Below are 56,372 nucleotides of genomic sequence, written 5' to 3'. Positions count from 1 at the left end.
TGAACGACGACCCCCACGCTTCCTGCGGTTGCTGCCCCCCGAGGGGGCCGCTCGGCACGCTTGGGGCGGCCCGGCGCGTACCGAGATGCAGGTGCCGCTCGATGTTCTCGATCGTGACCGTCGCGTCGTCGACCAGGATCCCCACCGCGAGCGCGAGGCCGCCGAGCGTCATGATGTTGATGGTCTCGCCGAGCGCCGACAGCGCGATCAGCGACGTGAAGATCGACAGCGGGATCGAGATCGCGATGATCAGCGTGCTGCGCCAGTTGCCGAGGAACAGCAGGATCATCATCGCGGTCAGCACGGCGGCGATCAGTGCCTCGTGGATCACGCCCTGCACCGCGGCGTTGACGAACACCGACTGGTCGAACAGCGGCGTGATCGTGAGCCCTTCGGGCAGCGTCGGGATCACCTTCGGCAGCAGTGCCTTCAGATCCGACACGACCTTCAGCGTCGACGCATCGCCCGTCTTCAGGATCGACATCAGCACGCCGCGCTGGCCGTTCTGGCGCACGACGTTGGTCTGCGGCGCGAAGCCGTCGCGCACCGATGCGACTTCGCGCAGGTAGGTCGTCGCGCCGTTGACGGTCTGGATCGGCAGGTCGTTGATGTCGGCGATCGTGTCGGCCGACGCGTTCGTGTCGATCCGGTATTCGCTCTGGCCCATCTTCGCGGTGCCGGTCGGCAGCACGAGGTTCTGCGTGTTGACCGCGTTGACGATGTCGGCCGGCGTGAGGCCCTTCGCGAGCAGCGCCTGCGGATCGAGGTCGATGGCGACCACGCGTGTGCGGCCGCCGTACGGGAACGGAATCTGCGCGCCGCGCACCGTGATCAGTTGCGGGCGCAGGAAGTTGAGCGCGATGTCGGCGAGCGACTGCTCGCTGAGCGTCTTGCTCGACAGCCCGAGCTGGATCACCGGGATGCTCGATGCGGAATACGTGATCACGAGCGGCGGCGTCGCGCCCTGCGGCATCTGGCGGACGATCGCCTGCGCGGACGAGACTGTCTGCGCGATGGCCGTCTGCACGTTCGCGCCGGGTTGCAGGAACACCTTCACGACCGCGATGCCGGGCAGCGACGTCGACTCGATGTGCTCGATGTTGTTGACGGTCGTCGTCAGGATCCGCTCATGCACGGCCGTGATGCGATTGGTCATCTCCGACGCCGAGAAGCCGTTGTAATTCCAGATCACGCTGATGACGGGGATGTTGACCGCCGGCAACACGTCGACAGGCGTGCGCATCAGCGCAAGCGGGGTGGCCAGCACGATCATGACGGCCATCACGATGAACGTGTAGGGGCGCCTGAGCGCGAGATTGACGATCCACATGGAGGCGGCGGGACAGGCGGTGATCAGGCGTCGGTGGAGGGAATCCGAATGATAGGCGTCGGGGCTGAACGGGTTACTGACGCGAAACTGGCGAAGGTGTCAGGTTGCGGCGCGGCGCTGACGAGCCGATTCATCGGATGAAATGCGCGTGGACGCCAGTGCCCGGAAACGGCTGCCGAACCGGATGCGCATGCCGCAGCGGCGACGATTCCGTTCATCGGGCTCGCTCAGATCTGTTCCATCCCGACCCGCGCGAGCGCGGCCAGATCGACGACCTCGATCTGGTTGTACGCGAGCCGCAGCACGCCGCGCTTCTCGAGTTGCTGCAGCGCCTGGTTGATCCGCTGCCGCGACACGCCGACGAGCATCCCCAGTTCCTCCTGCGAGATCGCGAGCGACGGGCCGGTGTCCGGGTACAGGTCGCGGTTGAACAGCTGCGCGAGCGCCTGTGCGACGCGCGCGTCGACGTCGAGCAGCCGGCTATTCTGGATCGATGCGATGAATTCGCCCATCCGGTTGTTGAGCTGATGGATCACGAAACGCGTGAACGGCAGGCTCGTGTCGAGCAGTGCATGGAACGTGTCGACCGGCACGAACAGCACGGTCGAGCGCTGGACCGCGACGACTTCGTACTTGCGCAGCTCGCGCTTGATCACGCTGCCTTCGCCGAACCAGCCGCCCGACGGCACGCCCGAAAACGTGCAGCCACGGCCCGACGCGTTGAAGATCGCGAGCTTCAGCAACCCGCGATGCACGCCGATCCAGTACTCGGACGGCGCGAGCCGCTGCGCGATCACGTCGCCGGCCTCGCGCTGCTCGGCGCGCGACTGCGCGAGCACGAGCGCCTGGTGTTCCGGCGCCAGTGCGCGGAACCACGCGCACTGGCCGAACAGCGCGGACAGCGCGGGAAGCGCGGGCAATGGGCCGGGTTCGAGCGGCGTGTCGGCCGGCGGATTGGCCGACGGGTGGGCCGAGATAGCGGTCGCGTCGGGCGGCGCAACGAGAGGGTCGTGCATGGATGCGGGTTTGCGAGGATAGGGATAACGCGCAGCGCTCGAGGCGCACTCTGTCGTTTCGATGACAGACGGCTCACAATAGCGCCCGTTAGGCTGTCGGCAATTGAACCACATCAAAACGAATCGGGGTGCATGCACTCCGGCTGGATACGAGATCGAAGCGTGCGCCGCGGCGTCGACGCATGCGCCGATCGACGGAAAACGGGAGACAGGATCATGACGCAGATGTTCGAGGCCGGACTCGGCCGCCGCGACGCCAACTATGTGCCGCTCACGCCGATCGATTTTCTGGTCCGCGCGGCCGAAGTCTACGGCGAGCGCCTCGCGATCGTGCACGGCGACGTGCGGCGCACGTGGGGCGAGACCCATACGCGGGCCAAGCAGCTCGCAAGCGCGCTTGCACAGGCCGGCGTCGCGCGCGGCGACACGGTCGCGGCGGTGCTGCCGAACATCCCGGCGATGGTGGAGGCGCACTTCGGCGTGCCGATGGCCGGCGCCGTGCTCAATACGATCAACACGCGGCTCGACATCTCGTCGGTGCTGTTCATGCTGCGTCACGGCGAAGCGAAGGTGCTGATCGTCGACACCGAATACGCGGATCTCGCGCACCGGGCGGCGCGCGAAGTGCCGGGCCTGAAGATCGTCAGCGTCGCCGATGCGATGCCGGCCGACCCCGCGCGTTTCGCGGGCGCGACCGACTACGAAGCGTTCGTCGCGGGCGGCGACCCCGACTACGCGTGGACGCCGCCCGCCGACGAATGGGATGCGATCGCGCTGAACTACACGTCCGGCACGACGGGCGACCCGAAGGGCGTCGTCTATCACCATCGCGGCGCGCATCTCGCGGCGATCAGCAACATCCTCGAATGGGACATGCCGAAGCATGCGGTGTATCTGTGGACGCTGCCGATGTTCCACTGCAACGGCTGGTGCTTTCCGTGGGCCGTCGCAGCGCGTGCGGGCGTCAACGTCTGCCTGCGCAAGTTCGACGCGAAGACGGTGTTCGACCTGATCCGCAGCGAACGCATCACGCATTACTGCGGTGCGCCGATCGTGCAGAGCGCGATCGCGAACGCGCCGGCCGAGTTCCGCGCGGGCATCGATCACACGGTGCACGCGATGGTCGCCGGCGCGGCGCCCGCGCCGGCCGTGATCGCGAAGATGAAGGAGATCGGCTTCGACCTGCTGCACGTGTACGGGCTGACCGAGGTCTACGGCCCGGCGACCGTGTGCGCGAAGCAGGCGCACTGGGACGCACTGCCCGACGACGAACGCGCGCGCCTGAACGCGCGGCAGGGCGTGCGCTATCACCTGGAAGCGGGCGCGACGGTGCTCGACCCGGACACGATGGCGCCGGTGCCGGCCGACGGCGAGACGCTCGGCGAGATCATGTTCCGCGGCAACATCTGCATGAAGGGCTACCTGAAGAATCCGAAGGCCACCGACGAGGCGTTCCACGGCGGCTGGTTCCATACGGGCGATCTCGGCGTGCTGACGCCGGACGGCTATATCCGCATCAAGGATCGCCGCAAGGACATCATCATTTCCGGCGGCGAGAACATCTCGAGCATCGAGGTCGAGGATGCGCTGTACCGGCATCCGGCCGTCGCGGTCGCGGCGGTGGTGGCGATGCCCGACCCGAAGTGGGGCGAGGTGCCGTGTGCGTTCGTCGAGCTGCGCGACGGCGCGAGCGCGACCGAGGAGGAGATCATCGCGCACTGCAAGCAGCTGCTCGCGGGGTTCAAGGTGCCGAAGGCCGTGCGCTTCGGCGAGCTGCCGAAGACGTCGACCGGCAAGATCCAGAAATTCCAGCTGCGCAACGCAGTCGGATCGGACAAGGCGATCGACCTGGCGGGGGACAAGAAGTAAGTAATCGGTGCGTGCAGGCGCGCGGCGGCGAGATTGCCGGCGACCCGATCGCCCACAGGCGGGCGACGGGTGGCCGGTTGTCAGGAATGCGGTGCGGCTTCGTGCTTCGTCGTGTCAGGCGTGGGCGAATTCTCGAGGCTCGATGCGCTTCTGGATCTCGCGACCGTGGTCGCGCTCGGCGATTTTCAGATCATACGTGGCTTGCAGGTTCAGCCACGTCTGCGGATCGCCGCCAAAGTAGCGGGCAAGGCGCAGCGCCGTATCGGCCGTGATGCCGCGCCGCTCACGGACGATATCGTTGATGCGGCCGGCCGTGACGCCAAGTGCGCCTGCCAGCGCGTTCGCGCTCATGTCGAGTGGGATGAGGTAGTCCTCACGAAGAATTTCGCCCGGATGGACCGGGCGCATACCGTTTTTGAACCGGGTCATGTCAAGCTCCATTCAGTGATAGTCGGCGATTTCAACATCGGCTGGTCCGTCATCGCCCCATGTAAAGCACACACGCCATTGACCGTTGATTCGGATGCTGTACTGGCCAATGCGGTCACCTTTTAATGCCTCAAATCGGTTGCCGGGCGGGGACTTCATTGCATCCAGCGTCTCCGCGTTGTCAAGCTGCGTGAGTCGACGCATGGCCACATCGGCGATATTGGCGAATTGTCGGCAACGTCCGGTTTCGAACAACTGCCGAGTGTCTTTGCATTTGAACGACTGGATCATGGTCACATTTTATGCCGTTTATCGGTAAACGGCAAATCGGTTGCCGGCTGGCAAGATGCACACAAAATGCATCGCGCGCTTCAATGCACGACGAGCCATGCAATCACCAGATACCGCGCGACCTTCGCGATCGTCACGATCGCGAGGAAGCCCGGCAGCGGCTCGCGCAGCACGCCGGCGATCATCGTCAGCGGATCGCCGATCACCGGCGCCCAGCTCAGCAGCAATGACCAGCGGCCGTAGCGCGCGTACCAGCGTTCGGCGCGCGCGAGCGCGGCCGGCTTGATCGGAAACCAGCGGCGGTCGCGGAAGTGCTCGATGCCGCGGCCGAGCGCCCAGTTGATCACCGAGCCCGCGACGTTGCCGACGCTCGCGACGAGCAGCAGCGCCCACACCGGCTCGCGCCCGGCGAGCAGCAGGCCGGCAAGCACGGCTTCGGACTGGAGTGGCAACAGGGTCGCGGCGACCATCGACACGGCGAACAGGCCGCCGTAGGTGAGCAGTTCGGACATCGCGCGATTGTACCGGCCGAGGGGTGTGGAGCGATCGGCCGGCACCGGTCATGCGGCGTCGGCGGTGCCGAACAGCAGGTGCGAGATCATCGACTTGTCGACCGGTTCGTCGTTGAGCGTGCTGGCGAGCAGTTCGCCCGCGAGCTGCTGCGGCGAGAACACCATGTCCGGCTTCAGCAGGCGCAGCCGCTCGAGGTTGCGCTGCTGGTTCACGAGCGCGACGGTGCGCACCGTCGGCGCGATCTCGCGGATCGCGAGAATGATGAACGCGTTCTCGGCATCGTCGGAGCGCAGCGCGAGCACCGCGCGGGCCGTCGCCGCGCCGGCGCTTTCCAGCACCGCGTGGTCCGTGGCGTCGCCGACGATCAGGTCGGTCGTGCCCGCATAGTTGTGCTCGACCCCGGTGGGCACGATGACGGTCACCGCGTAGCCGCGCTTGCGCAGCCCGTCGTGCACCGCATGCGCGACGGGTGTCGCGCCGACGATCAGGAAATGATGCTTGCGGATCACGTTCGAAATGCCTCCCTGGACGATTCGTTTCAGATTGCCGCCGATCACGGGCCCGACGACCGCGCTGATCGACGTCGCGAACACCGTGATGCCGAGCACGATCACCGACGCGGTAAAAAGGCGCGCGGTGGGCGCGTGCGGCACGATGTCGCCGTAGCCGACCGTCGACATCGAGACGATCGAGAAGTAGACGGCGGTGGCGAGGTCGTGGACCGGCGGCGTGAATTCGTCGCCGAGATACAGCACGCCGAAGGTCGCGTAGATCAGCAGCGACACGATGCTGAGCAGCGCGAACAGGCTGCTCGCGGCGACGCTCGCACGGTCGAAATGGCGCCAGTAGTAGATCAGCGCGACGGCGAGCACGGCCGTATACACGATGACGGCGTTGCTGCGATAGCCGCCGAGGATGCTGATCGCGGCGGCCGCGACCAGCAGCAGGATCGACAGCACCCACGCGACGCGGGCGCGCAGCACGATGCCGATGGCCATCGTCGCGAGGCCGGCCGCGACGACGACCTGCGGCAGCACGACGAGGCCGGCGTTGTCGACGAGGTTCAGCGCATCGGTGAGCCACGCATGATGCGCGCCGAGCTGCGCATGCGCGACGACGGGGCGCAGCACCATCAGTGCATCGAGCGTGAGGAGGAGAGCGAGATACCAGTGCAGGCCAATCGGCGCGAACAGGCGCCGCAGGCGGGTAGTGACGTGCTTCATGCAATCGCCCGGGCGAGCCGGGCAGGTCCGACGAACAAGCCGCTACCCTAAAGCATTCGGCGATCGGCTGCCTTTTCGAGGGGGGAAGCGCGACGGGTGACACGGCAGCCGCGCGCGGCCGCTCAGTTCCAGCCGACCATGATCGCGCCCATTCCGACCAGCAGCCCGCCCGTCACGCGGTTCATCGCGCGCATCCGTGCCGGCCGCCGCAGCGCCCGGCTCAGCCGGTGCGAGAACAGCGCCATCGACGCGACCCCGCCGGCGAACAGCACCGCGAAGGTCGTCGCGAGCAGCAGGAATTGCGCGTTCAGGCTCCAGTCGGCGTTCGGGACGATGAACTGCGGAAAGAACGACGGGAAGAACAGCAGCGTCTTCGGGTTCAGGCCGGAGGTGGCGACGCCGCGCCAGAACAGTGCGCGGCCGGTGTCGGCGTCGGGTACGGCGATGCCGGTTTGCGCCGATGCGGCGGGTGCGGCGGACGCGGTTGCCGGCGCACGGCTGAGCCATTGCTTGCAGCCGAGCCACACGAGGTACGCGGCGCCGGCCCAGCGCAGCACGGTCAGCGCGTGCTCGTCGAGATGGACGAGCGAATTCAGGCATAGCGCGGTAAGCGCGAGTTGCAGCAGCACGGCGAGCGTGCCGCCCCACACGCATGGCAGCGCACGGCGCCAGCCGGCGCGCAGCGCCTGGTTCATCGTGAGGAGGTTGACGGGGCCGGGGGCATAGATGAGGACGGCGGATGCAGCGAGGAACGACAGATAAAGCCTGAACGACATGACGGGAAGGACGGGAACAGGGAGTCGGGCGCCGGCCCGGCAGCCGGATAGGCGCGCGGGTGGCGGGCAATCGCATGCCTGCGTGTCCGGCGCCGCAACTCGTGATTGCGGCCAGGCGTCCCGCTGCGAAGGGGTTGTCGCGGGGAGCGTGCCGGACAACAGGCATGGAGAAAATGTATCAAGCCGGCCGGTTAAAAGGCTTCCTGTTTTCCAGCAAAACCGAGCCGAAACCGGAATCCTGTTCAGCTAGAATGCGGATTTCAAGTAGAAGATTCTTCTCGCCATGGCTACCCGCGAACGCACGCCGAAAACCCTCGACAACCAGGACCGCAAGATCCTCGGTGCACTGCAAAAAAACGCGCGTCTGTCGAACGCCGAACTGGCCGAACAAATCGGCATGTCGACCACCGCGTGCTGGAACCGCACGCGGCAGCTCGAACTCGACGGCTACATCGACGGCTACGTCGCGCTGGTCAACCAGCGCATGCTCGGCTATGCGGACATCGTGATCCTCGAAGTCACGCTCGATCGCCACGAAGACGACGCGCTCGCGCGTTTCGGCGCCGAACTCGCGGCGTTGCCCGAAGTGCTCGAGGCCTACCTGGTGTCGGGCGAATACGACTACTGGATCAAGGTCGCGGTGGACGGGACGGCCGGCTACGAGCGCTTCCTGCGCGAGAAGCTGTACCGGATTTCGAGCATTCGCCACAGCCGCTCGATGTTCGCGCTGCGGTGCATGAAGGACGTGCCGTCGATTCAGGTGTGACGACGGCGAAGACGTGGCCGCGCGTCATCGTGACGATGAGGTCGCGGTTGCGTTGAGGAAGGGCGGTAATCGGGCTGTCGCGGCCAATGCGCGCGGCCCGGAGTCGGATGCGGGCGGGAAATTCGAGCAGGGCGGGAAAACGGATGAATCTTCCGTGCCGAGACACTCGGTACTGGCACTGCCACTGGCACCCGCATCCCAGCGCCCACATCGCGTGAGCGCATCACTCATATGGGGCCATTCGGCCCTTTTTACGATATCCGTCGGGACACCGATGCCGGACGCGGCGGCCTTTCGGCGCGCGTCCCGGCAAGCGGATCAGTCGGACATCATGCCGCCGGCCGGCGGCCAGTCGCTGCGTTCAGCGCGGCAGGCGTGCGTGCGCTTGAGCGATGACTTCGCAGTTCTCGAGGTGCAGTGCCCATGCTTCTGCAAGCAGTTCGCCAATACGTGCGAGCCAGCCAGCGGATTGGGTGGAACGATCGGAGATGTTAGACGTTTGCATGACGAAGCCCCGTATAGGTGGTGAGTTAGGGATAACCCTAATCATAGAGGAGCGTCGCCGCTTTGTGAAATGCGATTTCGTTATATGAGAATTACTGACAATTTGTGTTGCTGCTTTGCAACATGAGCCGCGTCCGTCATCGTCGTTACACAGTGGACAGACGTGACGAGGCCGCGGCGAGCAAGGCCTCGCAATGAGGAACAGGAAGGGACGTCAGGGCGACGATGACTCGCCGATCCACCCGAATCGCCACGACAGGCGGCGCGTCGCGGCGAGCAGCGTATGTGCGAGCGCGCTGTCCGGCCCGCGCGGGAAGCCGCGCGACGAGCCGATGATCGCGATCACGAGCCGGATGCTGCCGGTGTGATCGAACACGGGTGCGGCGATCGTCCCGATCCCCGGCACCGGCGCGTCGAACGCGAAATCGAGTTCGTCCGTGCGGATCGCCGCGAGCCGCGCGCGGAACGCGTCGTCGACCTCCATCGCGCGGCCTGCGAGGCGCACCGGCTCGTCGGCCAGGAGGCCGGCCAGCACGTCGTCTGACATGCCGGCCGCGAAGATCCGCCCGATCGCGGTATTCACGAGCGACATCACCGTGCCGACCTGCAGGCTCACGTGCTGCGGCCGCGCCGATTCCTCGAGGCGGATCACGGTCGGCCCGAGCGGCCCGAGGGTCGCCGCGGCGACGCTCATGTCGGTCGCGGCCGCCAGCGCGACGATCTCCGCTTCGGCATCGCGCGTCGGCGACACGCGCTGCATCGCGATCAGGCCGAGCGCCTGGCCGAGCGGGCCGCCGCCGAAGCAGCCGGCATCGTCGCGGCTCAGCAGGCCGATCTTCTGCAGGCTCACCAGATGCGGAAACGCCTTCGCGGCTGGCATGCCGGCCGCCGCCGCGAGATCGCGCAGCGGCAACGCACGGCCCGCCGAGACGAGCGCGAGCAGCAGGTCGCCCGTGCTGTCGAGCGCATTGATGCCGCGCTGTGCTTTCGTGTCGTCGGCGAGCGCGGGCGGAAGGCGCTGGACGGACGGAGCCGCGGCCGACGCGCTCGGCTGCGCGTCGCGCCCCGCATCGAGTGACGCGGTGGCCTGCCGCGCCGCATCGCGCAACGCGGTCGCGATCGGGCCGTCCCAGCCGACATCGATCGATCCGGTCGACCCGATCACCGTCAACGCGAGTTGCAGGCGGCCGTTCGCGTCCAGCACCGGCACGCACATCGCGCTGACGCCGGGGCTCGGCCGGTCCACGCCGCGCTCGATCCCGCGCGCGCGGATCGCATCGAGCTCGGCGTGCCACGCGCCGACATCGGACGTGGGCTGCTCGCCTTCCGCGCCCGCGAGCGTGTCGCCGGCGCCGGCCTGGCTGGCCGCCATCGCGTCCAGCAGTGCGGGGTCGCCGAACGCGCGGAACACGTGGCCGGTCGCCGTCGTATCGAGCGACATCACCGACCCGACGTGCAGGTTCACATGCAACGGATAGCCGCCGTGCTCGATGCGCACGATCGTCGGCCCGAGCACGCCCGGCACCGACAGCGCGACGCTCAGTCCGACCGCTTCCGCGAGCCGCGCCGCGTGCGGCAGCGCCGCGCGATAGGCCGGCTGGCGTTCGATTGACATCAGGCCGAGCCGCAGCGACAGCGGCCCCGGCTCGTAGTTGCCGGTGAGCGCGTCGCGTTTCACGAGCGCGAGCCGCGTCAGGCTGACGAGATAGGTATGCGCCTGCGCGGTCGACAACCCGGCCGCGGCTGCCAGCTCCGACAGCCCGAGCGGCTTGCGCCGGCGCGCGAGCGCGTCGAGCAGCCGGCCGCCGACCTCGACGCTCTGGATCCCGCGCTGCGCCTTGGGCGGCGCGTCGTCTGCGCTGACTTCGTGGTTCTGCACGCGATGATTCTTCCGTTGACGAAACCCCGCATGGTATCCGACGCCATTTGACGCGCCAGCCCGCAGGTTTACCCGTATTGGACAATAGCAAGCGACTTTGTCATTGACAAATAATCGGTGCAGGTCGAAGATCCACTCACTCCCCTCAACACATGGCTCGCAGCCACGGAACGCAATATGGCCAAAGCATTCGCCTCCCAAGCCGATCTGGAAGTGAAGAAGATCACCTGGACGCAGTTGTCCGAGAACGCGTACGCCTATACCGCCGAAGGCGACCCGAACTCGGGCGTGATCATCGGCGACGACAGCGTGCTGATCGTCGATACGACCGCGACGCCCGCGATGGCGCAGGACCTGATCGCGAAGATCCGCAGCGTGACCGACAAGCCGATCAAGCACGTCGTGCTGTCGCATTACCACGCGGTGCGCGTGCTCGGCGCGTCCGCGTATTTCGCCGAAGGCGCGCAGCACGTGATCGCGAGCCGCGGCACCTATGAAATGATCGTCGAGCGCGGCGAGGCCGACATGAAGTCGGAGATCGAGCGCTTCCCGCGCCTGTTCGCGGGCGTCGAGACGGTGCCGGGCCTGACCTGGCCGACGCTCGTGTTCGAGCGCGAGATCACGCTGTTCCTCGGCAAGCTCGAAGTGAAGATCATGCACGTGGGCTCGGGTCATACGAAGGGCGACACGATCGTCTGGCTGCCGTCGCAGAAGGTGCTGTTCTCCGGCGACCTGGTCGAATACGACGCGGCCTGCTATTGCGGCGACGCGCAGCTCGAACAGTGGCCGGCCACGCTCGAGGCGCTGCGCGCGTTCGGCGCGGACAAGCTCGTGCCGGGCCGCGGCCCCGCGCTGCTGAATCCGGCCGACGTGAACAAGGGCCTCGACTATACGAAGGACTTCGTGACGACGCTGCTCGCGCAGGGCCGCAAGGCCGTCGAGCGCAAGCTCGACCTGAAGGCGTCGATGGCGCTCACGCGCGAAGCGATGGATCCGAAGTTCGGCAACGTGTTCATCTACGAGCACTGTCTGCCGTTCGACGTGTCGCGCGCGTTCGACGAGGCGAGCGGCATCACGCATCCGCGCATCTGGACCGCGCAGCGCGACAAGGAAATGTGGGACGCGCTGCAGGACTGAGCGGGTCACGGCGGCGGGGCGTCCGGGCGGACGTCCCGCCGTTTTCCTGACGGCCCGTGAACGGCGGCGGCATTGCGCCGCGGTTTCCGGAGCCGACTTCCCATCTCACAAGAAAGCAGGGCGCATGCACGCCCTCGGAGACTGCTGCGCGCTCGAATCGCGCGGCCCGTTTGGAGAGAGACATGCCCCAATCGCTTCCCGCCAAAGCGACGATCGCGCACGCGAGTGCCGCGGCGTCGTCTTCCGCATACGAATCCGCGCCCGCATCCGCATCCGCCTCCGATGCCGGCGACGCGCTGCTGTTCCGCAAGATCGCGTGGCGGATCGTGCCGTTCCTGTTCCTCTGCTACGTCGTGTCGTTTCTCGACCGCATCAACATCGGCTTCGCGCAGTTGCAGATGAAGCACGACCTCGGCTTCAGCGATGCGATGTACGGCCTCGGCGCCGCGGTGTTCTATGTCGGCTACGTGTTCTGCGAGGTGCCGAGCAACCTGCTGCTCGCGCGCTTCGGCGCGCGCCGCACGTTCACGCGGATCATGCTGCTGTGGGGCATCGCGTCGACCGGGATGATGTTCGTATCGCAGCCGTCGCATTTCTACGTGCTGCGCTTCCTGCTCGGCGTGTTCGAGGCCGGCTTCTTTCCCGGCATCGTGCTGTACCTGACCTACTGGTTCCCGGCGAACCGGCGCGCGGCGGCGATCTCGGTGTTCTTCGCGGGCGTCGCGGTCGCGGGCGTGCTCGGCGGCCTGATGTCGGGCTGGATCATGCGCGACATGAGCGGCGTGCTCGGGCTGCACGGCTGGCAGTGGATGTTCGCGATCGAAGGCGCGCCGGCCATCGTGCTCGCGTGCTTCGCGTTCACGTACCTGGTCGACCGTCCGCAGGACGCCGCGTGGCTCACGTCCGACGAAAAGGCGCGCGTCGCCGCGCTGTGCGGCGACAGCCGTGCGCACGGCGCCGGTCATGGCGCGCACGACACACGCAGCCTGCTCGCCGCGCTCGCGAACCCGCGCGTCTACCTGTTCGCGTTCATCTACTTCTCGCTGACCTGCGCATCGCTGACGCTCAATTTCTGGATGCCGCTGATGATCCGCGACTTCGGCGTGACCGACGTCGTGGCCGTGAGCCTCTACACTGTCGTGCCGAACGCGGTGGGCGCAGTCGGGCTGATCCTGATCGCGCGCCGCTCGGACCGCACCGGAGAGCGGCGCAAGCACTTCGCGTGCTGCACGATCGGCGGCGGGCTCGCCCTCGCGGCGCTGACGCTGCACCTGCACAGCTTCGCGGCGATGCTCGCGTGCCTGTCGATCGCGGCGACGCTGATCTTCGCCGCGCTGCCGATCTTCTGGGCCGTGCCGACCCGCTACCTGTCGGGCAACGCGGCCGCGGCCGGGATCGCGCTGATCAGCAGCATCGGGATCACGAGCGGCATCGTCAGCCCGTGGGTGATCGGCCTGATCCGCACGCGCACCGGCAGCATGGATCTCGCCGTGTACCTGCTGGCCGCGCTGCTCGCGTTGAGCGGCGCCGCGCTGATGCTCGGCGTGAAGGGCGAACCCGCGCAGCGCGTGTGAACCCCGGGCCGGTCGCGGCCGGCGGGCGTCGTGGTCGTTGCACGGAAAGGCGTGGCAAGCGGGGCGAAACGGGCTTGGGGTGACGAACCGGGTGCGTGGAATGCCTCGCTGCGTCGACGACGACCGGGGAGCCGGCCGTCATCGACGCGCTTCGATTCGACAGCCCCGCGCCCGGGCATGGCGGGCGCGACGCCGATATTGCCGATTAGCGCGCAGCCGCGTAGCGCGGCGCCGGTGAATCCGTCGACAGGTGCGGCGCCATCGTGCGGCGCGCGGCCTCGTACGCATCCCATTCGTCAGCCGCATGCAGCGACGGAATCGTCACGAGTTCGCCGCGCTCGAAGCCCACCAGCGCCGCGTCGACGAGGTCGGACGCCGACATCACGATCTCCTTCGGCAGGTGTTCGAGCGGCAGGCCGCCGGTCTGCCAGAAGTCGGTGGCCGTCGCACCGGGCAGCACGGCCTGCACCTGCACGCCGTGGTCCGCGAGTTCGTGATGCAGCGACTGGCTGAACGCGAGCACGAACGCCTTGCTGCCGCCATAGACACCATTGAGCGTTTCCGGCGACAGCGCGACGATCGACGAAATGTTGATCACGGCGCCGCGGCCGCGTGCGACGAAGCCGGGCACGGCCGCATAGGTCAGGCGGGTGAGCGCGGTCACGTTCAGGTCGATCAGCCGCGTCATCGCGTCGACGTCGCTGTCGAGCAACGGCGCGTGGGTGCCGACGCCCGCGTTGTTCACGAGCAGCGTGATGCTCGCGTCCTGCTTCAGCTTCGCCTCGACGGCGGCGAGCTCGGCGCGGTCGTTGAGATCCGCGCCGACGATTTCCACGCTGCGCTGCGTGTCGTTCGTGATGCGCTCGGCGAGGGCGGTCAGCCGGTCGCGATTGCGCGCGACCAGGATCAGGTCGTAGCCGCGGCGCGCGAGCCGGTCGGCGTAGATTGCGCCAATGCCCGACGATGCGCCGGTAATGACGGCGGTACCGCGATGTGCTTCAGTCATGATGTCGCTCCGTTGTGAAGAAAAGGTGAGTGCGTGAAAGCATTCTGGCTTCGAATCACGGCGACGCAAATGACGTAGATGGGTATGATTTCGGACATCGGGGTGGTCATGACGGCCATCACCCCCGGCACCGGAGACACGCATGCACCGAATCGGCTTTTTGATCAGCGACGGCTTCCAGATCATGGCGCTCGCCGCGCAGTCGGTGTTCGAGTACGCGAACATGGGCGCCGGCGAACCGTTCTACGTGCTGGACAACTATTCCGTCGACGGCGGCGACGTGCGCTCGTCGCTCGGGTTGCCGGTCGCGACGCGCGCGCTGAACGGGCGGATCGACGTCGATACGTGGATCGTCGCGGGCGTCAACGATCCGGTCGCATCGCCGGCGCCGGCTGGCGTCGTCGCGTTCCTCCGCCACCCGAACGCGCGCGCGCGGCGAATCGCCGGCATCTGTACGGGCGCGTTCGTGCTCGCCGAGGCCGGGCTGCTCGCGCAGCGTCGCGCGACGACGCATTGGGCGTACGGCCGCGACATGCAGAAGCACTTTCCGGAGGTTCGCGTCGAGGAAGACCGGATCTACATCGTCGACGGGCCGATCTGGACGTCGGCCGGGATGACGGCCGGCCTCGACCTGGCCCTCGCGATGGTGGAAAAGGATCTCGGCGCGGACGCCGCGCGCTCGGTCGTGCACAAGCTCGTGATGCATCAGCGCCGCGCGGGCGGGCAGTCACAGCATTCGGAAATGCTCGATCTCGCGCCGAAATCCGACCGGATCCAGAACGCGCTGAACTATGCGCGCCAGCACCTCGGCCGCGCGCTGACCGTCGAGGAACTCGCCGACGCCGCCCACCTGAGTCCGCGCCAGTTCAGCCGCGTGTTCACGCTCGAAACCGGGCAGTCGCCGGCGAAGGCGATCGAGCGGCTGCGGCTCGAGGCCGCGCGGCTGATGATCGAGCAGAGCCGGCATTCGCTCGACGTGATCGCGAAGGAGAACGGTTTCCGCGACCGGCGGCACCTGCGCGATGCGTTCGTGCGCGGCTTCGGCGTGCCGCCGCAGGCGGTGCGGCGCGACGCGCGGGCGGACGAGCGCGAAACGGCCTGAACGGCGCCGCTCAGCGCGTGACGAACGCCGTGGCGTCGTGCGGCGCCGCGCGTGCATGCTTGCGCTGGCGCAGCAGCGCGACGCGGCAATTCTCGCGCGCGGTCTCGCGGCCGTCGTCGTCGAGCAGCACCAGGTCGCCACGCATCACGTTGAGCGTGATTACGTCGTCGCCCGGTGCGCCGAGCGTTTCCGGCGTATGCACGGAACCGGCCGGTTCGAGCACCGTCGAGCCGGCCTGCGCGATCCAGTCGTACTCGCGGTAGCGCCACGCCCCCTGCAACGTATGGACGAACACCTCGCCGTCGTGACGATGGCGCGGCAGCGTGCCGCCGGCCGGCATCTTCAGCAGCGCGGTCAGCGTGTCTTCCGCCGCATTGATATGCAGATACTTGATCGCGAGCCCCGGCAGGTCGGCACTCATCGGCAGCCACGGCAGCGCGTCGCCGGGCAGGCACGAAATCGGCGGCAGGTCGGTGGGAAGCGGGGCGGACGGCTGCGTCATGGCGAGAGGCGGAGCGGAAACGGGAAGTGCGCATTATCGCAGAGCCGGATCGGGCCGCAGGCCTGACACGGATCGCCGTTGCGCCGGGCAAGCGGACACGCGTTCTTCCTGAATCGAAATATACAGTTTAACTGTACAGTTTTTCTGTAGATATGCTATCGTGGATCCATGAACACCCCATCTTCGTCCCCCGAAGCGCCGCCCCTGGCCGGTCTCGCCGGCGAACTCCGCATCTCGGTCAGCAAGCTGATGCGGCGGCTGCGCGAGCAAACCCACCCGAACGACCTTACGTCCTCGCAGAAGTCGGTGCTGCTGCGGCTCGACCGCGACGGCCCCGCGACCGTCTCCGCGCTCGCGCGGGCGGAAAGCGTGCGGCCGCAGTCGATGCGCGTGACGGTGGCGACGCTGGAAGCGATGGGCGCCGTCAGCGGCGCGCCCGATCCGACCGACGGCCGGCAGACGCTGATCGCGCTCACGCCGGATTTCCGCAAGCGGCTGCAGGCCAACCGCGCGGCCAAGGACGACTGGCTGTTTCGCGCGCTGCACGCGCAACTGTCGGCGCACGAGCAGGCCGAACTCGCGTCGGCCGTGCAGCTGCTGCAGCGGCTCGCCGAATTCCAGGACGCGGCGCGCCCGTGAACCCGATCGACCCGCCCGGCGGGAGGAGCGCCCGAACATGAACATCCTGCATCTCGTGTCGTACTTTTTCGGCGGCGCCTTTCTAACGAATGCCGTTCCGCACCTCGTCAGTGGGCTGCGCGGCGAGCCGTTCCAGACGCCGTTCGCGAATCCGCCCGGTCGCGGGCTGTCGTCGTCGACGGTGAACGTCGTGTGGGGCGTCGTCAATCTCGCGACCGGCTATGCGCTGCTGCGCGGGGTCGGTGAATTCGACCTGGCGCGTGCAGCCGACGTGGCCGCGCTCGGCCTCGGCGTGCTGGCGATCGGCCTGTTTCTCGCGCGGCACTTCGGCGCGCTGCACGGCGGTAACGCACCGGAGCGGCCATGAGCGTGCCGGCCGCGGGCGTGTTCCGCTCGCTGCGCAGCTTCAACTACCGCGTGTGGGCGGCCGGCGCGCTGGTGTCCAACGTCGGCACATGGATCCAGCGCACCGCGCAGGACTGGCTGGTGCTCACGCAGCTCACGCATCATGACGCGTCGGCGGTCGGCATCGTGATGTCGTTGCAGTTCGGCCCGCAGCTTCTGTTGCTGCCGTGGACAGGCTATGCGGCCGACCGTTTCAACCAGCGCCGGCTGCTGATGGCGACCCAGGCGCTGATGGGCGGCCTCGCGCTCGCGCTGGGGCTGCTGACGGTCGCGGGCGTCGTGCAGCTGTGGCACGTCTATCTGTTCGCGTTCCTGTTCGGCTGCGCGTCCGCATTCGATGCGCCGGTGCGGCAAACCTTCGTCGCGGAGCTGGTCGGCGACCGCGAGCTCGCGAACGCGGTCGCGCTCAATTCGACGTCGTTCAACGCGGCGCGAATGATCGGGCCGGCGGTGGCTGGCTTCATCATCGCGTCGGTCGGCACGGGCTGGGCGTTCCTGCTGAACGGCGTCAGCTTCGTCGCGGTGCTCGCGTCGCTGTCGCTGCTGCGCGCCGACGAGCTGCGCGAGAACACGCGCGCCGGCCATACGCGGGGCAGCCTGCTCGACGGTTTTCGTTACGTGTGGCGGCGCCCGGACCTGAAGGCGACGCTTGCGATGCTGTTCCTGATCGGCACGTTCGGGCTGAATTTCCCGCTGTTCATCTCGACGATGGCGGCCGGCGTGTTTCACGTCGATGCGCGCGGCTTCGGCATCCTGTCGTCGATGATGGCGGTCGGCACGATCTCGGGTGCGCTGCTCGCGGCGCGCCGCGAACGGCCGCTGTTCCGGCACTTGTGGATCGGCGCGGCCGTGTTCGGGATCGGTTGCACGCTCGGCGCGATCGCACCGAGCTACTGGCTGTTCGCGGCGGCGCTCGTGCTGACCGGGATCGCCGCGATGACGTTCACCACGTCGACCAATGCATTGATGCAGCTGTCGACCGAGCCGGCGATGCGCGGGCGCGTGATGGCGCTGCGCCTCGCGGTCGCGTTCGGCGGCACGCCAATCGGCGCGCCGGTGGCAGGCTGGGTCGCGAACCATCTCGGCCCGCGCTGGGCGCTTGGCGTCGGCGCGGCGTCCGGGTTCGCGGCCGCGCTGGTCGCCGTGGTTTTCCTGATCCAGATGACGCGACAGTCGCTGCCTGACGGCGGCGCCGGCGAAGCCTGAGCCCGGCTACGCGTCGCTGCCATCCCCGCCATCCCCGCCATCCCCGCCTAGCCGCGCCGCCGCATGCGCGGCTTCGAGGCACGACTGGAACAGCAGCGCCGCGCGTGACGGCCGCGGTGAGCGTCGCAGCAGGCTCACGAACCGGCACTGGTAGTTGAAGCGGTGCGGCGCGATCGCCTGCATCAATCCCTTGTTCTCGAAGCTCTCCGCGTAATGGTCGGGCAGGAAGCCGAGGTAGCGGCCCGACAGGATCAATGTCGCGATCGATTCCTGATCCGAGGCCGTCGCGCTGCGCGTGAGCTTCGCGCGATGGCTCAGTTCCATGTTCGGAGAATGGAAGCCGAGCCCCGCGAACGCGTGGTTGCGGATCGTCGTCCACGTGAGCTTGCCGTGCGGCGCGTCGAAAAGCGGATGCTGGCGGCCGCAGTACAGCAGCATCCGTTCGTCGAACAGCTCCGAATACACGAGGCTCCCCGAATTGCGGTGCGCCGGGATGATCCCGACCTGATAGCTGCCGTCGATGATCCCGCGCTCGACCTCGTTGATCGACGCGACATGCAGGTTCAGCGCGACGTCGGGCGCCTCGTCCGCGAACTGGCGGATCGCGTCGCCGAGCCGCGCCTTCGCGTTGGTGGCCGTCTTGTCGAATACGGCGATGTGCAGTTCGCCGCCCATCTTGTCGTGAATGCCGTCGATCCTGCTGCGAAATGCCTCCATCGACGCGAGCAGCCGCAGGGTTTCCTCGTACACCGTCTGCCCCTCGGCCGTCAGCGTGAAGCCCGCGCGGCCGCGCCGGCACAGCACGAGGCCGAGGCGCGTTTCGAGATCCTTCACGTGCCGGCTGATCGTCGAGATGCCGATATTCAGTTCCAGTTCGGCCGCCGCCATCCCGCCGCACTGCACGACGCCCTTGAAAACCCGCAGCAGCCGCAGATCCATGTCGCTGAGCTGCCCGAGCAGCGCGCGGCTCTTCGGTTTCTTTGCTTGCATAGATGCGCAAGTGAGCATTGATATTGCGATATTCAAAAGACTAATTGGCCTCCCGACAATGCGCAACATCAACACAAAGACGAGGGGCGCGTCGCGCCGACCGACATGACCAATACGATCACCACCCGCCAGCAGGACGAGACCGACCTCCGCACCGACGCCGCGTGGCTCGACGCCCACTGGATGCCGTTCACGGCGAACCGCCAGTTCAAGTCGGACCCGCGCATGATCGTGTCGGCCAAGGACGCGTATTACACGGATGGCGAAGGCCGGAAGATCTTCGACGGCCTGTCGGGTCTGTGGTGCACGGGCCTGGGCCACGGCCGCGCGGAAATCACGGAAGCCGTGAGCCGCCAGGTCGCGCAGCTCGACTACGCGCCGGCGTTCCAGTTCGGCCATCCGAAGTCGTTCGAGCTCGCGAACAAGATCAAGGACCTGACGCCGGCCGGCCTCGACTACGTGTTCTTCACCGGCTCGGGCTCGGAAGCGGCCGACACGTCGCTGAAGATGGCCCGCGCGTACTGGCGCGCGAAGGGCAAGGGCACGAAGACGCGCCTGATCGGCCGCGAGAAGGGCTATCACGGCGTGAACTACGGCGGCATCTCGGTCGGCGGGATCGGGCCGAACCGCAAGCTGTTCGGCCAGGGGATCGACGCCGATTTCCTGCCGCACACGCAACTCGCCGAAAACAAGTTCTCGCGCGGGATGCCGGAGAACGGCGCCGACCTCGCCGACCGCCTGCTCGACCTGATCGCGCTGCACGACGCATCGAACATCGCGGCCGTGATCGTCGAGCCGTTCTCGGGTTCGGCGGGTGTCGTGGTGCCGCCGAAGGGCTATCTGAAGCGCCTGCGCGACCTCTGTACCGCGCACGACATCCTGCTGATCTTCGACGAAGTCATCACGGGCTTCGGCCGTGCCGGCGCGATGACGGGCGCCGACGCGTTCGGCGTGACGCCGGACATCATGAACTTCGCGAAACAGGTGACGAACGGCGTGCAGCCGCTCGGCGGGGTGATCGCGACGAAGGAAATCTACGACACGTTCATGGCCGTGGGCGGCCCCGAGTACATGCTCGAGTTCCCGCACGGCTACACGTACTCGGCGCACCCGGTCGCCTGCGCGGCCGGCGTCGCGGCGCTCGAGCTGCTGGTGAAGGAAGACGCGGTGGCCCGCGTGCGCGATCTCGCGCCGCATTTCGAGGCGGCCGTGCACGGGCTGAAGGGCCAGCGCCATATCACGGACATCCGCAACTACGGGCTGGCGGCCGGCCTGACGATCGCGGCGCTGCCGGGCGAGCCGGCACGGCGCCCGTACGAGATCGCGATGCGCTGCTGGGCGAAGGGCTTCTACGTGCGCTACGGCGGCGACACGATCCAGCTCGCGCCGCCGTTCATCTCGGAGAAGCGCGAGATCGACAACCTCGTCAACGCGCTGTCCGACGCCCTGAACGAAGTGGACTGAGCCGCGGCTCGCCCGTTGCGACAACCGAATTCACGTAAGAGCCAGAACATGAAACACGACAGCAATGTGACCTCCACCGTCGGCCACCTGATCGACGGCAAGCGCGTCGACGGCGGCAGCCGCGTGCAGCCGGTGTTCGACCCGGCGACCGGCGAATCGCACAAGAGCGTCGCGCTCGCCGACAAGCTGACCGTCGAAGCCGCGATCGCGTCCGCGCAGGCCGCGTTCCCGGCGTGGCGCAATACGCCGCCGCTGAAGCGCGCCCGCGTGATGAGCCGCTTCAAGACGCTGCTCGAGGAGCACGCGGACGAACTGTGCGCGCTGATCACCGCCGAGCACGGCAAGGTGCTCGCCGACGCGATGGGCGAACTGCAGCGCGGGATCGAGAACGTCGAATACGCGACCTACGTGCCCGAGCTGCTGAAGGGCGAGCACAGCAAGAACGTCGGCCCCGCGATCGATTCGTGGAGCGAGTTCCAGGCGCTCGGCGTCGCCGCCGGCATCACGCCGTTCAACTTCCCGGTGATGGTGCCGCTGTGGATGTGGCCGATGGCCGTCGCGTGCGGCAACACGTTCGTGCTGAAGCCGTCCGAGCGCACGCCGTCGTCGACGCTGCGCATGGCCGAGCTCGCGCTGGAGGCCGGCCTGCCGCCGGGCGTGCTGAACGTCGTGAACGGCGACAAGGAGGCGGTCGACACGATCCTGACCGACGCGCGCGTGAAGGCGGTGAGCTTCGTCGGCTCGACGCCGATCGCCGAATACATCTATTCGACCGGCTGCGCGCACGGCAAGCGCGTGCAGGCGCTCGGCGGCGCGAAGAACTTCGCGGTGGTGATGCCCGATGCCGACATCGGCAATGCGGTGAACGCGCTGATGGGCGCCGCGTACGGTTCGTGCGGCGAGCGCTGCATGGCGATCCCGCTGGTCGTCGCGATCGGCGATGAAACGGGCGACAAGGTGGTCCAAGGCCTGAAGGCCGAGATCGAGAAGATGAAGGTCGGCCCGGGCAACGGTGCCGGCGTCGACATGGGGCCGCTCGTCACGAAGCAGCATTTCGAGAAGGTGACGGGCTTCGTCGAAGCGGGCGTGGAAGCGGGCGCGACGCTCGTCGTCGACGGCCGCGGCGTGAAGGTCGACGGCCACGACGGCGGCTACTACCTCGGCCCGTGCCTGTTCGATAACGTGAAGCCCGGCATGCCGATCTACCAGCACGAGATCTTCGGACCGGTGCTCGGCGTGATCCGCCTGAAGTCGCTCGACGAGGCGATGGCGCTAATCGACGCGCACGAATACGGCAACGGCACGTGCCTGTTCACGCGCGACGGCGAAGCGGCGCGCTACTTCGGCGACAACATCCAGATCGGCATGGTCGGCATCAACGTGCCGCTGCCGGTGCCGGTCGCGTACCACTCGTTCGGCGGCTGGAAGCGCTCGCTGTTCGGCGACCTGCACGCGTACGGCCCGGATGCGGTGCGGTTCTACACGAAGCGCAAGACGATCACGCAGCGCTGGCCGTCGGCCGGCGTGCGCGAAGGGACGGTGTTCAGCTTCCCGTCGAACCGCTGACGCGCGTTCCGGCTGCGCGCGGCGCCTGCCGCTCGGCGGGTGACGCCATGCAGCCGGCGCAAGCACGCCCAAGCCTGCCCCGATCGGCAATCGGGGCAGGCTTTTTTACGCGTGCCGCGGCCGTGCCGACACGCAACGCGTGGAACGAACGCTTACGGGGCGACCACGTGCCACACGTTCTTGAAATTGTCGCCGTTGCGATCGCCCTGTTTCATGTCCTTCGAGAAGAAGTACAGCGGCTTGCCCTTGTACGCCCATTGCGGGCTGCCGTCGTCACGCTTGACGATCGTGTAGGGGCCGACCGGTACGTCGGTCGCGCTGGCCTTGTACGGCGGCCAGAGTGTCTCGCATGGGCCCGAGCAGGCACTGGTGCCGCCGTTGGGCTTGTCCTTGTCGAATGCGTAGACGGTCATTCCGTTCGCGGCGACGAGCGTGCCGTTTTCGACTTTGGTGATCGAGCCTTGAGCCGAGGCTGAAACGGACGCCATGGCGAGCACGACGGAACTGACGAGCAGCACGGCTTTCATGGGTACCTCCTTGTAGTCCGGTGGGCGGCGCGAGCGCGTGCACGGCCGGGCGTGCGCACGATCGCGGGGAATGGTGCCGGAACACGGCGCCGTGTCAGCCGGTGCGAGCGACGCGTAGTCGAATGGCGGCTGAACGGACGCTCTTCATTCAACATAGGCGGTTTTTGGCAGGGCTGCGAGAAGAACCGGGGGCGCATCGGCTGCGCGTAGGCCCCGCGCAACGGGCCGGCGGTTGCGCGCGCCGGACGGATTCGGGCCCGTTCAACGGCGCCTGCGGTTGCGTTGCGCGCGCCGCTGCCAGGCGGTCAGCGAAACACCGGCGCCGACGCGAGCGCCGTCAGCACGGCCGGCATCGCGAGCGCGGCGGCGATCGTCTGGAACGCGGTGATGCCGGCCATCAGCGGCGCATCGCCGCCGAGCTGGCGCGCCATGATGTACGACGAGGACGACGTCGGCAGCGCCTGGAACAGCAGCGCGATGGTCAGCGCGGCGTCACCGAGCCCGAACAGGCGGCCGGCCGCGAGCGTGACGAGCGGCATCGCGAGGAACTTGAAGGCCGACGCGACGCACATCGGCTGCAGCCATCCGCGCGCCGCATCGAATTTCAGTGCCGCACCCACGCACAGCAGGCCGAGCGGCATCGACGCGGCGCCGAGCGCGCGCACGGCCGGTTCGACCGCGGCCGGAAACCCGACGCCGGCGGCCTGCATCGCGATCCCGAGCGCGCAGCCGACGACGAGCGGATTCGACAGGATCTGGCGCATGAGCGCCCCTGCGCCGAGCCGCGTTTCGCCGTAGCGCGCGAACACCAGCACGCACATCAGGTTCACGGTCGGGACGATCGCCGCGACGCACACGGCCGCGAGCGCGATCCCGTGCGCGCCGAACAGTCCGGCGGCGAGTGCCGTGCCGACATAGTTGTTGAAACGCACCGCGCCCTGGAACACCGACGTGAACCCGGCGCCGTCCACCTGCACGAACCGGCGGACCAGCAGCAGAAGCGCCGCGACGAGCACGGTCGAACCGACCAGCGCCGCCGCGAGCGGCAACACGGGCAACGATTGCAGCCGCGCATTCGCGAGACCGTCCGCGAACAGCGCGGGCAGCAGCACGTAGTAGCAAAGCCGCTCGGCGTGCGGCCAGAACGCATCGGCGATGAAGCCCGTGCGCCGCATGCCGTGGCCGAACGCGACCAGCAGCGCGACCGGCGCGAGCGCGAGCAGGATCGGGCCGATCATCGGCGCGCCTTCAGATGGGCCGGGCGGGACGGGCGGGACGGCCGGCAGGCGCAGCAGCGGAGCGAAGCGGGAATCCATCCGGCGGGCAACATGGCGGCACGCAATCGAAAGAGTGAGGGTGCCGCCAAGTTAACACGCGGATGAAGCAGGAATAATGGTTAATTATCGGGTGTTCAATGAGAAATTCTCATCGATGACGCGGTGATTTCGGCGCCCAGCGCACGCGCGAAACGCTCGGCCGGACGCGACCGGTGTTCGAGCAGCACGACCGCGCGGCCCATCTGCGGCTGGCCGAACGGCAAGCGCGTGACGGGCGGCAGACGCGCGAGCGTCGAGTCGGGGAGCGCGACGATCGCCGCGCCGAGCCCGCGCGCGACCATGCGCGCGATCGTCTCCGCGCTGTCGAGCACCATCTCCTCGCGCACGCGCACGCCGATGCGGCGCAGCTCGGCGGCGATCATCCGGCCGGCCCACGCCTGCGCGTCGAAGCGGATGAACGGCAGCGCCTCGAGCAGCGTGCGCGCGTCGCGCTCCGCATAGTGCGGCGGCGCGAGCAGCCAGAAGCGGTCTTCGTACAGCGTGGTCCAGGTGAGTTCCGCCGGATGCGGGCGCACCGGGCGTGTCGTGATCGCCGCGTCGAGTTCGCCGGCCGCGACGCGGTTCGCCAGTTCGGCCGACATGCCGGCCGATACGTGCACGCGCAACGACGGATGCGCGTCGCGCAGCGCGAGCAGCGCATCGGGCAGCGGGCCGGACAGCGCGGTCTGGATCGCGCCGACCCGCAGGCGGCCGACCAGCTTCTTCTCGTCGCTGAGCGCATCGGGAATCCGGTCGACCATCGCGAGCACCTGCTCGGCCTGCGCGACGAGAATGTTGCCGGCTTCGGTGAGTACCGGCTGGCGGCGCGAACGGTCGAACAGCTGGACGTTGTATTCGTTTTCGAGCGTCTTGATCTGCAGGCTCACGGCGGACTGCGTGAGCCCGATCGCCTCGCCGGCGCGTGCGAAGGTCCGGTATCGGGCGATCGCGACCAGCGTTCTGAATGCGCGTAGTGACATGGACTCGGTGAGGTGGGCGGCCGGGGCCGGCACGCGGATTGCTCGATGATGCCGGCGGCGGCGCAGGGACGGCACGCCGATCGCGCACCGATGGCCGCGGAAGCGGGCGGACGCAGCCCGCACGCTGGCGGACATCATGCCCGTGCGTGCGAAAACGGGCAACCGCGGCATCGGCAGGCCGACGCGGAAAGCGTGGTGCGGTGCGGCGCGTGCCGCCCGGATGTGTTTCATCGATGCCTCGGGGCGGCGCGGGCCGTCGCGTTCGTCCCGGTCTTTCGCGGAGGGAACGACGATGCCTGACGACCCCGGTGATGTAGCACGCGCGAGCTATCGCGCGTATGTCGACAAGGACCGCGACGCGATCGAAGCGCTGATCGCGCCGGACTTCCATTTCACGAGCCCGCTCGACAACCGGCTCGACCGCGACACGTATCTGGCGCGCTGCTGGCCGAACAGCGCGATGCTCGCCGCCTTCGACTTCGTCGACATTGCCGTGCACGGTGAATACGTGTTCGTCGTGTACGAAGCGGAAACGAGCGCCGGCCGGCGCTTCCGGAACGCGGAGCGATTGCGCGTGCGCGACGGGCGGCTCGTCGAGGCCGAGGTGTATTTCGGCTGGTATGTGCCGCACCAGGCGCCCGATGGCGGGTTCGTCGAATCGGGTGGTTGAGGGCGCCGCATCGACATGCTTACCCCGCCGCACTCTCTCCGAGCGCCTGAATGAACCGCGAAAACAGCTCCGGCTGAGACGAGATGCCGAGCTTCGCGTAGAGATGCCGCCGATGCACCTTCACCGTCTCCGGTGAAATCGCCAGCCGCTCCGCGATCGCCTTCGACGAATTGCCGCGCAGCACCATTCGCGCGATCGACATCTCGCGATCCGTCAGCACGCCCGCGCCGAAGCGCGCGAGCGCCTGCTCGACGCGCGCGCCGAGATCGTCGTCGGGCGTCGCGCGCGCGGCATCGCCCACCAGCCGCCAGTGCTGCCGGATCGCCGCGAGCACCCACGGCATCGCGGCCGTCAGCTTGCCGAGCGGCTCGACGTCGAAGCGCGTGGATGCGCCGAGCGACAACGACAGCAACAGGTCGGGGTTCGGTCGCAGCAGGATCTGGATTTCGTCGTCGCCGACCGCATCGCGGAAGTAGCTCAGGAAATACTCGCTCTGCCGGAACAGGTCGGGCGCGACTTCCTCGAGCCGGTAGCAGCCGTCGGCGAGCCCGTCGTGCGCGGCCTGCAGGAACGGATCGAGCAGATATAACCCATTGAGGTAAAGCGGCACCGGCGACGCGCTGTCGGTGCCGCCCGTGTCGTATTCGTCGAGCACGAGCGGCACGCCGTCGCGGCCGATCGCGGTCGCGAGCGCGTTGTCGAACGGCGCCATTTCATTGAGCAGCAGCACCAGGAACCGCCAGAAACGCGGCTGGCCGAGATGATCGATTGCGCGGCCGAGCGCCTGGTGCATCGCGATTTCGGAGAAGAGTCGATCCATACCACCACCGGAGGGCGTAACACGAAGGGGGAATAGCGGTCCTGAATTTGGCTTCCTAGACTGCCACGCAATCAATCGGGCCCGAGTATGGGTGTTCAAAAAAACGGCGCAAAGGATCTGTCCGCACGTGAAACGCGCATGCGTAGTGCATAGGCAGACAGACCGCAAGCACAGGAGAACGAAATGGCGATGATGTCGGAATCGACGGGCACGCTGCAAGCGACGCCTGCCACGGAAGACGCGCCGCGCGCGTTGTCGCAGACGCTCAGCGTGCGTGATGCGGTGATGATCACCGTGTCGGGCGTGACGCCTGCAAGCTCGATCTTCGTGATCGCGCCGTTCGCGATCCAGCAGGCCGGCAGCGGCGCGGTGCTGTCGTTCCTGCTCGGTGGCGTGCTCGCGCTCGCGTTCGCGCTCTGCTACGCGGAGCTCAGCGCCGCACACCGCAGCGCGGGCGGCGAGTACGTGATGGCCAAGCGCGTGTTCGGCACGCTGCCCGGCTACCTGACTTTCATCACGGTGCTGTCCGTCAGCGTGTTCATCCCGGCCGTGCTCGCGAGCGGCGCCGCGCCGTACCTGAACAGCGCGCTCGGCACGCACTTCGGCAACCAGTCGGTCGCGCTGACGATCGTGCTGCTCAGTTACGTGCTGGGCATGCTGAACATCAAGACGAATGCGTGGATCACCGGCGCGTTTCTCGTCGTCGAGATCGGCGTGCTGATGCTGATCGCGGGGCTCGGCTTCGGCGCCCCGCATCGCGGCGCCGAGGTGTTGGTCGCGCCGGTCGTCGCGAGCGGCAATGCGCTGGTGCCCGCCACGTTCGCGGCGATCGTGCCCGCGATCGGCACGGCAATCTTCTGCTACAACGGCTTCGGCTCCGCCGCGTATCTCGCGGAAGACCTGCGCGGCGGCAACCGCAACGTCGCGAAGGCGGTGATCTATTCGCTGCTGGTGATCCTCGTCGTCGAACTGATCCCGCTCACCGCGATCGTGCTCGGCGCGCCGTCGCTGACGGAGCTGACGAAGAGCGCCGACCCGATCGGCTATGTCGTGCGTTCGCTGAGCAACCCGGTGGTATCGCGCGTGGTCAGCGGTGGGATCTTCCTGTCGGTGTTCAATGCGATCATCGCGATCGTGATCACGATGGGACGCCTGCTGTACAGCAGCGGCCGGCATGCGCTCTGGTCGCGCACCTGCAACCGCGCATTCTCGACGATCCATCCGCGCTTCGAATCGCCGTGGCTCGCGACGCTCGCACTGGCGGTGCCGTCGTCGGGGCTGGTATTCGTGTCGAGCCTCGACGAGCTGACCGCGTTCACGGTCGACCTGCTGCTGCTGATCTATCTGGTCGTCGGGCTGGCCGCGCTCGCGAGCCGGTTCGTGCGCCGCGACGTCGAACATCACTACCGGATGCCGCTGTGGCCCGTGACGCCGCTCGTCGCGGTCGCGGGCGCCGCGTACACGCTCTACACGACGCTGGCGACGGCGACCAAGCCGACCGACCTGATCATCATCGGCGCGCTGCTGGCGGCCGCGCTCGTGATGTATGCGGTTTGGGCGCGCCACAGCGACGCGTTCCGCGCGCTCTGAGCGCCGTGTCGAAACCTTGCCATACCGAAACACCGAACCATTGAAACACGGGAGGAAATGCATCATGCGCACGAGGGATCTCGGCATCCGCATCGGACTCGGCACGCCGGGCCGTTTCAACGCGATCACGGACGTACCGGGCGTGCGGGTCGGACATTGCACGCTGAACGTCGAGAACGGCGACGCATCGATCCGCACCGGCGTGACCGTCATCGAGCCGCGCGCGGGCGCCGCGCACGATTCGCCGTGCTTCGCGGGCGTCCACGTGCTGAACGGCAACGGCGATGCGACCGGGCTCGAATGGATCCGCGAGGCCGGCCTGCTGACGACACCGATCGCCTATACGAACACGCACAGCGTCGGCGCGGTGCGCGATGCGCTGGTCGCGAACGAACGCGAAGCGGCGGCCGGCCGCGTGTACTGGTGCATGCCGGTCGTGATGGAAACCTACGACGGACTGCTCAACGATATCTGGGGGCAGCACGTGAATGCCGCGCACGTCCAGCGTGCGCTGGCCGCGGCGCAGTCGGGGCCGGTCGCCGAAGGCGGCGTCGGCGGCGGCACGGGGATGATCTGCCACGAGTTCAAGGGCGGCATCGGCACCGCGTCGCGGGTGGTCGCGGCCGACGCGGGCGGCTGGACCGTCGGCGCGCTCGTGCAGGCGAACTACGGCGTGCGCGAGATGCTGCGCGTGGCCGGCTATCCGGTCGGTGAGGTGCTGCGGCACGTGCATTCGCCGTTTCGTGCGCCCGATGCGCGAGGCGAAGCCGGGATGGGCTCGATCGTCGTCACGATCGCGACCGACGCGCCGCTGCTGCCGCACCAGTGCACGCGCCTCGCGCAGCGCGCGAGCGTCGGGCTGGCCCGTGTCGGCGGCGGCACGGAGGATTCGAGTGGCGACATCTTCCTCGCGTTTGCGACGGGCAACCATGGGCTGCCGGCCGCGAACTACGGCAGCAAGGGTACGCCCACGACGGCCGTGACGATGGTGAACAACGACCATATCTCGGCGCTGTTCGCCGCCGCGGCGGAAGCGGTGGAGGAAGCGATCGTGAATGCGCTGGTCGCGGGGAGCGACGTCGAGTCGCGCGGCGCACGGGTCGAAGGGCTGGGGCAGGCGCGCTTGCTGGATGCGTTGCGCGAAGTGGGGTGGCGGCCGGGACGCGGCGCGTGAAACGCGGTGCGCCGCTTCAATCGAAGCGGCGTGGCGGGCAGGGCCGTTGCGGCGAGCGGTCGGCGCGTCGTGCGCGCGCGCATGCGATGCGTGTGATGCATGCGATGCGTGCGCGGCGGGCTCGGCCGTGACGACGCGGCGTCATGCTCAGCTGCCGAAGTAGACGTTGCAGAAGCTGACGGGGCCGACGCATGCGTTCGGATCTTCCTGCTTCGATTGCGCACGATCGACGCGACCTGCGGCCTGGACGGCTTCGGCGCGGTTCGCCGGTTGCTGCGCATGGTCAGCCGGCGCGGGCTGCGCGTGCGCGACAGCGGCGGTGAGCGACAGGGCAACGAGGGCGAGGTGCAGCGGCTTCATTTGAGTTTCTCCTGGGTCAGTGCCAGTCTCGCTGGCAGTGAGGAAACTATAGGCTCGCACTGCTTGAAGATTAATCGCCGCGGGCGCAGAGCTTATTTCCAATCGGAACAAGGATGACGTTGCGTGCGCATCGATCGCGGTCGATCACCGTCGTCGATCAATGACGGTGGCGGTTGAACGGCGCGTCCTTGTCCAGCAGCGCGCTGCGGATGAAGTGCAGGCAGCCGACGATGCGCTGCATGCGGTGGCGCTCGGCGGGCACCGCGTACCACGCATGCAGCGTGTGCTGCGCGGCGCGGATCGCCAGGTTCACGGATTTGAGCGTGCGCGCGTGGTGGACCGGCGTCGGATCGTCGAAGAAGCGCGGCAGCTCGCGCAGCACCGCATCGACCGACGCGGTCCAGCGCGTCGTCTGCGGCGGTTTCGATTCGCAGAACCCGTGCAACTCGTCGCGCAGGTCGATCACCGCATGGCCGACTTCGAGCGTCGACAGCATCCAGCGCAGCGCGTCGCGATGCTGTCGCGTGCGCCTGACGAGCAGCGTGCGCAGCTGCGCCATCAGGTCGTGCGTGCTCGACTGGAAGCGCGCCGCGAGGCCCTCGCGCGTGCCTTCGCAGGCGAGCGTGACCTGGCGGCGCAGATCGTGCGCGATGCGCGACGTGAGCCACGGCATGTGGGTCGGAAACACCACCGCGAACACGATCGAGCATGCAAGCATCGCGATGACGACGGCGAAGCCGTTGTTGACGAGCACCTCGGGGGTGTACGCGATCGCGTTGTCGGGCCCCGCGAGCAGGCAGAAGAACACCGCGAAGCCGATCCCGTAACCGGATAGCCCCGGACGCATCGCGAGAAACGCGCCGAGGCCGAGCACCGGCGCGAGTGTCGCGCACAGCAGCGGAAAGCCGTCGATGTTCGGATACACGTAGCACAGGAACACATAGCCGACTGCGGTCGCGAACGCCGCGCCCACGGCCATCTGCGCGACGAACTTCGACGCGCGCGGCGAAGTCGAGCTCAGCGCGCACGCGATCGCCGTGGCGATCACGGCGAGCGAGCCGCTCGGCCATTCGGACGCGATCCAGAACGCACTCATCGCGCCGACGGCGACGAGCGTGCGCAGGAACGCGAAGCCGACGAAGAATGAATTGGTCTTCACCGCGTAGTGCGTGACCGAGCGTTCGAACGCATGATCGTCGCGGTCGAGCGACGCGTACGTGTCGGCATAGCCGACATACTCGCCGATGAAGCGATACATCAGCTCGATTGCGGTATCGAAGTCGAGCAGGCCGCCGGCCGCGTGATCCTCGATCTCGCGGCGCGATGCGCGGGCAGCCTTCGGCAACGCGCCGTGAAAGCGGCGCAGTTCGAGCAGCGCGCCGGTCGTCGACGCGATCCCGCGCTGCCGCTCGTCGCGCAACGCGGTGATCCGCCGCGCGAGCCCGTCGACATGCGGCGCGAGCGCGTCGAGCACGGCGTCCGAGCGGTTCGCGCGCAAGCGCTTGACGAGCTGGTGCAGCGCATGCAGGCGCGTGCACGCGTTCATGAACTCGCTGTTCAGCCGCGCGAGCCGGCGGCTGCGCGCGCGGATGTGCGGATCCTCGAACGACGCGAACGCGCGATTGGCCTCGAAGCCGACGATCTCGTCGACGAAATCGGCGAAGCGCCGCTCGAAATCGCCGCGCGCGAGCTCGCCCGACAGCGCGCCGGCCGCGAAGGCCGGGAACTTCACGTGGCGGGCGGTCAGCGAGCGCATCAGCGCCTTCGCGGAGCTGAGCGGCAGGATCAGCGCGCTGACCGCACCGGAGCACGCGATGCCCAGCGCGACTTCCGCCGCGCGCGTGAGCGCGGACTGGAACAGCGTCTGCGGCGTCATTACCGCCGGCAGGCCGATCAGCGCGGCGGTATAACCGGCGAGCACGAACCCGTACCAGCGGAAGTGGCGGTTGCGCACCGCGAGCGCGATGCAGGTGCCGATCCACAGCGTGATGCCGGCCATGTACAGCTCCGGCTGCTGCGCGAACAGGCCGCCGAGCGCGAGCGCGGCGACGAGGCCGGCCGCCGTGCCGAGCACGCGATAGAAGCTCTTCGCGAACACCATCCCCGACAGCGGCTGCATCAGCACGAACACGGTCGTCATCGCGGTGCGCGGCTGCGACATCTCGAGCCGCATCGCGATGCCCATCGCGAGCAGCGCGGCGAACACGGTCTTGGCGAGGTGCAGCCAGATCAGCCCGTCGCTCACGGCCCAATCGCGCGCGGCGCCGCCGAGCGGATCGAGCCAGGCGCTCCATCGTGCGGGTTCGATGGAAGGTCGCTCGGCAGGTTGTGGCTTCATGAAAAGGAAAGGGCGTGCGGTGTCGCGGCGCGTCCGGACGGGTCCGTTCGACTGGTGAGGCGCCGATTGTAGGAGCGCGGCGCGCGGGCATTAACGCAGCTACGGGGAAACGATAGTTGCAGGCCGCGTAACAATCTGTCGCGTCCACTGGAGGAAAATGTCGGCTCCGCTACAGGTTTGCTCACACGAATGGATACCCTACAAAACATGCGGGTGTTTTCGCGCGTCGTCGAGACGGGCAGTTTCACCGCGGCCGCGCAATCGCTGAATTCGACGACGGGCGCGATGTCGCGCGCGGTGTCGGAGCTCGAGGCGCGCCTGCGCACCCGTCTGATGAATCGCTCGACGCGCCGTCTCGCGCTGACGTCGGCCGGCGAAAGCTATCTGCGGCGCTGCCGGCAGATCCTCGCCGACGTCGATCGCGCCGAGGAAGAGGCAAGCTGCGCGCACGAGCGGCCGGCCGGCGTGCTGCGCATGCACAGCTTCGCGAGCGTCGGCCATCACTACGTGATGCCCGCGCTGACGCGCTATCACACGCAGTATCCGGACGTGTCGATCGAGCTGTCGTTATCGCAGCGCATGCCCGACCTGTTCGACGGCACGAGCGACATGGCTGTCGTGACCGCGTCGTCGCTGCCCGATTCGGAACTCGTGTCGCACCTGCTCGGCTCGACCTTCAGCATCCTGTGCGCGTCGCCCGAGTACGTGAAGCGCCACGGCGCGCCCGCACGCCCGCAGGATCTCGGTGCGCACGCGTGCCTGACGCTCTGCACGCCGGCCTTCCCGACCCACGAATGGGTGCTCGAAGGCGCCGGGGGCGTCGAGCAGATCCATGTCGCCGGGCCGGTGCAGACCAATACGGCCGAGTCGCTCGCGCTCGCGATCCGCGACGGCATCGGGATCGGCATGCTGCCGCTGTATTCGGCCATCGACGCACTGCGCGACGGCACGCTCGTGCGCGTGCTGCCCGAGCACATCCTGCAGAAGATGAACGTGTATGCGCTGTATCCGTCGCGCCGCTTCGTCGACGCGAAGGTGCGTACCTGGGTCGAGATGCTGCGGGCGCAGGTGCCGGGGATGATCGCGCGCGACGTCGAGATGCTCAACGCGATCGACCGCGAATCACAGGCCGCCTGACGGCGAATTCAGAAAGAAGCAGGATGGCAGCGTGCCGGGCGGCGCGCTGTCTGTCCGGCCGCGTCATCACGGGCCGGTTCGCGCGGTATCCGCCGCGCCCGCAGGTCACAAGTCATGCGGGCGCGGCGTTGCCGCATGCATTCACAGCGCGGGCTTCGCTGCCACGCCCGATTCGGTTGCGCCCGCACCGGCCGGGCCATATGCGGTTTGCGCGGCCTTGTGCTCGGCGAGCCGTTTTGCCGCGAGGCGCTCCTGCGCGGCCATGATGTCGTCCGGATAGTTGCCCGCGTCGCCGAGCGACGGGTTGTAGCCGACCGATTCGAGGTCATAAAGCTCCTGCAGCACCTGTGCGCGCGTGACGGGCGACTTGGCGGACTGCGCGAACGACAGGGCCGGTGCGGCAAGCAGGACGGCAGCGGCGGCGGTAACGACGAGCGATTTCACGATGTTCTCCTGTAGACGGGGGTGAGGCCGGTTCAGCGATCGATGCGCGATCCGAACCATCGACGCCAGTCTATGCAGCGCACGCGGCCACAAAAACCCCGATTCCAGGCAGGCTGCTTTCCAGATGGCACAACATTGACGCACGTCGCCCGTGCCGACCCGGCCCGTGCGCGGCGACATGGGCATGGCCGGCGGGCGACGCGTCATTCCGTCATGCGGATCGGCGGTCAGAAGCGCGTGCGCATGCCGATCGTGCCGACGATCTGGTTCGCGGTGCTCGATGCGCCGCCCGACGTGTTGATGAACGCCTGGTAGCCGCGGCCCGATGCGTGCTGGTACATCGCTTCCGCGTACAGGTCGGTGCGGCGCGACAGCTTGTACACAGCCTGCAGGTCGACCTGGTGCCACTTCGGATCCGTGCCGTGCTTGCTGTCCGGGTTCGACACGCTGGCGTCCGTGTACACGTAGGCCGCGCCGAGGCTGACGGCCGGCGTCACCGCATAGCGCACGTTCACGTCGTAGTTGTTGAACGCGACCTGGCCGGTGGAGCCGAACGAGCCCGAGTTGTCGTACTGCGAACGCGTATAGACGAAGCCGACCGTCGCCGGACCGAACCCGTAGCTGACGCCGCCGCCATAGGTGCGCATGCGGTCCGCGCCCACCGACCAGCCGCCCTGGCTCACGCTCTTCGCTTCGGCCACGTCGGTCGCGCCGGGGCTCGCGCTCGTCGAACCCTTCGTGCCGTTCATCTGCAGGTACGCGCCGGCCAGCTTCAGCGGGCCGTTCGTGTAGCTCGCCGCGACGCTGTACGCGCGGTTGCCGGCGAAGTTCGTCGAGTTCGAGAAGCCGTACAGCGCGCCGACCTTGAAGCCCGCGATCGTGTCGCTTGTGTACTTGACCGCGTTGTTGATGCGCACCGAATGGTTCAGGTTGTCGTTGTCGAACGGGTGCGCGAAGCCCGTATCGCCGAAGTCGCCGGCCGTCGCGGACAGCGGCGCGACGAAGTCGACCATCGTGTCGTACTGGCGGCCGAGCGTCAGCGTGCCGTAGCCGCTGCGGCTCAGGCCGACGTATGCATGGCGGCCGAACAGCTTGCCGTCCTGGCCGAGCGCGCCATTGTTCGCGTTGAAGCCGTTCTCCAGCACGAACAGCGCCTTCAGGCCGCCGCCGAGGTCCTCGGTGCCGCGCAGGCCGAAACGGCTGCCGTTGATGGTGCCGGTGGTCATCCGCCACTGGGATCCGCCGTTCACGTTGTTGGTGTACGCGATGCCGGCGTCGATCAGGCCGTACAGCGTGACCGAGCTCTGCGCGTGCGCGAGCGGGGCGAAGAGTGCGGTGGCGGAGGCGGCGGCAATCAGGGTTTTGTTCATCAGAATTTGCTCCGAGAAACCCCGCCATTTCCCCCAAGAGGACTTCCTTCGGGGCGGATGGCGGGAAGGAAAGGAGTGCTGTTGACAGGCAGCTTCTTCCACGGGTTAGGATCCCCGGCATGATTCTTGTCTACCGCTACCGGGTGAAGTCGCTCAACGGACTGCTCAACAAGCAGAGCCGTGCGGTGAACTACGTCTGGAACTTCTGCAACGACACGCAGAAGCACGCGCTCAAGTGGAGCAAGAAGTGGCCGACGGGATTCGATCTGAACGTGCTGACGACGGGGAGCAGCAAGGCGCTCGGCATCCACTCCGGCACGATCAACGCGACGTGCGAGCAATATGCGAAGTCGCGCAGTCAGCACCGTCGGCCCTACCTGCGCTATCGCGGCAGGAAATCGCTGGGCTGGGTGCCGCTGAAGGGGCGTGACCTGAAGCGCGAAGGCGACGCGTTCCGTTTCGCCGGCAACACGTTTCGGGTGTTCAACAGCAGGCCGCTTCCCGAAGGCAAGATCAAGGACGGGACCAACTTTGCGCAGGATGCACGTGGCAACTGGTTTCTCAACATCGTGATCGAGATGCCCGATGTTCAAGTCCGCCCAATCCGTTCCGGTGTCGGCATCGATCTCGGCTTGAAAGACTTCGCCACACTTTCGACGGGCGAGAAGCTGCCTAACGATCGGTTCGGTCGATGCGCGGCCGAGAAGCTTGCGAAAGCTCAACGGGCGCGAAAGCACAAGCGACATATCGCGAAGCTGCACGCCAAAGTGGCGAATGCCCGTGCCGATTTCCAGCACAAGCTCGCGCTCGATCTGGTGCGGCGTTTCGATTACATCGCGGTTGGCAACGTATCTGCCGTCAAACTTGCCAGAACCAGGATGGCGAAAAGCGTCTACGACGCATCCTGGTCGTCCTTCCGAAACAAGCTCCGCTACAAAGCGATCGCGCACGGAGCCACGTTCGAGGAAGTCGACGAAAGCGGTTCTACCCAGTCCTGTTCGGCGTGCGGGTCGAAAGACAGCACGACGCGGCCGAAAGGTATCGCGGGACTGCGAATAAGAGAGTGGGCCTGTAGTGACTGTGGTGTCGTGCATGATCGAGATACCAACGCTGCGATGAACATTCTCCGATGCGGACGTGCATCGCCAGGTGTGGGAATCACCTGCCTTTAGGCGGGTGAGGACGTCAAGTAACTGCTCCTGCGTGTGGGACGGTGATCAAAGTTCGGCGCAAGTGTAGGGGCGCGTCCGTTCGATTCCGGCGGGCGGCGCGCGAGCGCACCGTTGCGAGCCGCGCAAGAGTGCGTCATACGGCGTTCACAAACCGGCGCGGCCGCGGCGAGCCGGGCGTTTTCGAGGAAGGCGCGGTGCGTGATGTGCGATTGCCGCGCGTGCCGTGTCGCGCATTGACAACACGCGCGTCACCGGCGTGGGAGTTGATCGCCGCACCGCGCACGTGGAGAATGAGCAGTCCCATGCCGGGACAAGGAGACATCGATGACTACGCATCACCGTCCGTCCTTCAGTGCCGCGCTCTGCTACCGCGACCCGAAAGCCGCGCTCGCATGGCTCGAACGTGCATTCGGTTTCGAACGTTCGCTCGTCGTCACCACACCGGAAGGCAACATCGCCCACGCCGAAATGAAATTCGGTGACGGTGTCGTGATGATCGGCGGCACGTGGGCCGACTTCATCGCATCGCCGGAAGACACGGGCGACCGCAATACCCAGCACGTCCATGTGCATCTGCCCGACGCCGCGGACATCGACGCGCACTGCGAACGCGCACGCGCGGCCGGCGCGGAGATCCTGCAGGCGCCGGCCGATGCGTTCTACGGCGATCGCATGTATCGCGCGCGTGACCCTGGCCGGCACGTGTGGACGTTCGGCAAGCACGTGCGCGACGTGACGAACGACGAGATGAGCGCGGCCACCGGCCTGAAGATCGAGGATTTCCGCTGAATGTCGGACCCGCTGAACGAGCCGGATTTCCCCACTACGCGGCGCGCTGACGCCGCATGACGCCTGGACCCACATGAATCTCTTCAATGCACGCCTGCGCGGTCGCGACGGGCTCTTCACGATCGGCATCGACGGCGACAGGATCGCGCGGATCGACGCGCAAACCGCGCCGGTCGCGCCCGCCGGCGCCGACGATATCGACGCCGGCGGCCGTGTCGCGATACCGCCGCTGGTCGAGCCGCATATCCATCTCGATGCGGTGCTCACGGCCGGCGAGCCGGCCTGGAACATGAGCGGCACGCTGTTCGAGGGGATCGAGCGCTGGTCCGAGCGCAAGGCGACGATCACGCACGAGGACACCAAGACGCGCGCGCATGCGGCGATCGGCATGCTGCGCGATCACGGCATCCAGCACGTGCGCACCCACGTCGACGTCACCGATCCGACGCTCGCCGCGCTGAAGGCGATGCTCGAAGTGAAGGACGAGGCGCGCGGGCTGATCGACCTGCAGATCGTCGCGTTTCCGCAGGAAGGCATCGAGTCGTTCGACGGCGGCCGCGCGCTGATGGAGCAGGCGATCGATCTCGGCGCGGACGTCGTCGGCGGGATTCCGCATTTCGAGAACACGCGCGAGCAGGGCGTCAGCTCGATCCGCTTCCTGATGGAGCTGGCCGAGCGCACCGGCTGCCTCGTCGACGTGCACTGCGACGAGACCGACGATCCGCATTCGCGCTTTCTGGAAGTGCTCGCGGAAGAAGCGCGCGTGCGCGGGATGGGCGCGCGCGTGACGGCGAGCCACACCACCGCGATGGGCTCGTACGACAACGCGTACTGCTCGAAGCTGTTTCGGTTACTGAAGCGTGCCGGGCTGAACTTCGTCTCGTGCCCGACCGAGAGCATCCACCTGCAGGGGCGTTTCGACACGTTTCCGAAGCGGCGCGGCGTCACGCGCGTCGCGGAGCTCGATCGTGCGGGCCTGAACGTGTGCTTCGGGCAGGATTCGATCAAGGATCCGTGGTATCCGCTCGGCAACGGCAATATCCTGCGCGTGCTCGATGCCGGCCTGCATATTTGCCACATGATGGGCTACGAGGACCTGCAGCGCTGCCTCGACTTCGTGACCGATCACAGCGCGACGACGATGCATCTCGGCGACGGTTACGGGATCGCGGTCGGGCGCCCGGCAAACCTGGTCGTGCTCGACGCGGACAGCGACTACGAAGCGGTGCGCAGGCAGGCGAAGGCCACGCTGTCGGTTCGCCACGGGAAGGTGATCATGCGGCGGGAACCGGAGCGCGTCACGTATCCCGAGTGACGGGGGCGCGTGGGAGGCGGCACGCGCCGCCACGGGGCGTCTTCACTCGTTCATTCGTGAAATGCATGAGTTGATCAGAAAAATACGTTTGTCTCATGATCGGCCGACGCCTACGATTCGGACCTGACGGCGGCGTGCATGGTGCGCGCCGTCTTGTCGATCCTCGTTCGCCGACCTCATGCGCCTCGACCTTCCATCCGCTCCCGCGTCTTCTGCGCCGTCCGCCAGCCCGTTCGCGCGGATGGCTGTCGTCACCGTCCTGACCGGCATCGGCGCGGGCTTCGGCGGGATGCTGCTCGCGCTGCTGCTGCACGCGATCCAGCATGTCGCCTACGGCTACAGCCTGTCGCACGTGGTCGGCACCCAGAGCTTCCTCACGGGCGTGACCCTGGCCGACCCGTTGCGCCGGCTCGCGGTGCTCGTCGTCTGTGGGCTCGTCGCGGGCGGCGGCTGGTGGGCGCTCTACCGGTACGGCCGGCCGCTCGTCAGCATCCGCCGGGCGGTGCGTGCGGCCGATCCGCGGATGCCGTTCGTCAGCACGACGGTTCACGCGCTGCTGCAGATCGTCACCGTCGCGCTCGGTTCGCCGCTCGGTCGCGAAGTCGCACCGCGCGAGATCGGCTCGCTGCTCGCCGGGCAGCTCGCGCACCGTGCGGGGCTCACGTCTGCCGATTGCCGGCTGATGGTCGCGTGCGGCGCGGGCGCTGGCCTGGCGGCCGTGTACAACGTGCCGCTCGGCGGCGCCGTGTTCGTGCTCGAAGTGCTGCTCGGCACGTTCGAATTGCGCGCGCTGGTGGTGGCCGTCGTCACCTCGGCGATCGCGGCGGCCGTCGCATGGATCGGCCTCGGCAACGAACATCAGTACACGGTGCCTGCGTTCGTGCTGAGCACGCCGCTGGTCGCGTGGTCGATCATCTGCGGGCCGCTGTTCGGTTTCGCCGCATACGGCTTCGTGCGGCTCACGACCCGTGCGCGGGCGGATGCGCCGAAGGGCCGGCTGCTGCCCGTGCTCGCGCTGGTCAACTTCGCGGTGATCGGTGTGCTCGCGATGTGGTTTCCGCAACTGCTCGGCAATGGCAAGGGGCCGGCTTCACTGGGTTTCGACGGCACGCTGACGATCGGCGTCGCGGCGACGCTGCTCGTGCTGAAGGTACTGATCGAGGCGGGCAGCCTGCGGGCGGGCGCGGAGGGCGGGCTGCTGACGCCGGGCCTCGCGAACGGTGCGCTGCTGGGCGTCGTGCTCGGCGGGCTGTGGGGCCTCGTGTGGCCGGGCGCGTCGATCGGCGGGTGCGCGCTGATCGGCGCGACCGCGTTTCTTGCCGCGTCGATGCAGATGCCGATCACGGCCGTCGTGCTGCTGCTCGAATTCACGCGCGCGAATCACGACAGTCTCGTGCCGATGCTGCTGGCCGTGGCCGGGTCGCTCGTGGCGTATCGCTTCGCGCAGCAACTGGCCGAGCGGCGCGCGAATGCGATCGCGACGGTCAGCACGCCGGAGACGGCGACGGCGACGCACTGACCCGCTGACCCGCTGACCCGCGCCGTCATCCGTCAACCGAAGTCATCCGCACGGGCGGTCCCCCGGCTGCCCGACGTCGTTTTCCTTCCCGTTTCCTCGCCTGTTCTCGTGCTTATCGCTGCCTGATCACGATGGCGCGCACACCAAAGCGCGTCTTTCGGTTCTGTGCAAGAATCCGCGCGTTTCCGCGCCACCGAACAACGAACCATACGCGCGCGGACGTCCCTATCAGGAAACGAGGAGCTCAAGTTGGTCCAACGCATTTCCCGCTTTTTCACGCAGGTGGTCCACCGCGTGCTGCCCGACCCGTTGATTTTCGCGATCCTGCTGACGATCGTCACGTTCGCGCTCGCATTCGGCCTCACGCCGACCACGCCGGTGCAACTCACGACGATGTGGGGTTCAGGTTTCTGGAACCTGCTCGCGTTTTCGATGCAGATGGTGATGATCCTCGTCACCGGCCACGCACTCGCGAGTTCGCCGCCCGTGCGGCGCCTGCTCGTTGCGCTCGCAAGCACCGCGCGCACGCCGGGGCAGGGCGTGATGCTCGTCGCGTTCGTCGGCGCACTCGCCTGCGCGATCAACTGGGGCTTCGGCCTCGTGCTCGGCGCGATGCTTGCGCGCGAAGTCGCGCGCCGCGTGGCCGGCAGCGACTACCGGCTGCTCGTCGCGTCCGCGTACATGGGTTTCCTCAGCTGGCACGGCGGGCTGTCGGGTTCGGTCCCGCTCGTCGCCGCGACGAAGGGCAATCCGATGGAAAAGACCATCGGGCTGATTCCTGTGTCGGACACGATCTTCACCGGCTACAACGCGTTCATCACGATCGGGCTGATCGTGATGCTGCCGTTTCTCGCGCGGATGATGATGCCGAAGCCCGGCGACGTCGTCAGCGTCGATCCGGCGCTGCTCGCGGAACCGCCGAGCGTCGAGCGCCAGCTCGGGCCCGACGCGACGTTCGCGGAACGGATGGAAGAGAGCCGCGCGCTGTCGGTCGTCGTTGCGGCGCTGTGCGCGGCGTTCCTCGTGCTGCGTTTCATGCAGAAGGGCTTCGCGCTCGACATCGACACCGTGAACCTCGCGTTCCTCGCGGCCGGCATTCTGCTGCACCGTACGCCGATGGCCTATGCGCGCGCGGTGGCCGGCGCGGCGCGCGGCGCATCGGGGATCATGATCCAGTTTCCCTTTTACGCGGGCATTCAGGCGCTGATGGATCACTCGGGGCTCGCGGGCGTGATCACGAAGTGGTTCGTCGATATCGCGAACGTGCACACGTTCCCGCTGCTCGCGTTCCTCAGCTCGGCCGTGATCAATTTCGCGGTGCCGTCGGGCGGCGGCCACTGGGTCGTGCAGGGCCCGTTCGTGATGCCGGCCGCGCAGGCGCTCGGCGCCGATCTCGGCAAGGCCGCGATGGCGATCGCCTACGGCGAGGCGTGGACCAACATGGCGCAGCCGTTCTGGGCGCTGCCCGCACTCGCGATCGCCGGGCTCGGCGTGCGCGACATCATGGGGTACTGCGTGACGACGCTGCTGTTCTCGGGCGTGGTGTTCGTGGCAGGGATGCATCTGTTTTGACCGAACGCGGCGCGAGGCAGGCGGGGGTGGCCCGCCGCGTCGCGCCGGCGTGAATCGCGCGTACGCTCAGCCTTCCGATCGCGCAGCGGGCCGCTCGTGCCCGTGGCGCAGCGTGAGACTCGCGAACGCGGCGACGACGAGCGCCGCGGTGAGCAGCGTCAGTCCGTTCTTCGCATTCCCGGTCGCCTGTTCGATCGCGCCGACGACGGTCGGGCCGACGAAGCCGCCGAGCAGGCCGCACGTGTTCACCAGACCCAGACCGCCGGCCAGTGCGCTGCCGGCGAGTCGCGACGCCGGAAACGTGAACACGATCGACTGCACGACGAAGAACATCGACGCGGCGATGCATACGCAAGCGAGGCCGGCCACCGGCGACGCGTTGGCGGCGCCCACCAGTCCGGCCGCCATCACGATAAGCCCGACGCACAGGATCCGGCGCGAATGATGCGACTCGCGCGCGAAGCGCGGCAGTGTTGCGGCGCCGAGTGCGGCGGCGAGCCAGGGCAACGCGGTCAGCAACCCGACCGTGAACGGCGAAAAGTGCCCCGATGCGCCGATGATGCCCGGCAGGAAGAAGATCACCGTGTAGATCGTCAGCTGGTGGCAGAAGTACACGAAGATCGCGAGCCAGATCTGCGGATCGCGCAGCGCGGCGCCGAACCCGTGGCCGCCGTGGGCGGCGATCCCGGCATCCTGTTCGGCCGCCAGCGCGCGTTCGAGTGCGCGGCCGGTTTCGGGGGCGAGCCACGGCGCGCTGCTCGGGCGGTCCGGCAGGCGCGTCCAGACGACGAAGGCGAGCAGGATCGCCGGAATCCCTTCGACGACGAACAGCCATTGCCAGCCGTGGAAGCCGAGCGTGCCGTCGAGTTCGATCAGCGCGCCGGCCAGCGGCCCGCCGACGATGTTCGCGATGCACACGCCGAGCAGGAAATAGCCGGTCGCCCGCGCACGCTCCTCGCGACCGAACCAGTACGTGAGATACAGCATCACACCCGGAAACAGTCCGGCTTCGGCGGCGCCGAGCAGCAGGCGCATCACATAGAACGACGTCGGGCCGCCGACGAACGCCATCGCGACGGACAACGCGCCCCACGTGATCATGATCCGCGTGATCCAGAAGCGCGCGCCGACGCGATGCATGATCAGGTTGCTCGGGATCTCGAACAGCGCGTAGGTCAGGAAGAACAGGCCGGCGCCGAGCCCGTAGGCCGCGGATGAAATGCCGAGATCGACGCCCATCGAGTGCTTCGCGAAGGCGATGTTGGTGCGGTCGAGGAAGCTGATCACGTAGGCGGCGATCAGCAGCGGCATGAGCTTGCGGAACAGCAGCCGGTTCAGCGACGCGCTTGCGTCGCCGGTCGCGGAAGGCAGGATCTGGACGTGTTGAGTGGACATGCGGACGACTCCGGTAAAGGCGAACGGGCGCACACGGCAAGCACGGCGCGCCGCGTTCGGCAGAGGCCGCTGCGTCGCGCGCAGCGGAGGAGCAGACGACGGAGCCGCGCCGGCGGCGCTCGGGCGGGAGCGGGGCGATCAAGGGCGTCCTGGCGCCGGCCGGCTCGGGCCGGCGCCTTGTCTCTGCGCTTGCGGGTCCTGGTGTTGGGCGGGTATCGGGCGCGACCCGGCGGTCAGAACCGGACCGCGTCGCCACCCTTGAGATCGAGCATCGCGCGCGCCTCGGCCGGCGTCGCGATCTCGAGCGACAGCCCCTCGAGCACCTGCCGCATCTTCAGTACCTGCGCGGCGCTCGATTCGGCGAGCTGGCCGGGCGCGATCCACAGCGAATCCTCGAGCCCGACCCGCACGTTCGCGCCCTGTGCGGCGCCGATCGTCGCGAGCGGAATCTGGTTGCGGCCCGCGCCGAGAATCGACCACACGTAGTCCTGGCCGAACAGGCGGTCTGCCGTGCGACGCATGTGCATCAGGTCTTCCGGGTGCGCGCCGATGCCGCCGAGCAGGCCGAACACGCTCTGCACGAAGAACGGCGGCTTCGCGAGCCCGCGATCGACGAAGTGCGCAAGGTTGTACAGGTGCGAGATGTCGTAGCACTCGAACTCGAACCGCGTGCCGTTCGCGCCGCAGCGCGTGAGGATCGTCTCGATGTCGGCGAACGTGTTCTTGAACACCAGGTCGCGGCTCTTCTCGAGATGTTCGCGTTCCCACGGATGCTTCAGTTCGCGAAAGCGCTCGAGCATCGGATAGAGTCCGAAGTTCATCGAACCCATGTTCAGCGACGCGATTTCGGGCTGGAAATGCAGCGCGGGCTGCAGCCGTTCGTCGACGGTCATGTGCGGGCTGCCGCCCGACGTGAGATTGATCACCGCGTCGGTCTGCGCCTTGATGCGCGGCAGAAATTCGGCGAACACGGCCGGGTCCTGCGTCGGCTTGCCGTCCGACGGGTTGCGCGCGTGCAGATGCAGGATCGCGGCGCCGGCCTGCGCGGCCGCGACGGCGGCCGTCTCGATCTGATGCGGCGTGACGGGCAGGTACGGCGACATCGACGGCGTGTGGATCGCGCCGGTCGGCGCGCAGGTGATGATGACTTTGCGAGCGTTTGCCACGAATGGATTCCTTACGATGAGCGATGCAGGAGGCGTCAGAGCACTTCGACGTTGCCGCAGACGGAAATCGCCTGCCCGGTGATGCCGTGCCCGCCCGGCGAGCACAGGAACAGCGCGGTCGCGGCGATTTCGGCCGGATCCGTCATGCGTCGCAGCGAGATCTTGTCGAGATAGCGCTTCTCCATCTCGTCGTAGCCGATGCCGAGCTGCTGCGCGCGCGCTTCGATCACGCGGCGCATCCGCGGGCCGCGTACGATGCCGGGCTGGATCGCGTTCACGCGGATGCCGAGCGGCCCGAGCTCGATCGCGAGGCTTTTCACGAGACCGACGACGGCCCACTTGGTCGCCGCATAGGGTGTGCGGAACGCGTAGCCGAGCCGCCCCGCGACCGACGACAGCGCGATGATCGCGCCGCCGTGCTTCGCGTCACGCAACAGCGGCACCGCGCGCCGCGCGAACTGGAATTGCGCGTTCAGGTTGATCGCGACCGTCTGCTCCCACTGCACGGGGTCGATTTCGTCGATGCCGCCCGTGGGGCCGGCGATGCCTGCGTTATTGACGAGCACGTCGAGGCCGCCGAGCGTCGTCGATATGTCCGCGAACACGCGCTCGACCGCGGCCGGATCGGATACGTCGGCCAGCGTCGCACTGATCGCGGCGCGCGACGGCCGGTCCGCCAGCGCCGCGATCGCGGCTCGCGACGCATCGCACACGTGGACGCGCGCGCCGCATTCGGCGAACGCGTCGGCGATCTCGAGACCGATGCCCGACGCGCCGCCCGTCACGAGGACGCGCAGGCCGTCATAGGGTTTCAGCAGGTCGGAAGCTGTCATGCCGGGTTGTCTCCATCGTTGAAGTTATCGGATGCGGCGCGCCTTCGGGGCTGCTTGCCGCGGAAGGTGGCCGCTACGGCTTCGCATTCGCGCGCCGCGGGGTCTGCTCGGCCCGCAGCGTTTCGGCGAGATCGTGCGCGGCGCCGCCGATGTCGAGCGCGATGCCGGCACGTACGCCGGTGCCGTCGCGCCGTTCGAGCGCGTCGACGATCGCGCGGTGCGCATCCATCGAGCGCCGCATGTGCGGGATATCGAGCGCGACCATGTTGAGGAACGGCCCGACGCGCATCCACAGGTTCTCGACGATCGCGAGCGTGCTTTCGCTCGCGCCGTGCGCGTAGATCGCGCTGTGGAACGCGAAATTGCTCTGCAGGTAGGCGCGCGAACGGCCGGCCTCGACCTGCGCCTGCATCGTTTCGCAGGTCTTGCGCACGGCGGCAATCTGCGCGTCGGTCATCCGTGCGCACGCGCGTTCGGCGATGCATCCTTCGAGCGCGATCCGCACGTCGCGCAGTTCGTCGAGCATGTCGAGCGTCATCGGCGGCACGACGAGCGCGCGGTTCGGGCCGTCGACCAGCGCGCGTTCGGCGCGCAGCCGCGTGAGCGCGGCGCGCACGGGCATCGTCGACGAGCCGACGGCCTCGGCGACGCTGCGCAGGCTCAGCGCCTGACCGGGCGCGAAACGGCCGCTCATCAGCGCTTCACGCAGTTGCTGGTAGACCTTGTCGGCCATCGTTTCCGATTCGATGACTTTGAGTGCGGGCGGGACGATACGGGGTGCCAAGGCCGGGTTCTCCTGGGTTTGATCTGCGATCTGTGATCACACTTGCGATGGGCAAAGTGTTGTCGATGGGGGCCGGTGGCGTCAAGGTGTTCGAGGTAGGGGAAAACGCGGGGCGCGAAGCGGCGTGTCGCCCGTGGCATCAAGAACGCGGCGCGATGCGACGGGCCCACGTCAATTACGAGTTAATTCCGTTTTACTGTTGATAGTGATGGAGTATTAGCCGATAAGCCACAATTTAAGGGAATTATAGTTCTCGAGCGTGCTAACGCGTTAGCTCTATAGTATTGTGAGTTATGTGACATATGGCGACATAAGACCCACTATGCTGGAATTAAGCTTTCGCAAGCCCGAAGAAATCGTCACTCTGCTTTGCGACCGGCTTCGCACGGAGCGTTTGGCGTTGCAACTCACCCAGGCCGACGTGGCCGCGCGTGCCGGCGTCGGCGCCAATACCGTGTCCAACCTGGAAGCCGGACGCAATGTGAGCCTCGAAACGGTCATTCGTGTAGCCATGGTTCTTGGACGAAGCAAGGAACTCGAGGCGCTGTTCCTGCCGAAGCTGGATAGCCTGGAAGATGTTCACCGGTATGAAAAGAGCGCCAAACGTCAGCGCGTCAAGAGGACGACGAGAAATGATTGAGCGGGTCGATGTCTACTACGACGGCTGGGGGGAGCACTGGCTGTGGGGATCGATGGTCTCGACGACGGCCATCACGGGGCGCCCGTTGATCGTATTCGAATATAGCGATGACGCCCGCAAGAGGGGGCTCGAGCTGTCGTCTTATGCATTGCCGGTGCATGGGAGCAGGCTGCGGAAGGATTTTCCGTCCCATCAGCTAGGGCTGCCCGGGCCGGTCTACGACGCGCTGCCCGACGGATGGGGCATGTTGCTGATGGATCGGTTGTTCAAACGCCGCGGCCTCAATGCGGCACGCATCGGGCCGCTGGAGCGGCTGGCTTACATTGGCAACCATGCGATGGGGGCCATGTCGTTCGAGCCCGTCGCGCCCGAGATCCAGGCGCCGCAGCCGAATATTCCTCTGGATCGGCTCGCGGCCGAGGTACAGGAAGTCCTCGATGGTGAAGGCGGAGCGTTCCTTCATCAGTTGCTGCAGGTCGGCGGTTCTCCGCAAGGCGCCAGGCCGAAGGCGCTGGTCTATCGCGATCCGCGCACCGGCAGCTTTACCACGGCCGCCGAGGCGGGTTTTGAAGCGTGGCTGGTCAAGTTCCCGGCGCGGCAAGAGCATCCCGAGGTGTGCGCTATCGAGATGGTCTACGCCGAGTGCTTGCGCATGTGCGGCATCGAGACCCCGGACACGTTGCATTTCGATTTGCCTGGCGGGATGGCGGCATTTGCGTCCAGGCGTTTCGATCGACGGGACGGTCTGCGCGTGCCCATGCAAAGCGTTGCTGCGTTTACCGGTGCCGATTACACAACGCCGGGTGCGCTGGATTACGTGAATTTCCTGCGTGCGACTCACATGTGCACCAATGATGTCCGGGAGAAGGCGCGGGCGTTCGAGCGGGCGGTCTTCAACGTCGCATTCAACAACCGCGACGATCATCCCAAGAACTTCGCGTACATCATGGCGCGATCCGGCGAGTGGAAGCTCGCGCCGGCCTATGACGTGACATTCTGCGAGGGACCGGGCGGTTATCACCAGATGGACGTGATGGGCGAGGCCCTGCAGATCGACCGAGCGGCATTGCTCGGGCTGGCAAAGGAGGCGGAGATTGCCCCCGCGGCGGCCGGGGACATGATCGACCGCATGTGCTCAGTGGCCAGCCGGTTGCCGGCCATTGCGAGGCGCGACTATCAGGGGACCATTACCGACGATACCCTGGCGCACATTCAGCGCCGGATCGACGAGAACGTTGCGCTGCTCCGTTAGTGCAACGGCGACTGCTCAGCGTGCCGGCTCGTCGGTCAGCGTGCCGAGAAACGCCACGATATCCTTGATGTCCTGCTCGGTCATCGCGGGCTTGTCGCCGGGCTTGCGGTCGAACGGCGCATCGGTCACGTCGACGTTCGCGCGGTACTTCGGCGGAATATCGTCGTACTCGTCGATCTTGCCGTCCGCGCCGCGCGAATAGAACTTCTGCGGCGAGATGCTGCGCTCGTTGTAGAACGCCATGACCTGGTCGAGCGTATGGAACACGCCGTTGTGGAAGAACACCTGGCGCGTCGCCGCGTTGCGCAGCGTCGGCGTGAGGAACATCCCGCAATACTGCGTCTGGTCCTTCAGGTCCTCGCGGAACGGCCCGCACACGCCGAGATCGTGGAACGCCGGGTTGCGGTTCTGCGCGAGCGCCTGGTTGCGCGGCGCGCCCAGCGCCTCGTACTGGTAGTCGGTCAACATCGGCGGCAGGCCGTCCTTGCCGGGTTTGGACAGATGGCAGCCCGCGCAATTCGCCTTGTCCGGATCGTTGAAGAGCCTCAGCCCGCGCAACTCGGCCTGCGTCAGGCGCGCGCGGCCCTCGAGCCAGCGATCGTACTTGCTGTTGTACGGATGGAACGACGGATCCTCGACCTGATACCGCGCGATCGCGAACATCGCCTCCGACACCAGAAGCTGCGGGCTGGAGAACACGCGCGCGCCGAACAACTGCTCGAACTGCGCGCGATGCGACGACTGCGCGAGCTTGCGCGCGACATCGTCGATGCTCGCATTCGCCATCTCGACCGGATTCAGCAGCGGTCCGAACGCCTGCTGCTGCAGCGTATCGGCGCGGCCATCCCAGAACATCCCGCCCTGCGGCACGAGCTGCGGCGCGGCCGACGTGCCGGCCACCTTCTGCGCCTTGACGACGCCGGCCGCGGAGGCGGCCTGCTGCGCGACGCTCGGCGCGGCGTCATTTTCGCCCGCATCGGGGCCGATGCTGAAATTCGGCTGGCGGTACAGGTACATCAGCGACGGCGGCGGACGATAACCCTGCTGCGTCATCGCGAGGCCGCCCGGCTGCACGTCGAGCCCGTTCGGCGGCCCGTATGCATGGTCGGGGCTGTGGCACGACGCGCACGACTGCTTGCCGGATGCCGACAGCGACGGATCGGCGAACAGCGCACGACCGAGCTGCGCGACCGCGGACAGCGGCTGCGCGGCCGGGCGCTGCAGCACGACCGGATGCGCATTCGCGCCCGTCCAGTCGGCGACGACGTCGCCGATCGCCGCCGGCGTACGGGCCGGAAACGCGATCGCGAACGCGCCGTAGCCGAGCACGGCCGCGCCGAGCACGAACGCAGCGCGGCGCAGCACGCGGGCAGGGGAACGCGGCGCGGCGGCGCCGGATGCGTCGGGAGACGGGAACGCGGGACGAGCTGTCATGCTGGCGGTCGAAAGTCGGGCGCGGCGTAAAGGCGGCGCGTTAAATGGAAACGGCCGGCGCACGATGCGCCGGCCTGCTGCTGCTTGCTGTTACCGGTCAGGCAATACCGGTCAGATCGACGGCGCCGCGCTCAGCACGGTGCCTTGCGTCGGATCGAGATACAGCGGCGCCGTATTCGGCTTCGACGAGAAGTCGAACAGCCCGCGCAGGTCGCCCGCCGTCGCATCGAACGAACCGCCGCCGATGCGCTGGCCGCCGAGCCAGTTGTCCTCGATGAAGCGCACGACGGACGCCTGGTCGATCATCGTGTGGTCGACATAGTTCTGCTTCGCGTACGGCGAGATCACGACCAGCGGAATGCGCACACCCGGACCGCAGCGGCCGTTCACGGTACCGCCGTTCACGCCGGTGGTGCCGCCCGAGCCGCAGGCGCCGTTGCCGTTCACCTGGTCGACCGCATCGGACGACGCGCGGGTCGGCGCCGTGTAGGCGTGGTCGTACCAGCCGTCGGAGTCGTCATAGGTGACGATCACGGCCGTGTTCTGCCAGTCGGGCTGCTGCTGCAGGAAGTTGACGACCTTCGTCACGAACGCCTGCTCGTCGAGCGGATCCGAGTAGCCCGCGTGCGCATCCTGCGCGGCCGGCGCCTTGAGGAAGCTGACCGACGGGAAATTGCCGGCCTTCACGGCCGCGAAGAAGTCGTCGCTGTCGTACTGGTGGTTCGCCGGTTCGGCCGTCTTGCCGTCGGATTGGACGCTCGAACCGATCGCCGCGACGCTACTCGGACGCGTGTGCTGCGGGTTCGCGGTCGACGCGTAGTACTGGAACCAGTTGTGGTGCGGGATGTAGTCGGTCGTCGCGGCGTTCACGGCGGTGGCGATCGTGCTGCGGTTACAGCCGGTCGTGCCGTTGCCGTTGGTCGTCGACAGGTTGAAGCCGCCCATGAAGCCGCCCCACGTAATCTTCGCGGCGTTCAGCAGGTCGCCGATGTTCTTGCCGCTCATCATCGCCTGGTCGGTCGTGCTCGAGCACACGTCGAAGCCGGGGTCGACGTCGTTGATCATCGTGAAGCCGCCCTGGCCGTCGTTGATGTAGTACGAGGTGGCCGCGAGCGTCGACGGCTGCTTCGACGTCTTGACGATCTGCATCCCGTTGGTCTGGCCCGACACGACGTTCAGCGCGCCCGGCGTCGACGGGCCGTAGACCGTCGTATACGCGTTGTCGCTCATCGCGAAGCGCTGCGCGTAGTTCCACAGCGCGGTGACGGTGTTGCCGTCGAAGTAGCCCATCACCTGGCCCTTCGTGCCGAACGCGCCGGCGCCGCCGGACGAGCCCTTGCCCGTGTATTTCGGGAACAGGTCGGCGAGGCCGTTGTCCTCGGCCTGCTGCTCGGCTGTGTACGCGTGGTTCTGGTCGGCGGTCGCGGCCTGCGTGCGGTCGAGGCGGAACGGGTTCGCGGCGTCGGTGCCGTTGGCCGTGTTCGTGAAGTTCGGGTTCGCGGTGAGCAGCGTGCCCGTCAGCCCGTTGATCGTCGGCGTGCCGGGCTTGGCGGTGAAGGCCGGTTCGCCGGACGGGTTCGACGCGTTCGGGTAGGTGCCGAAGTAGTGGTCGAACGACACGTTTTCGCCGTAGATCACGACGACGTGCTTGATCGGCGTGGCGGTCTGCAGCGCATCCTGCGACGACACCGCGGGCGTCGACGTCGGATCGTCGCTGCCGCCGCAGGCGAACAGCGCAAGCGCTGCGGCTGCACAGGCGGTGACGAGCAAGGCTTGACGGAACATCGGGAAACTCCAGGTAAGGTGTTCGATGGTGGCGAGCGGCCCCGTCGCCGTCTTGGTTCGGCGCGGGGCTCGTGATGGAGCACCGGCATTGAAACAGTCCGGTATGAAGATATGGGGGCGAATCGGTTTCGCGACGGTTGCGCCGCGGTATCGATTCCATTACGGCGCGACGCGGCGCGAAAGACAGCGGAAAGGCGCGGGCGGATGCAACCGGCGCGACACATTCGGCGGCGGGCGCGGTCGTCGCCGTGCATGCCGCGCCGGGCGGGCCGCGGCGCGCGGCGGGCCGGTCCGTCCGCGAGGTCGTGCAGCGGGCTTTTTTGACAATCCGGTGACACATTCATACGATGATCGGCCCGCGGCAACGATTTCGCGTTGCCAGCCGTCAGCGAGTATTCAACGTGCCGATCCCCGTTCTGCTTGCCGTCCTGTGTGCCGCCTTCCTGCATGCGTCATGGAACGCGCTCGTGCGCAGCAGCGGCGACCGGCTGCGCTCGGCCACGGTGCTGCAGATCGCGATCGGGCTGTTCGCGCTGCTGTTCCTGCCGGGCGCCGCGCCGATCACGCCGGTGAGCTGGGCCTGCGTCGTCGCGTCGGCGGTGATCCACGTCGTCTATACGTTGCTGCTGGTGCGCGCGTACGAGCACGGCGACCTGAGCGTCTCGTATCCGGTCGCGCGCGGCACCGCGCCGCTGCTCGTCACGCTGGGCGCGGCGGCGTTCGCGGGCGAGCGCCTGAACGCGGGCGCGCAATGCGGACTCGTGCTGATCTGCGCCGGCATCATGGCGATCGGGCTCGAGCGCGGGCGGGGCGCGCCACACCGGATGGCGCCCGTGTTGCTGACCGCGTTCGCGACCGGCGTATCGATCGCCGCGTACAGCGTGGTCGACGGGATCGGCGTGCGGGAAAGCGGCAGCACGGTCGGCTATACCGGGTGGATGTTCGTGCTGACCGGGCTGCTGATGGCCGCGTATTACCGGCTGCGCGCGGGGCCGCTGCGGCTCACGCACGATATCGGCGAAACGGCGAAGGCCGCGTGCGGCGGCGTGTTCGCGGCCCTCGCGTACGGGATCGTGATCTGGGCGATGGATCGCGCGCCGATGGGACCGGTGTCGGCGCTGCGCGAAACGAGCGTGGTGTTCGCGGCGCTGATCGCGCGCGTGTATCTCGGCGAGCGGCTGACGCCGCGTCGCGCGGGCGGGTGTCTGGTGATTGCTTGCGGGGCGCTGCTGATCAGCGCGTTCGAGGCGGTGCGGTGAGCGCGACTGGCGAAGCCGCTTCCCGCGGGAGTGCGTGGCCGTCCATCAACTTTCCAACGGCATCGCACTCGTGCACTTGATTTCATCGAGACACACGCTCGAATGCACGCCGCTCACGCCGGGAATGCGCATCAGCGTTTCGAGCAGGAACGTGGACAGTCCCTTCAGGTCATGCGCGACGACCTTCAGCACGTAGTCGATATCGCCCGTCACCGAGAAACATTCCTGGATCTGCGCGAGATCCGACACGAGTTTCTGGAACTTCGACAGGTCACGGATATGCCCGCGCTCCATCGTCACGTGCACGAACGCGGTGACGCCGAACCCGAGCGTATCGGGGCACAGACGGGTTTCGTAGCGGCGGATCGCGCCGATCTCCTCCAGCCGGCGGTGGCGCCGCAGCGTCTGCGCGGGCGACAGGCCGACGGCCTTCGCCAGATCGAGGTTCGACGCGCGGCCGTTCTCCTGCAATACCGACAACAAGTGGCGATCGATGCGATCGAGAACCGGTTCAGGCATTTTTGTTTCCTCGTCTGTCTCCGGGGTGCAATTTTATCTCATAATGTAGGGTTTGCATGAGCGGGTTACGCAACCCGATTTCGCCGTCGCGACGCTAAACTGACGCCGGATTTTCGTGTGCGGCCGCAGCGACGCGGGCGAGGACGACGGTCGGCGGCCGGGCTGGCGGGCCTGCCGACAGGAATCGGGCGTCACCGCGCGAAGATCGCAGTCCCCAACCCGGCGGCTCCACGAACGGCCGCCGGCACAGCAAAACAACGCCCGGCACACCGAGGCGTGCCGCACCGCTCCCGGCGGCGGCGGGCAACATGGAGAAGACATGGTTTCTGGAAACGAGAAGGACGGCCTGAAGCGGGGGCTGAAGAACCGGCACATCCAGCTGATCGCGCTCGGCGGCGCGCTCGGCACGGGGCTGTTCCTCGGCATCGCGCAGACGATCAAGATGGCCGGCCCGTCCGTGCTGCTCGGCTACGCGGTGGCCGGCGTCGTCGCGTTCTTCATCATGCGCCAGCTCGGCGAGATGGTCGTCGACGAGCCGGTGGCCGGCTCGTTCAGCTACTTCGCCGACAAGTACGTCGGTCACTTCACCGGCTTCCTGTCCGGCTGGAACTACTGGGTGCTGTACATCCTCGTCAGCATGGCCGAGCTGTCGGCCGTCGGGATCTACGTGCAGTACTGGTGGCCCGGCGTGCCGACCTGGGTGTCCGCGCTGGTGTTCTTCGTCGCGATCAACCTGCTGAACCTGGCGAGCGTGAAGTCGTACGGCGAGACGGAATTCTGGTTCTCGATCATCAAGGTCGCCGCGATCGTCGGGATGATCGGCTTCGGCGGCTGGCTGCTCGCGAGCGGCCATGCGGGGCCGGAGGCGAGCATCGCGAACCTCTGGCAGCACGGCGGCTTCTTCCCGAACGGCGTGTCGGGGCTCGTGATGTCGATGGCGGCGATCATGTTCTCGTTCGGCGGGCTGGAGCTGATCGGCATCACCGCGGCCGAGGCCGACGATCCGAAGCACAGCATTCCGCGTGCGACCAACCAGGTGATCTACCGGATCCTGATTTTCTACATCGGCGCGCTGGCGGTGCTGCTGTCGCTGTATCCGTGGGAAAAGGTCGTCACCGGCGGCAGCCCGTTCGTGCTGATCTTCCATGCACTGAGCAGCAACCTGGTCGCGAACGTGCTGAACGTGGTCGTGCTGACGGCCGCGCTGTCGGTCTACAACAGCGGCGTGTACAGCAACAGCCGGATGCTGTTCGGCCTCGCGAAGCAGGGCAACGCGCCGAAGGTGCTGTGCTCGGTGAACAAGCGCGGCATTCCGCTCGCCGCGCTCGGCGCGTCGGCGCTCGCGACCGGCGCATGCGTGCTGGTCAACTACTTCATGCCGGGCAAGGCGTTCGAGGTGCTGATGGGCCTCGTCGTGTCGGCGCTGATCATCAACTGGGCGATGATCACGCTGATCCACTTGAAGTTCCGCCAGGCCAAGCGCATCGCCGGAGAGCAGACTTCGTTCCGCAGTCTGGGCTATCCTTTCACGAATTACCTGTGCCTGGTGTTCATGGCCGGCATTCTCGTCGTGATGTACCTGACGCCGGATCTCCGCCTGTCGGTGTACCTGATCCCCGTATGGCTCGCGGTGCTCGCGATCGGGTATCGCTTCCGTCAGAAGAATGCGGGCTACGCGATGCGCGACGGCGCGTCCGCGCGCTGACACGGGCACCACGACCATTCTTCCAGACGAGACCGATATAGCCATGTTCGAACACATCGACGCGTACCCGGGCGATCCGATCCTGACGCTCAACGAGAACTTCCAGAAAGATCCGCGCGATCAGAAGGTCAACCTGAGCATCGGCATCTATTTCGATGCCGAAGGCCGGATTCCCGTGATGGGTGCCGTGCGCGAAGCCGAAACCGCGCTGCAGCGCGACCTCGGCCCGAAACCCTACTTGCCGATGGTCGGCCTCGCCGCGTATCGCGACGCCGTGCAGGCGCTCGTGTTCGGCGCCGATCACCCGGCGCGCGCGGCCGGCCGCATCGCGACCGTGCAGACGCTCGGCGGCTCGGGCGCGCTGAAGGTGGGCGCCGATTTCCTGAAGCGCTATTTCCCGGACGCGCAGGTGTGGCTCAGCGATCCGAGCTGGGAAAACCACCGCTTCATCTTCGAGCGTGCCGGCTTCACGGTGAACACGTACCCGTACTACGACGAGGCGACGGGCGGCCTGAAGTTCGACGCGATGCTCGCGGCGATCGACGCGCTGCCGGCGCGCAGCATCGTGCTGCTGCACGCGTGCTGCCATAACCCGACCGGCGTCGATCTCGACGAAGGCCAGTGGGAGAAGCTGATCGACGTGATCGAGGCGCGCGGGCTGCTGCCGTTCGTCGACATGGCGTACCAGGGCTTCGGCGCGGGCCTCGACGCGGATGCGTTCGCGGTGCGCGAACTGGCCCGCCGCGGCGTGCCGGCGCTGGTCGCGAACTCGTTCTCGAAGAATTTCTCGCTGTACGGCGAGCGGGTCGGCGGCCTGAGCGTCGTCTGCGAGGATGCGGCCGCGGCCGAGCGCGTGCTGGGCCAGCTGGCCGGCGCGGTGCGCTCGAACTACAGCAACCCGCAAACCTACGGCGCGAAGGTCGTGGCGACGGTGCTCGACACGCCGGCGCTGCGCAAGCAGTGGGAAGAAGAGCTCGCCGCGATGTGCCGCCGCATCGCGCGGATGCGCCAGTCGATCCACGACGGCCTGCGCGACCACGTCAGCGGCGAAGCGCTCACGCGCTACGTGAAGCAGCGCGGGATGTTCACGTACACGGGCCTGACCGAATCGCAGGTCGACGCGCTGCGCGAAGTGCACGGCGTGTACATCCTGCGTTCGGGCCGCATGTGCGTCGCGGGCCTGAACGATTCGAACGTCGGCATCGTCGCGGAGGCGATCGGCAAGGTGCTGAAGAGCGGCGTCTGACCGCACGCCTCCGGGCGCCCGATCGTTTCGCCGAAACCGGCTGTCTCCTCCGTGGAGGCAGCCGGTTTTTTGTTGCGCGGCAGCGGCGCGGCGCTACGATGGAAGCTCGAACGCATGACGAAGGAGCGGCATGGCAATTCGAATCGTACGGCTCGGCACGCCGCGCGCGGCCGGCGAGGGCCTGAGGATCGGCACGGTGCGGCGACCGCCGCGCGGCGTACCCAAGGCGGAATTCGCGTCGCGCAACTACTATGATGTATGGTTGCCGACGCTGTCGCCGAGCCCCGAGCTCGTCGCGCAGGCGCTGGCTGCCGAAACCGACGCCGAATGGCGCGCGTTCACGCGGCGCTTTCGCGCGGAAATGGCGCATGGTGACGCGCCGAAGGTGCTGGACCTGCTCGCCGCGCTGTCGGCAACGAGCGCGTTCTCGATCGGCTGCTACTGCGAGGACGAACGCCGCTGCCATCGCGGCGTGCTGCGCGAATTGCTGGCCGAGCGCGGTGCGGCAATCGACGCGGACGCGGGCTGAACGCCGGCCTGGCCATGCGAGGGGCGCCGCATCGTGCGGCGCAGCGAAGCCGTTGACGTGGGTCAAGCGTGCGGCCGTGCAGGCGGCTATGCTCATGTCATGGGATCGTCACGACGATGACAGGCGGACAGATGCAGATTGCCTTTCCACCGGAACCGCCCGAATATTGCGCACGCGATCTGGTCGTCGCGTTTTCGGCGCTGGTCGATGGCCGCTGCGTGCAGTGCGCGATCACGGCCGAAGCGCTGGAAGACCATTTCGGCGCGCCGTCACTGCTCGAGCGCGATTTGCTGGCTGCGTTCGAAGCGCATCGGTCGGCGATCGATGCGATGGCACGACGGATGCTCGAAGAAATCGGCGGACGGCCGGTGTTGCTGCACAGTGGTCATTTCCGGCTCGACGAAGACTGATCCCGCAGGAGGGCGCATGACACTGCAAGGTACGATTCATGAACGCGACTGGTCGGTCGAAATCGAGACGCGACCATGCGAATCCGGTGAGTTCCGCTGTCGTGTGTCGGTCGAGCATGGCACGGGGGCGGCGCG

Annotated in this window: 53 protein-coding genes (2 of these 53 only partly in view); 27 read left to right on the top strand and 26 right to left on the bottom strand. The window is 67.5% G+C overall.

All coding sequences use genetic code 11. The features are described from left to right. Together ACVK00_RS23285 and ACVK00_RS23280 are read right to left on the bottom strand one after the other, a co-directional pair. A protein-coding gene (locus ACVK00_RS23285) for an efflux RND transporter permease subunit (RefSeq protein WP_284894025.1) crosses the window boundary here: on the bottom strand, positions 1–1,330 show its beginning. Its footprint begins 1,919 nt before the window's first position; only the first 1,330 of its 3,249 coding nucleotides appear in the window; its start codon is at positions 1,328–1,330; its stop codon lies beyond the left edge, outside the window. A 227-nt stretch (positions 1,331–1,557) separates the two neighbouring features. Further along, positions 1,558–2,346, bottom strand: coding sequence for a Crp/Fnr family transcriptional regulator (locus ACVK00_RS23280; RefSeq protein ID WP_228909832.1), 789 nt, complete (start codon positions 2,344–2,346; stop codon positions 1,558–1,560). A 216-nt stretch (positions 2,347–2,562) separates the two neighbouring features. On the opposite strand from ACVK00_RS23280, the gene ACVK00_RS23275 reads away from it, so the two are divergent. Then, on the top strand, positions 2,563–4,215 hold the full coding sequence (locus ACVK00_RS23275; protein WP_284894026.1) for an acyl-CoA synthetase: 1,653 nt from the start codon (positions 2,563–2,565) through the stop codon (positions 4,213–4,215). A gap of 114 nt (positions 4,216–4,329) precedes the next feature. Here ACVK00_RS23275 and ACVK00_RS23270 read toward each other — a convergent pair whose 3' ends face one another. The 5 genes from ACVK00_RS23270 to ACVK00_RS23250 form a co-directional block, all read right to left on the bottom strand. Further along, positions 4,330–4,644: a HigA family addiction module antitoxin gene (locus tag ACVK00_RS23270; RefSeq protein ID WP_057930197.1), complete on the bottom strand. Its 315-nt coding sequence runs from the start codon at positions 4,642–4,644 to the stop codon at positions 4,330–4,332. 12 nt (positions 4,645–4,656) lie between these two features. Beyond that, a complete protein-coding gene (locus ACVK00_RS23265; RefSeq protein ID WP_284894061.1) occupies positions 4,657–4,935 on the bottom strand; it encodes a type II toxin-antitoxin system RelE/ParE family toxin in 279 nt (92 codons plus the stop codon). Between the two features lie 80 nt (positions 4,936–5,015). Continuing rightward, complete coding sequence (locus ACVK00_RS23260) at positions 5,016–5,447, bottom strand: YqaA family protein (protein WP_175676948.1); 432 nt, start codon at positions 5,445–5,447, stop codon at positions 5,016–5,018. A gap of 48 nt (positions 5,448–5,495) precedes the next feature. Further along, on the bottom strand, positions 5,496–6,671 hold the full coding sequence (kch, locus tag ACVK00_RS23255; RefSeq protein ID WP_284894027.1) for a voltage-gated potassium channel protein: 1,176 nt from the start codon (positions 6,669–6,671) through the stop codon (positions 5,496–5,498). Positions 6,672–6,793: 122 nt separating this feature from the next. Beyond that, a complete protein-coding gene (locus ACVK00_RS23250; protein WP_354123093.1) occupies positions 6,794–7,447 on the bottom strand; it encodes a LysE family translocator in 654 nt (217 codons plus the stop codon). Positions 7,448–7,730: 283 nt separating this feature from the next. Here ACVK00_RS23250 and ACVK00_RS23245 point away from each other — a divergent pair, with 283 nt between their 5' ends. Beyond that, positions 7,731–8,213, top strand: coding sequence for an Lrp/AsnC family transcriptional regulator (locus ACVK00_RS23245; protein WP_006755380.1), 483 nt, complete (start codon positions 7,731–7,733; stop codon positions 8,211–8,213). 718 nt (positions 8,214–8,931) lie between these two features. Here ACVK00_RS23245 and ACVK00_RS23240 read toward each other — a convergent pair. Further along, positions 8,932–10,596, bottom strand: coding sequence for an IclR family transcriptional regulator (locus tag ACVK00_RS23240; protein ID WP_284894029.1), 1,665 nt, complete (start codon positions 10,594–10,596; stop codon positions 8,932–8,934). A 177-nt stretch (positions 10,597–10,773) separates the two neighbouring features. On the opposite strand from ACVK00_RS23240, the gene ACVK00_RS23235 reads away from it, so the two are divergent. Both ACVK00_RS23235 and ACVK00_RS23230 read left to right on the top strand, forming a co-directional pair. After that, positions 10,774–11,733 (top strand): MBL fold metallo-hydrolase, encoded by a 960-nt coding sequence (locus tag ACVK00_RS23235; RefSeq protein ID WP_284894030.1) that lies wholly within the window; start codon positions 10,774–10,776, stop codon positions 11,731–11,733. A 182-nt stretch (positions 11,734–11,915) separates the two neighbouring features. Next, a complete protein-coding gene (locus ACVK00_RS23230; RefSeq protein WP_284894031.1) occupies positions 11,916–13,307 on the top strand; it encodes an MFS transporter in 1,392 nt (463 codons plus the stop codon). A gap of 205 nt (positions 13,308–13,512) precedes the next feature. On the opposite strand, the gene ACVK00_RS23225 is transcribed toward ACVK00_RS23230, so the two are convergent. Beyond that, on the bottom strand, positions 13,513–14,313 hold the full coding sequence (locus ACVK00_RS23225; RefSeq protein WP_011658736.1) for an SDR family NAD(P)-dependent oxidoreductase: 801 nt from the start codon (positions 14,311–14,313) through the stop codon (positions 13,513–13,515). Positions 14,314–14,455: 142 nt separating this feature from the next. Between ACVK00_RS23225 and ACVK00_RS23220 the strand changes: the two genes are divergently transcribed. Beyond that, positions 14,456–15,415 carry a GlxA family transcriptional regulator gene (locus ACVK00_RS23220; RefSeq protein WP_354123092.1) on the top strand — a complete coding sequence of 320 codons (960 nt, stop codon included), beginning with the start codon at positions 14,456–14,458 and terminating at the stop codon, positions 15,413–15,415. 10 nt (positions 15,416–15,425) lie between these two features. Here the strand turns inward: ACVK00_RS23220 and ACVK00_RS23215 are convergent, their stop codons facing one another. Beyond that, complete coding sequence (locus tag ACVK00_RS23215; protein WP_011658738.1) at positions 15,426–15,917, bottom strand: 2,4'-dihydroxyacetophenone dioxygenase family protein; 492 nt, start codon at positions 15,915–15,917, stop codon at positions 15,426–15,428. A gap of 168 nt (positions 15,918–16,085) precedes the next feature. On the opposite strand from ACVK00_RS23215, the gene ACVK00_RS23210 reads away from it, so the two are divergent. From ACVK00_RS23210 to ACVK00_RS23200, 3 genes are read left to right on the top strand one after another with little or no spacing between them, the layout of a single operon-like run. Next, complete coding sequence (locus ACVK00_RS23210; RefSeq protein ID WP_228909844.1) at positions 16,086–16,556, top strand: MarR family winged helix-turn-helix transcriptional regulator; 471 nt, start codon at positions 16,086–16,088, stop codon at positions 16,554–16,556. A 37-nt stretch (positions 16,557–16,593) separates the two neighbouring features. Beyond that, a complete protein-coding gene (locus ACVK00_RS23205) occupies positions 16,594–16,923 on the top strand; it encodes a hypothetical protein (protein ID WP_228909845.1) in 330 nt (109 codons plus the stop codon). Beyond that, the gene (locus ACVK00_RS23200) at positions 16,920–18,167 is read left to right on the top strand and encodes an MFS transporter (protein ID WP_228909846.1); all 1,248 of its coding nucleotides are present in this window, start codon (positions 16,920–16,922) and stop codon (positions 18,165–18,167) included. Before ACVK00_RS23205 ends, ACVK00_RS23200 begins: the two co-directional genes overlap by 4 nt. 6 nt (positions 18,168–18,173) lie before the next feature. On the opposite strand, the gene ACVK00_RS23195 is transcribed toward ACVK00_RS23200, so the two are convergent. Continuing rightward, positions 18,174–19,157, bottom strand: coding sequence for a LysR family transcriptional regulator (locus ACVK00_RS23195; RefSeq protein WP_354123091.1), 984 nt, complete (start codon positions 19,155–19,157; stop codon positions 18,174–18,176). 105 nt (positions 19,158–19,262) lie between these two features. Between ACVK00_RS23195 and ACVK00_RS23190 the strand changes: the two genes are divergently transcribed. Then, entirely contained in the window at positions 19,263–20,621 is a 1,359-nt protein-coding gene (locus ACVK00_RS23190; RefSeq protein ID WP_284894035.1) for an aspartate aminotransferase family protein, read from the top strand. Between the two features lie 48 nt (positions 20,622–20,669). Continuing rightward, entirely contained in the window at positions 20,670–22,187 is a 1,518-nt protein-coding gene (locus tag ACVK00_RS23185) for a CoA-acylating methylmalonate-semialdehyde dehydrogenase (RefSeq protein ID WP_284894037.1), read from the top strand. A 152-nt stretch (positions 22,188–22,339) separates the two neighbouring features. Here the strand turns inward: ACVK00_RS23185 and ACVK00_RS23180 are convergent, their stop codons facing one another. From ACVK00_RS23180 to ACVK00_RS23170, 3 genes are all read right to left on the bottom strand, one after another. After that, complete coding sequence (locus ACVK00_RS23180; protein WP_166723743.1) at positions 22,340–22,714, bottom strand: COG4315 family predicted lipoprotein; 375 nt, start codon at positions 22,712–22,714, stop codon at positions 22,340–22,342. Positions 22,715–23,019: 305 nt separating this feature from the next. Then, on the bottom strand, positions 23,020–23,952 hold the full coding sequence (locus tag ACVK00_RS23175; protein WP_284894038.1) for an AEC family transporter: 933 nt from the start codon (positions 23,950–23,952) through the stop codon (positions 23,020–23,022). A gap of 173 nt (positions 23,953–24,125) precedes the next feature. Beyond that, positions 24,126–25,010: a LysR substrate-binding domain-containing protein gene (locus ACVK00_RS23170; RefSeq protein WP_284894039.1), complete on the bottom strand. Its 885-nt coding sequence runs from the start codon at positions 25,008–25,010 to the stop codon at positions 24,126–24,128. Between the two features lie 292 nt (positions 25,011–25,302). Between ACVK00_RS23170 and ACVK00_RS23165 the strand changes: the two genes are divergently transcribed. Continuing rightward, positions 25,303–25,680, top strand: a complete 378-nt coding sequence (locus ACVK00_RS23165; RefSeq protein ID WP_228909852.1) for a nuclear transport factor 2 family protein — start codon at positions 25,303–25,305, stop codon at positions 25,678–25,680. A 19-nt stretch (positions 25,681–25,699) separates the two neighbouring features. Here ACVK00_RS23165 and ACVK00_RS23160 read toward each other — a convergent pair whose 3' ends face one another. After that, a complete protein-coding gene (locus tag ACVK00_RS23160) occupies positions 25,700–26,500 on the bottom strand; it encodes a helix-turn-helix transcriptional regulator (protein WP_284894040.1) in 801 nt (266 codons plus the stop codon). 183 nt (positions 26,501–26,683) lie between these two features. On the opposite strand from ACVK00_RS23160, the gene ACVK00_RS23155 reads away from it, so the two are divergent. Next, positions 26,684–28,090, top strand: coding sequence for an APC family permease (locus tag ACVK00_RS23155; RefSeq protein ID WP_284894041.1), 1,407 nt, complete (start codon positions 26,684–26,686; stop codon positions 28,088–28,090). Between the two features lie 64 nt (positions 28,091–28,154). Then, entirely contained in the window at positions 28,155–29,264 is a 1,110-nt protein-coding gene (locus ACVK00_RS23150) for a DmpA family aminopeptidase (RefSeq protein ID WP_284894042.1), read from the top strand. A gap of 147 nt (positions 29,265–29,411) precedes the next feature. Here the strand turns inward: ACVK00_RS23150 and ACVK00_RS23145 are convergent, their stop codons facing one another. Together ACVK00_RS23145 and ACVK00_RS23140 are read right to left on the bottom strand one after the other, a co-directional pair. Further along, the gene (locus tag ACVK00_RS23145; protein ID WP_011658750.1) at positions 29,412–29,624 is read right to left on the bottom strand and encodes a hypothetical protein; all 213 of its coding nucleotides are present in this window, start codon (positions 29,622–29,624) and stop codon (positions 29,412–29,414) included. A gap of 157 nt (positions 29,625–29,781) precedes the next feature. Beyond that, complete coding sequence (locus ACVK00_RS23140; RefSeq protein WP_354123090.1) at positions 29,782–31,962, bottom strand: FUSC family protein; 2,181 nt, start codon at positions 31,960–31,962, stop codon at positions 29,782–29,784. A gap of 189 nt (positions 31,963–32,151) precedes the next feature. Here ACVK00_RS23140 and ACVK00_RS23135 point away from each other — a divergent pair, with 189 nt between their 5' ends. Beyond that, positions 32,152–33,099, top strand: a complete 948-nt coding sequence (locus tag ACVK00_RS23135) for a LysR family transcriptional regulator (protein ID WP_166723734.1) — start codon at positions 32,152–32,154, stop codon at positions 33,097–33,099. Positions 33,100–33,240: 141 nt separating this feature from the next. Here the strand turns inward: ACVK00_RS23135 and ACVK00_RS23130 are convergent, their stop codons facing one another. Together ACVK00_RS23130 and ACVK00_RS23125 are read right to left on the bottom strand one after the other, a co-directional pair. Beyond that, a complete protein-coding gene (locus ACVK00_RS23130; protein WP_166723733.1) occupies positions 33,241–33,543 on the bottom strand; it encodes a DUF4148 domain-containing protein in 303 nt (100 codons plus the stop codon). Positions 33,544–33,770: 227 nt separating this feature from the next. Then, entirely contained in the window at positions 33,771–34,913 is a 1,143-nt protein-coding gene (locus tag ACVK00_RS23125; protein ID WP_284894044.1) for a porin, read from the bottom strand. Positions 34,914–35,032: 119 nt separating this feature from the next. On the opposite strand from ACVK00_RS23125, the gene ACVK00_RS23120 reads away from it, so the two are divergent. The 5 genes from ACVK00_RS23120 to ACVK00_RS23100 all read left to right on the top strand — a co-directional run bounded on the left by ACVK00_RS23120 (position 35,033) and on the right by ACVK00_RS23100 (position 41,280). Next, a complete protein-coding gene (locus ACVK00_RS23120; RefSeq protein WP_354123089.1) occupies positions 35,033–36,085 on the top strand; it encodes an RNA-guided endonuclease InsQ/TnpB family protein in 1,053 nt (350 codons plus the stop codon). 324 nt (positions 36,086–36,409) lie between these two features. Further along, a complete protein-coding gene (locus ACVK00_RS23115) occupies positions 36,410–36,874 on the top strand; it encodes a VOC family protein (protein ID WP_284889025.1) in 465 nt (154 codons plus the stop codon). 73 nt (positions 36,875–36,947) lie between these two features. Next, a complete protein-coding gene (gene codA / locus ACVK00_RS23110; protein WP_175659284.1) occupies positions 36,948–38,189 on the top strand; it encodes a cytosine deaminase in 1,242 nt (413 codons plus the stop codon). A gap of 178 nt (positions 38,190–38,367) precedes the next feature. Further along, positions 38,368–39,708, top strand: a complete 1,341-nt coding sequence (locus ACVK00_RS23105; protein WP_354123088.1) for a chloride channel protein — start codon at positions 38,368–38,370, stop codon at positions 39,706–39,708. A 249-nt stretch (positions 39,709–39,957) separates the two neighbouring features. Then, positions 39,958–41,280, top strand: a complete 1,323-nt coding sequence (locus ACVK00_RS23100; RefSeq protein WP_354123087.1) for a TIGR00366 family protein — start codon at positions 39,958–39,960, stop codon at positions 41,278–41,280. A gap of 66 nt (positions 41,281–41,346) precedes the next feature. Here ACVK00_RS23100 and ACVK00_RS23095 read toward each other — a convergent pair whose 3' ends face one another. The 4 genes from ACVK00_RS23095 to ACVK00_RS23080 form a co-directional block, all read right to left on the bottom strand. After that, complete coding sequence (locus ACVK00_RS23095; RefSeq protein ID WP_284889023.1) at positions 41,347–42,675, bottom strand: MFS transporter; 1,329 nt, start codon at positions 42,673–42,675, stop codon at positions 41,347–41,349. 233 nt (positions 42,676–42,908) lie between these two features. After that, entirely contained in the window at positions 42,909–43,841 is a 933-nt protein-coding gene (locus ACVK00_RS23090) for a BKACE family enzyme (RefSeq protein WP_011658761.1), read from the bottom strand. Between the two features lie 35 nt (positions 43,842–43,876). After that, the gene (locus ACVK00_RS23085; protein ID WP_284889022.1) at positions 43,877–44,674 is read right to left on the bottom strand and encodes an SDR family oxidoreductase; all 798 of its coding nucleotides are present in this window, start codon (positions 44,672–44,674) and stop codon (positions 43,877–43,879) included. A gap of 73 nt (positions 44,675–44,747) precedes the next feature. Beyond that, on the bottom strand, positions 44,748–45,458 hold the full coding sequence (locus tag ACVK00_RS23080) for a GntR family transcriptional regulator (RefSeq protein ID WP_011658763.1): 711 nt from the start codon (positions 45,456–45,458) through the stop codon (positions 44,748–44,750). A gap of 322 nt (positions 45,459–45,780) precedes the next feature. Between ACVK00_RS23080 and ACVK00_RS23075 the strand changes: the two genes are divergently transcribed. Next, the gene (locus ACVK00_RS23075) at positions 45,781–46,098 is read left to right on the top strand and encodes a helix-turn-helix transcriptional regulator (protein WP_228909864.1); all 318 of its coding nucleotides are present in this window, start codon (positions 45,781–45,783) and stop codon (positions 46,096–46,098) included. Continuing rightward, a complete protein-coding gene (locus tag ACVK00_RS23070) occupies positions 46,091–47,350 on the top strand; it encodes a type II toxin-antitoxin system HipA family toxin (RefSeq protein WP_284889021.1) in 1,260 nt (419 codons plus the stop codon). Before ACVK00_RS23075 ends, ACVK00_RS23070 begins: the two co-directional genes overlap by 8 nt. A 15-nt stretch (positions 47,351–47,365) precedes the next feature. Here the strand turns inward: ACVK00_RS23070 and ACVK00_RS23065 are convergent, their stop codons facing one another. Continuing rightward, positions 47,366–48,784 carry a cytochrome-c peroxidase gene (locus ACVK00_RS23065; RefSeq protein ID WP_284889020.1) on the bottom strand — a complete coding sequence of 473 codons (1,419 nt, stop codon included), beginning with the start codon at positions 48,782–48,784 and terminating at the stop codon, positions 47,366–47,368. A 111-nt stretch (positions 48,785–48,895) separates the two neighbouring features. Beyond that, positions 48,896–50,569 carry a phospholipase C gene (locus ACVK00_RS23060; protein ID WP_284889019.1) on the bottom strand — a complete coding sequence of 558 codons (1,674 nt, stop codon included), beginning with the start codon at positions 50,567–50,569 and terminating at the stop codon, positions 48,896–48,898. 347 nt (positions 50,570–50,916) lie between these two features. Between ACVK00_RS23060 and ACVK00_RS23055 the strand changes: the two genes are divergently transcribed. After that, positions 50,917–51,828 (top strand): DMT family transporter, encoded by a 912-nt coding sequence (locus ACVK00_RS23055; RefSeq protein WP_284889018.1) that lies wholly within the window; start codon positions 50,917–50,919, stop codon positions 51,826–51,828. Positions 51,829–51,873: 45 nt separating this feature from the next. Here ACVK00_RS23055 and ACVK00_RS23050 read toward each other — a convergent pair whose 3' ends face one another. Further along, positions 51,874–52,347, bottom strand: a complete 474-nt coding sequence (locus tag ACVK00_RS23050; RefSeq protein WP_006759289.1) for an Lrp/AsnC family transcriptional regulator — start codon at positions 52,345–52,347, stop codon at positions 51,874–51,876. A gap of 319 nt (positions 52,348–52,666) precedes the next feature. On the opposite strand from ACVK00_RS23050, the gene ACVK00_RS23045 reads away from it, so the two are divergent. From ACVK00_RS23045 to ACVK00_RS23025, 5 genes are all read left to right on the top strand, one after another. Next, on the top strand, positions 52,667–54,052 hold the full coding sequence (locus ACVK00_RS23045; protein WP_105831010.1) for an amino acid permease: 1,386 nt from the start codon (positions 52,667–52,669) through the stop codon (positions 54,050–54,052). 43 nt (positions 54,053–54,095) lie between these two features. Further along, a complete protein-coding gene (locus tag ACVK00_RS23040) occupies positions 54,096–55,298 on the top strand; it encodes an amino acid aminotransferase (RefSeq protein WP_228909869.1) in 1,203 nt (400 codons plus the stop codon). Positions 55,299–55,428: 130 nt separating this feature from the next. Next, positions 55,429–55,827: a DUF488 domain-containing protein gene (locus tag ACVK00_RS23035; RefSeq protein WP_011658771.1), complete on the top strand. Its 399-nt coding sequence runs from the start codon at positions 55,429–55,431 to the stop codon at positions 55,825–55,827. A 116-nt stretch (positions 55,828–55,943) separates the two neighbouring features. Next, positions 55,944–56,237, top strand: a complete 294-nt coding sequence (locus ACVK00_RS23030; RefSeq protein ID WP_166723715.1) for a DUF1488 family protein — start codon at positions 55,944–55,946, stop codon at positions 56,235–56,237. A gap of 16 nt (positions 56,238–56,253) precedes the next feature. Next, positions 56,254–56,372, top strand: partial view of a hypothetical protein gene (locus tag ACVK00_RS23025; RefSeq protein WP_006752669.1) — the start only. Its footprint extends 121 nt past the window's final position; the window shows 119 of its 240 coding nt (coding positions 1–119); its start codon is at positions 56,254–56,256; its stop codon lies off the right edge, out of view.

It is taken from the genome of Burkholderia sp. PvR073, from assembly GCF_054055695.1.
Note: the sequence above shows the minus strand (reverse complement) of the source record. Positions and strands in the feature narration are given on the sequence as shown.

Excerpts from the sequence above, each read along its gene's own strand:
- ACVK00_RS23040 (WP_228909869.1), top strand. The coding sequence starts at position 54,096 with ATGTTCGAACACATCGACGCGTACCCGGGCGATCCGATCCTGACGCTC.
- ACVK00_RS23230 (WP_284894031.1), top strand. The coding sequence starts at position 11,916 with ATGCCCCAATCGCTTCCCGCCAAAGCGACGATCGCGCACGCGAGTGCC.
- ACVK00_RS23155 (WP_284894041.1), top strand. The coding sequence starts at position 26,684 with ATGGCGATGATGTCGGAATCGACGGGCACGCTGCAAGCGACGCCTGCC.
- ACVK00_RS23185 (WP_284894037.1), top strand. The coding sequence starts at position 20,670 with ATGAAACACGACAGCAATGTGACCTCCACCGTCGGCCACCTGATCGAC.
- ACVK00_RS23220 (WP_354123092.1), top strand. The coding sequence starts at position 14,456 with ATGCACCGAATCGGCTTTTTGATCAGCGACGGCTTCCAGATCATGGCG.
- ACVK00_RS23070 (WP_284889021.1), top strand. The coding sequence starts at position 46,091 with ATGATTGAGCGGGTCGATGTCTACTACGACGGCTGGGGGGAGCACTGG.
- ACVK00_RS23190 (WP_284894035.1), top strand. The coding sequence starts at position 19,263 with ATGACCAATACGATCACCACCCGCCAGCAGGACGAGACCGACCTCCGC.
- ACVK00_RS23205 (WP_228909845.1), top strand. The coding sequence starts at position 16,594 with ATGAACATCCTGCATCTCGTGTCGTACTTTTTCGGCGGCGCCTTTCTA.
- ACVK00_RS23065 (WP_284889020.1), bottom strand. The coding sequence starts at position 48,784 with ATGACAGCTCGTCCCGCGTTCCCGTCTCCCGACGCATCCGGCGCCGCC.
- ACVK00_RS23275 (WP_284894026.1), top strand. The coding sequence starts at position 2,563 with ATGACGCAGATGTTCGAGGCCGGACTCGGCCGCCGCGACGCCAACTAT.
- ACVK00_RS23140 (WP_354123090.1), bottom strand. The coding sequence starts at position 31,962 with ATGAAGCCACAACCTGCCGAGCGACCTTCCATCGAACCCGCACGATGG.
- ACVK00_RS23225 (WP_011658736.1), bottom strand. The coding sequence starts at position 14,313 with ATGACTGAAGCACATCGCGGTACCGCCGTCATTACCGGCGCATCGTCG.
- ACVK00_RS23235 (WP_284894030.1), top strand. The coding sequence starts at position 10,774 with ATGGCCAAAGCATTCGCCTCCCAAGCCGATCTGGAAGTGAAGAAGATC.
- ACVK00_RS23085 (WP_284889022.1), bottom strand. The coding sequence starts at position 44,674 with ATGACAGCTTCCGACCTGCTGAAACCCTATGACGGCCTGCGCGTCCTC.
- ACVK00_RS23200 (WP_228909846.1), top strand. The coding sequence starts at position 16,920 with ATGAGCGTGCCGGCCGCGGGCGTGTTCCGCTCGCTGCGCAGCTTCAAC.
- ACVK00_RS23135 (WP_166723734.1), top strand. The coding sequence starts at position 32,152 with ATGGATACCCTACAAAACATGCGGGTGTTTTCGCGCGTCGTCGAGACG.
- ACVK00_RS23150 (WP_284894042.1), top strand. The coding sequence starts at position 28,155 with ATGCGCACGAGGGATCTCGGCATCCGCATCGGACTCGGCACGCCGGGC.
- ACVK00_RS23115 (WP_284889025.1), top strand. The coding sequence starts at position 36,410 with ATGACTACGCATCACCGTCCGTCCTTCAGTGCCGCGCTCTGCTACCGC.
- ACVK00_RS23270 (WP_057930197.1), bottom strand. The coding sequence starts at position 4,644 with ATGACCCGGTTCAAAAACGGTATGCGCCCGGTCCATCCGGGCGAAATT.
- ACVK00_RS23165 (WP_228909852.1), top strand. The coding sequence starts at position 25,303 with ATGCCTGACGACCCCGGTGATGTAGCACGCGCGAGCTATCGCGCGTAT.
- ACVK00_RS23215 (WP_011658738.1), bottom strand. The coding sequence starts at position 15,917 with ATGACGCAGCCGTCCGCCCCGCTTCCCACCGACCTGCCGCCGATTTCG.
- ACVK00_RS23245 (WP_006755380.1), top strand. The coding sequence starts at position 7,731 with ATGGCTACCCGCGAACGCACGCCGAAAACCCTCGACAACCAGGACCGC.
- kch (WP_284894027.1), bottom strand. The coding sequence starts at position 6,671 with ATGAAGCACGTCACTACCCGCCTGCGGCGCCTGTTCGCGCCGATTGGC.
- ACVK00_RS23095 (WP_284889023.1), bottom strand. The coding sequence starts at position 42,675 with ATGTCCACTCAACACGTCCAGATCCTGCCTTCCGCGACCGGCGACGCA.
- ACVK00_RS23250 (WP_354123093.1), bottom strand. The coding sequence starts at position 7,447 with ATGTCGTTCAGGCTTTATCTGTCGTTCCTCGCTGCATCCGCCGTCCTC.
- ACVK00_RS23260 (WP_175676948.1), bottom strand. The coding sequence starts at position 5,447 with ATGTCCGAACTGCTCACCTACGGCGGCCTGTTCGCCGTGTCGATGGTC.
- codA (WP_175659284.1), top strand. The coding sequence starts at position 36,948 with ATGAATCTCTTCAATGCACGCCTGCGCGGTCGCGACGGGCTCTTCACG.
- ACVK00_RS23075 (WP_228909864.1), top strand. The coding sequence starts at position 45,781 with ATGCTGGAATTAAGCTTTCGCAAGCCCGAAGAAATCGTCACTCTGCTT.
- ACVK00_RS23060 (WP_284889019.1), bottom strand. The coding sequence starts at position 50,569 with ATGTTCCGTCAAGCCTTGCTCGTCACCGCCTGTGCAGCCGCAGCGCTT.
- ACVK00_RS23265 (WP_284894061.1), bottom strand. The coding sequence starts at position 4,935 with ATGATCCAGTCGTTCAAATGCAAAGACACTCGGCAGTTGTTCGAAACC.
- ACVK00_RS23145 (WP_011658750.1), bottom strand. The coding sequence starts at position 29,624 with ATGAAGCCGCTGCACCTCGCCCTCGTTGCCCTGTCGCTCACCGCCGCT.
- ACVK00_RS23050 (WP_006759289.1), bottom strand. The coding sequence starts at position 52,347 with ATGCCTGAACCGGTTCTCGATCGCATCGATCGCCACTTGTTGTCGGTA.
- ACVK00_RS23180 (WP_166723743.1), bottom strand. The coding sequence starts at position 22,714 with ATGAAAGCCGTGCTGCTCGTCAGTTCCGTCGTGCTCGCCATGGCGTCC.
- ACVK00_RS23035 (WP_011658771.1), top strand. The coding sequence starts at position 55,429 with ATGGCAATTCGAATCGTACGGCTCGGCACGCCGCGCGCGGCCGGCGAG.
- ACVK00_RS23105 (WP_354123088.1), top strand. The coding sequence starts at position 38,368 with ATGCGCCTCGACCTTCCATCCGCTCCCGCGTCTTCTGCGCCGTCCGCC.
- ACVK00_RS23045 (WP_105831010.1), top strand. The coding sequence starts at position 52,667 with ATGGTTTCTGGAAACGAGAAGGACGGCCTGAAGCGGGGGCTGAAGAAC.
- ACVK00_RS23055 (WP_284889018.1), top strand. The coding sequence starts at position 50,917 with ATGATCGGCCCGCGGCAACGATTTCGCGTTGCCAGCCGTCAGCGAGTA.
- ACVK00_RS23210 (WP_228909844.1), top strand. The coding sequence starts at position 16,086 with ATGAACACCCCATCTTCGTCCCCCGAAGCGCCGCCCCTGGCCGGTCTC.
- ACVK00_RS23280 (WP_228909832.1), bottom strand. The coding sequence starts at position 2,346 with ATGCACGACCCTCTCGTTGCGCCGCCCGACGCGACCGCTATCTCGGCC.
- ACVK00_RS23175 (WP_284894038.1), bottom strand. The coding sequence starts at position 23,952 with ATGATCGGCCCGATCCTGCTCGCGCTCGCGCCGGTCGCGCTGCTGGTC.
- ACVK00_RS23195 (WP_354123091.1), bottom strand. The coding sequence starts at position 19,157 with ATGCAAGCAAAGAAACCGAAGAGCCGCGCGCTGCTCGGGCAGCTCAGC.
- ACVK00_RS23160 (WP_284894040.1), bottom strand. The coding sequence starts at position 26,500 with ATGGATCGACTCTTCTCCGAAATCGCGATGCACCAGGCGCTCGGCCGC.
- ACVK00_RS23125 (WP_284894044.1), bottom strand. The coding sequence starts at position 34,913 with ATGAACAAAACCCTGATTGCCGCCGCCTCCGCCACCGCACTCTTCGCC.
- ACVK00_RS23170 (WP_284894039.1), bottom strand. The coding sequence starts at position 25,010 with ATGTCACTACGCGCATTCAGAACGCTGGTCGCGATCGCCCGATACCGG.
- ACVK00_RS23030 (WP_166723715.1), top strand. The coding sequence starts at position 55,944 with ATGACAGGCGGACAGATGCAGATTGCCTTTCCACCGGAACCGCCCGAA.
- ACVK00_RS23120 (WP_354123089.1), top strand. The coding sequence starts at position 35,033 with ATGATTCTTGTCTACCGCTACCGGGTGAAGTCGCTCAACGGACTGCTC.